A 56655-nucleotide genomic window follows, 5' to 3' on the forward strand; every position below is an offset into this window, starting at 1 on the left:
AGGCGTTCTGAAAGGTTCTGTCGCCAGCCATGCCTTGGAGCTGAAAGGACAATACGATCTGGGCGGGAACACACGCACGCAACTGGGCCAGGGGCTGGCCCAGGCCGATCTGGCCCTGGCCGGCAATTGGAATTTTGCCGCGCAAGGCAAGGCGGCTTCCTGGGATGGGCGCATCACGCGTCTGAATGCCGACCATGCCGGCCTGGGCCTGAAACTGCAGTCGGCCTTGCCGGTGTTGTTTACCGCGGCGCTGACCCCGCCTGCGCCCGAGCCCGAGCGCGTGCAGGCTTTGGAGCAAGAACAAGGCGCGCAGACCGCCTCGGCTCAGACGGCACCCGGCACCGCGACTGTGGCCAGTTCGTCGGTACAAGCTGTCAAGGCAACGGCTGGGGCCGGCGCAGCTCCCTGGTCGGTGCGGATAGGGGCGAGCTCTTTGGCGACGACTCTGGATGGGCAGTCCTGGATAAGCTTGCGGCATGTGGAATCGCGCTATCAGGCCGGGCAGTGGGCCAGTCAGGCAGAGCTTAACGATCTGGTGCTGTCCGAGCCGCGCATTCAGCGGTTGATGCGCAAGCTGGGCCTGCAAGAGCAGACCCAGGAGAAAAAAGGCGGTGTGAAGGTGGCTTCGCGCCGCAATGCCCGTCCCGACGAAATCGAGATCAAGGCGGGCTGGAACCTGAGTTTTGCAGGCGGCTTGTCCGGTCAGGTACGCATCGAGCGCGTCAGCGGCGATATACAGGTGCCGGCCGAACCGCCGTTTCCGCTGGGGCTGCAGGATCTGGGTCTGGTCATTAAAGCAACGCCGGGGCAGGGGGGGCGCAGCCGGTTGGATGCGGTGCTGGATGTGCGCACCCAGCGCATGGGCTACCTGACGGCCAGCGCCCAGACCGTGGTGCATGCCACGCCGGGCGGCGGTATTGCGCTGCGCGATACCGATCCCAAAGCCATCAACATCAAGGCCAATATCGACGATCTGGGCTGGACCAGCCTGTTTCTGGGCGATGCTATGGAGCTGGGCGGGCGCTTGAATGCCGATGTAAACATCGATGTCGGCGCCAAATGGGCCTGGACCAGCCGGGGCACGGTGACGGGCCGCGATCTGCGCTTTACGCGCCTGGACGATGGCATCCGTTTGCTCAATGGCAGTCTGGATGCGCGATTTGACGACGAGATCTTCCACCTGGACAGCCTGACCTTTCCGGCGATTTTGCGTGTGGAGCCCAAGGAATGGCGTACCGCCACCTGGCTTCGCGAAAGCCCGGATGCCAAGGATGGCAAGCTGACGGTATCGGGACAGTGGAACCTGATGACTCAGCAAGGGGCCTTTGCGGTCGATATTCTGCGTTTTCCGATTGTGCAGCGCGCCGACCGCTACGCCATGATGTCCGGACGCCTGGATCTGGATATGGATTTGCCGCAGGTTGCTATTCGTGGCAAGGTGGTGGCCGATGCTGGCTGGTTCAATCTGGACATGCTGGGCGGTATTCCCACTGTGGACAGTGACGTCGTGGTGCTGCGCGCGGGTCAGACCCTCAAGGACGAAGACGTCTCGGGGACGACGGACATGACCATGGAAATCGATGTGGACCTGGGGCCGCGCTTTTATCTGACCGGCTACGGGGTCAACTCCGGTCTGGTGGGTAATCTGCGCATTTCCATGATAGGCGGCAAATTGACCGGCATAGGTGCCTTGCGCACACGGGGCGGGCGTATCGAACTGTACGGCCAGAAACTGTTGCTGCGGCGCGGTACTGTTACGTTTCAGGGCGACATTACGGCACCTATTCTGGATATCGAAGCCTTGCGTACCAATCAGGCCGTGCAGGCCGGCGTCAAAGTGATCGGCACTGCCCGCCGTCCACGGATCGACCTGGTGTCTTATCCGGAAGTCAGCGAAGTCGAGAAACTGTCCTGGCTGCTGCTGGGCCACGGTCCGGACGATTCCGGCGGCGACATTGCCTTGCTGCTCAGTGTCGGCACCTCTTTTCTGGGTGATGGCGAACCTTTTTATCGCAAGTTCGGCATCGACGAGGTCGCCATGCGTTCGGGCGATCTGGGCAGTCCCGGCAGCATTCTGCCCGTGGAAAGTGTGGTCAAATCGCTGAACAGCGGCACCAGCGACGAAGAACGCAAGTTCATCGCGATCTCCAAGGCCTTGACCGAAGACATCACGATCAGCCTGCAGCAGGCCATGGCCGACACCGGCACGGTGGGCCGGGTCAGCTACCGGTTGGCGCGCGGGCTGACAGCCGAGCTCAGTGCGGGCACGGTCAATGGTCTGGCGCTGATCTATCGCTGGTTTTCCCAGGATTGAGCCGGCGTGGCAAGAACACTTATCCGGAAAACGTGTTCTTGCTGCGCAAATGTCGTATTTGCGCGTCGTGCCGGTCAATGTTGCATGTAAACGATAAAATACCCGGTTACTGATTTAAGGCGGCTAATTTCTTATGAGTATCAAAAGCGACCGTTGGATTCGGCGGGTTGCTGCCGATGGCATGATCGACCCTTTCGAGCCTGGCCAGGTGCGTAGCGTGGACGGACAGCGCATCGTAAGCTATGGCACGAGCAGCTATGGCTACGATGTGCGTTGCGCCAATGAATTCAAGATTTTCACCAATATCAATTCCACCATCGTGGACCCCAAGGCTTTTGACGAAAAGTCCTTCGTGGATTTTGTGGGCGATGTGTGCATCATCCCGCCCAACTCGTTCGCCTTGGCCCGTACGGTCGAATATTTCCGCATTCCGCGCAGCGTGCTGACCATGTGTTTGGGCAAGAGCACCTATGCGCGCTGCGGCATCATCGTCAACGTCACGCCGCTGGAGCCCGAATGGGAAGGGCACGTGACGCTGGAGTTTTCCAACACCACCCCCTTGCCGGCCAAGATCTACGCCGGCGAAGGTTGTGCGCAGATGTTGTTCTTTGAAAGCGACGAAGTCTGCGAAGTGTCGTACCGCGATCGCGGCGGCAAATATCAGGGTCAGCTGGGCGTTACCTTGCCCCGTACCTAGGAGTTCTGGAATGAAGTTTCGTTTTCCCATCGTCATCATCGACGAAGACTACCGCTCCGAAAACGCGTCAGGCCTGGGCATCCGAGCCCTGGCCGCCGCGATAGAGGCCGAAGGCGTAGAGGTTCTCGGGGTCACCAGTTATGGTGACCTTAGTTCTTTTGCGCAGCAGCAAAGCCGCGCCAGCGCCTTCATCTTGTCGATCGACGATGAGGAATTCGACGTGGACGATCCCGAGGACGTCGCCAATGCGATCAAGAACCTGCGCGCCTTTATCGGCGAGCTGCGGTTCCGCAACGAGGACATCCCGATTTATCTGTACGGCGAGACGCGCACCTCCCAGCATATCCCGAATGATATTCTGCGCGAGCTGCATGGCTTTATTCACATGTTCGAGGACACGCCCGAATTTGTGGCCAGGCACATCATCCGCGAAGCGCGCTCGTACCTGGATAGTTTGGCCCCGCCGTTTTTCCGCGAGTTGGTCGATTATGCGTCGGACGGTTCGTATTCCTGGCACTGTCCAGGGCATTCGGGCGGCGTCGCCTTCCTGAAAAGCCCGGTCGGCCAGATGTTTCATCAGTTTTTTGGCGAAAACATGCTGCGCGCCGACGTGTGCAACGCCGTGGACGAGCTGGGCCAGTTACTGGACCATACCGGCCCGGTGGCCGAAGCCGAGCGCAACGCCGCCCGCATCTTTCATGCGGATCACTGCTTTTTCGTGACCAACGGCACGTCCACGTCCAACAAAATCGTCTGGCACGCCAATGTGGCCAACGACGATGTGGTGGTGGTGGATCGCAACTGCCACAAGTCCATTCTGCACGCCATTACCATGACGGGTGCCATCCCGGTGTTTTTGCGCCCGACGCGCAATCACCTGGGCATTATTGGCCCCATCCCGCAGGACGAGTTCCACCCTGACAATATCCGTCGCAAGATCGAGGCCAATCCCTTTGCTAGCAAGGCCAAGAACAAGAAGCCCCGCATCCTGACGCTGACCCAGTCCACCTACGACGGCGTGATCTATAACGTCGAGATGATCAAGGAAACGCTGGACTCGGAAATCGACACGCTGCATTTCGACGAGGCCTGGCTGCCGCACGCGGCATTCCATGACTTCTATCACGATATGCATGCCATAGGCGCAGATCGTCCACGCAGCAAAAACACCATGATCTATGCCACGCATTCCACGCACAAGATGCTGGCCGGTCTGTCGCAGGCCTCCCAGATCACCGTGCAGGATGCGGAAAACAGGTTGCTGGACCGCAACGTGTTCAACGAAGCCTACCTGATGCACACCAGCACCAGCCCCCAGTACGCCATTATTGCGTCTTGCGACGTGGCAGCGGCCATGATGGAGCCGCCCGGCGGCACGGCCCTGGTCGAGGAAAGCATACGCGAGGCCATGGACTTTCGCCGCGCCATGCGCAAAGTGTCCAGCGAATACGGCGAGGACGACTGGTGGTTCAAAGTCTGGGGTCCGGACCGTCTGGCCGACGAAGGCATAGGCAACCGGGACGACTGGATGCTGCGTTCAGGGGCGGAGTGGCACGGTTTCGGCAAGTTGCCGACCGACTTCAATATGCTGGACCCGGTCAAGGCCACCGTCATCACGCCCGGCCTGGATATCTCCGGGACGTTCGCCGAGCATGGCATTCCGGCCGCCCTGGTGTCCAAGTATCTGGCCGAGCATGGTGTGGTGGTCGAAAAAACCGGCCTGTATTCGTTCTTCATCCTGTTTACCATCGGCATTACCAAAGGCCGCTGGAACACATTGCTGACGGCCTTGCAGCAATTCAAGGACGATTACGACCGTAACCAACCCATGTGGCGCATTCTGCCGGACTTCTGCAAGGCTCAGCCTACCTACGAGCGCATGGGCTTGCGCGATCTGTGTCAACAGATCCACGAGGCCTACCACAAGTACGATCTGGCCCGCCTGACCACCGAGGTCTACCTGAGCGATATGGTGCCGGCCATGAAGCCGTCGGACGCGTATGCCAAGATGGCGCACCGCGAAATCGAGCGTGTCGGCATCGACGAGCTGGAAGGGCGCGTCACCGGTGTGCTGCTGACCCCTTACCCGCCCGGTATTCCGCTGCTCATTCCCGGCGAGCGATTTAACTCGCGCATCGTGGAATATCTGCAGTTCGCTCGCGAATTCAATGCCCGCTTCCCTGGTTTTGAAACCTATGTGCACGGCCTGGCCCAGGATATCGGTCCGGATGGCCTGCCGCGCTACTACGTCGATTGCGTACGTGAATCCGAAGTTAGTGAGTAACGCCGCGTGATCCCTTTTTTCGACGTCGCCATTATCGGCGCAGGGGCGGCCGGCATGCTGGCCGCCAGTATTGCCGGTCAGCGCGGGCTGCGGGTCGTGTTGATCGATCATGCAGAAAAGCTGGCCGAGAAGATCCGCATCTCCGGCGGTGGCCGCTGCAATTTCACCAATACCGGCACTTCCTCGGAAAACTTCATCTCGCAGAATCCGCATTTTTGCCGTTCTGCGCTGACGGCGTATACACCCCAGGATTTTCTGGAACTGGTACGCGCCTATAACATCGGTTTTCACGAAAAGCACAAAGGCCAGTTGTTCTGCGACGACTCCAGCGAGTCCATCATCCAGATGCTGCGCCAGGAATGCCTGAAAGGACAAGTGTCCTGGCGCATGCCTTGTTCGGTGCAGTCCATAGGGCGCAACGATGCCGGTTTTGTACTGCGTACCAGCCAGGGCGATCTGAATGCTCGTCAGGTTGTCATTGCCACCGGCGGCATGGCCATTCCCCAACTGGGCGCTACCGACTATGCCTTGCGGGTCGCGCGGCACTTTGGCCTTAAAGTCATCGAGCCGCATCCGGCACTGGTGCCGTTAACCTTCGATGGCCGCGATTGGAAGCCGTTTTCCTCGCTCAGCGGCATGGCCTTGGAAGTACAGGTCAGCACGGGTGCAGGCAAGCAGCGCCAGGCTTTTTTGGAAGATCTGCTGTTTACGCATCGCGGCCTGTCAGGGCCGGCTATTTTGCAAATTTCCAGTTATTGGAAATCGGGTGAGGGGATCAGCATCGATCTGGCCCCCGGACAGGATATTGGTCAGCAGCTGCTTGAACTCAAGCCCGGCAATCGCCAACTGCTGGTGACGGTGCTCTCTACTTTGTGGCCGCGCCGTCTGGTGGAGCAGTGGCTAGATACATCCGATTTGCTGCCCAAAGGCGTTGGGCAGCAGCGTCTTGCCGACCTGCCCGACCGCGTGCTGCGCACGGTGGGGCAGGTGATCAATGCCTGGCAGCTCAAGCCCAGCGGTACGGCGGGTTATAAAAAGGCTGAAGTCATGAGCGGTGGAGTCGATACGCGCGAACTGAATCAGAAGAATATGGAAGCCCGCAAGGTGCCCGGCCTGTTCTTTATTGGCGAGGCGGTGGACGTGACGGGCTGGTTGGGTGGGTACAACTTCCAGTGGGCTTGGGCGTCGGCAGCGGCCTGTGCTCGTTCGCTGAGTGCCGACCCCGAGCGCGGTTTATAGTGCAGCAATGCGCCGGCTTGTCTGTCAGCGGCCGGTGCCAGGACATTGGCTTATTATTTGAGAGGGACATATGCAGCTACCAGAGGACAGAAAATACGTGGCCACGCACGAGTGGGCCAAGGCAGAAGGCGATGTGGTGCTGGTGGGCATCACGGATTTTGCTCAGGATCAGTTGGGCGATCTGGTGTTTGTTGGCGATTTCACGCCCGGCACGCGTCTGGCCGCCGGTGAAACCGCCGGCGTGGTGGAGTCGGTCAAGGCCGCCTCGGATATTTATGCTCCCGTCGCTGGCGAAGTGGTGGAGTTCAACGAAGCCTTGTCGGATGCCCCCAACTTAATCAATGACGCGGCCTTTGATACTTGGATTTTCAAGCTCAAGGCGGACAATCCAGCCGACTTGGACGCATTGCTCGATGGCCCTGGTTACGAGGCTGTGGCGCAATAACAGTCGGGTTTTGGGCCGCTAAAAAAGGGTCTTCGAAGAATTTCGAGCGCCAATTTACCCAGTCGATGAGGAACTGGCCTTTTGAAGACGCCATTCAAGGCGCAGCAAGATCGGACAGGGCTGATGGCTTGCCGGCGCTGCGCGCCGGTGCCCTGGTCGGTGCGCATGGCCGGGCGCGTCGTTAACTCCGGCGGGTTGCTTGTCCACCGGACAAGCAACAAGCGCCGCCGTCAAACAGAACGACGCTTGCACCCCGTCCCCGCGCGCCGCCTGCGGCAAGCCATCCGACCCGCCCTTTTCGATCTTGCTGCGCCTTGAACGGCTCAAAACACCGATGACATAGTCCCAGCGATACATAGCCATACCCCAACAGAACATTCAGCGGATGGCTGATACCTGGTACAGCGTACGCGGGTGCCTTGCCGTTTGGGCCAAGCACAGCGGTGCCGTTCTCGCCAAGCCGACCCCCTGCGGCCTGCCTGGCGAGAACCCGAGGTTCTCTGCGCTTGGCCCAAACGGCCCGCCCACTACGAAGGAGTTCCCGGCATCTCTCGAAGAACCATAAAAAATGCCAGTCAGTTAATTGCTGACTGGCATTTTTTATGACGTGGCCTTGTTCGGAACATGAACCACGGTTGTAGCCGTTTAAATCGGCACCAGGCTGAATGCCAGGCGGGTGATGACCATGTTCAGTACTTGGGTCAGAAGCAGAACGACCAACGGCGACAGATCCAGCCCGCCCAGATCTGGAAGGATGCGGCGGATGGGGGCCAGCAGCGGGTCGGTAATGGTGCGCAGCAAGGGCATGCTGGGCGATTGCGGTTGAATCCAGGACATGAGCGCCTGCAGCAGCACGACCCAGAAGATCAGGCTAAGCGACCAGCGCAGCAGGGTGAGCGCAGCGGCCAGTATCAGCATGGGCAGATTGGCCAAGACCGAGAAAGAACCCGACAGCACCAGGGCGCTAAGCAGCAGGTAGACCAACGCGCTGAGCCAGCCTCCCAGCAGCGATGGCCAGTCCCAGAATTTACCGGCCTTGATCAGGCGGCGCAGTGGCATGACCAGCCAGTCGGTGACCTTGAACATGGCCTGCGAATAGGGATTGAAGGGGTGTACCCGCAAGGCGTAGACCCAGGCGCGCAATAGCAAAACCGTACCCAGGAGCGAGAAGACGATATTGATGAGGAATAGGGCAACGTCACTGAACATGATGGCCGTATGTGAAAAGAGGAAGAAAGAATTGTCGCATGCGACCGCCGAAAGCCAAAGAGCCACCCGCAGGGGTGGCTCTTTGTGCGCATACGCCTTGTTTGATTAAGGCCGCTTGCCGGTCGGGAAGGGCCAGGAACCGGCTGGATTGATGTCTTGTCGGCTGGGCTCGGCAGGGGCGGCGGTCTTGGCGGCTTTGCGGGCGGCGGTCTTGTTGCCGGTCTTTTTGGCCGGAGCGGCCGCGGGCGTGTCGGTAGCTTTGGTCACGGGCTTGCTTTCTTTCTTGGGGGCTGCTGCTTTTTTAGCGGCTGCGGGAGTACTGGCCTTCTTGGCAACGGTCTTTGCAGCGGCTGGAGCAGCCGTTTTTACAGTGGATTTCGCGGCGGTTTTCTTGGCCGCGGGCTTGGCGGCTACCTTTTTGGCGGCGGCTTTGGTGGCCGGACTTGCCTTGGTAGCTGTTTTTGCAGTCGCGCTCTTGGCGGGGGCTTTTTTGGCCGCCGCTTTTTTCACGGCTGCGGTTTTAGTGGAAGTTTTAGCGGCTGGCTGGCCTGCTGTTTTGGTGGCTGCGGATTTTTTCGTTGCTGTTTTGGCCGTGCTTTTCACGGCTTTGCTGGTATCGGCTGCTGGGGTGGTTGCGGTCTTTTTTGCAACGGCTTTTTGGGCGGTGGTTTTAGCCGCTTTTTTAACGGCTGTTTTAGGAGCCGCCGTTTTGCTGGAGGTGGACTTGCTGCTGGCTGGGCTGGCCTTGGAGGCATCAGCATTCACAGGGGTGACGGCGGTTTTTGCGGTCGTCGCTTTTTTCGCGCCGGCCGCTTTGACTGCGGTCGATTTTGCTGCGCCTTTTTTGGCAGTTGCCATGATCATGCTCCTTGAGAACAAGTCTTTAGTTTGTCCACACCCATTTGACCTGGCCCGGGAAATCGTATTGGCCTTTTGCAAATGACGCAGGCGTACGAGGGTGACACTTTATACGCTAGAAGTCTAACGGAAGACTCTATACAGTCAAGCATTAATCCCCGCTAAATGCTTTGCCGGTTTGGTATTGCTTGGCGCGTGTCTCAAAAAAGTTGCGTTCTTTTTTCAGATCGATCATTTCGGCCATCCTGATCGGGTGGCAAAAGCAGCAATGTGGCATACAAATCTGGTGCTACAGCCCATGTAGATGCGCTTGTCGTTCAAGGGCATGCCGTCTTTTGTCGGTCGTTGCCGGCCCGGTGGTCGATGTGGGCGGATAAACCGTTTCTGTCGCCATCGAAAAAAAAGCCTTGCCGAAGCAAGGCCTTGAAGGGACGCCCTTATTGGGCCGTCGAGGAGGATTAGAGGTGCTGGGCGCTCAGGTTCTGGGTAGGCGCATCGGCTTGCGTCAGTTGTGCAGACAACTGTGCAAAACGCTGCTGGTATTGCTGGGCCGCCGCCATTTTGACGGGGCCAAAGCCGCGCAATTGCTGGGGCAGTTCGGCCAGTTCCAGGGCCGTCGCGTATTGGCTGGCATTCAGACCTTGGGCCAGACGGGTCAGCAAGGCCTGGTATTCGCGCCAGAAACGGCGTTCCATCCGGCGCTCCTGGCTATAGCCGAATACATCCAGGGGCGTATTGCGCAGTGTCTTGCCCTTGGCCAGCCAGCGCAGCAGCGTGGCGGTGCGGGGGCCAAACGTCATTTTGCGTGGTCGGCCTGTCGATGGGTCATGGCGGGCCAGCAAGGGCGGGGCAAAGTGAAAGCGCAGGCTGAAATCGCCTTGGAATTGGCGTTCCAGGTCTTGACGGAAATCCGGGTGGCTGAACAGGCGGGCCACTTCGTACTCGTCCTTGTAGGCCATCAGCTTGTACAAGCTGCGGGCTGCTTTCTCGGTCAGCGTCGGGCGTTGGCCGGGACGCAATGTTTCTTCGGCTTGTTGCAGGGCCGAGATCGTCTGGGTGAAGCGGCGCGCATAGGCTGCATCTTGATACTGTTCCAGGTTGCGGCTGCAACGCTGCACGATTTGTTCCAGAGTTTCACGACGTTGCAGCGTGACCACCTGAGCGGCCGGTTGTTGCAGACCGGCCAGGGCCTGATCATCGTGGCTCAGCACACGACCAATGTGGAAGGCATCCAGATTGGCCTGGATGGCGACACCGTTCAGGCGTATGGCCTGTTCGATGGCCGCGCTGCTGACCGGCACCGAACCCTGCTGCCAGGCCATGCCCAGCAGCATCATATTGGACAGCAGGCTGTCGCCGAACAGGCGCGTGGCGGCTTCGTGAGCGTTGATGGATCGGACCTGATTGCGGCCCGCAGCATCCTGCAACTGCGTCAGCAGGCGCTGGGCGTCCAGAGGCGCATCCGGATTGCGGGTAAATTCGGCCGTGGGGGCCAGGTATTCATTGATGATGGCGTGGGTGTGGCCTGCGCGCAGGCAGGATATGGCATTAGGGTGCGCGGCGGCGACCACATCGCACAAAATGGCCAGATCGGCCTGGCCCGGGTCCACGCGCACGGCACCGGTAGGCTGTGCGCCGGCCGACAGGCGGATGTGGCTGATGACCGTGCCGCCTTTTTGTGCCAGCCCGGTCATGTCCAGCACCGATGCGCTGCGCCCTTCCAGGTGCGCGGCCATAGACAGTACGGCCCCGATGGTAATGACGCCGGTTCCGCCCACGCCGGCCACGATGACATTGCTCGAGCGCGTCAGGTCGGCGGGAGCGGGCAGTCCAGGCAGTTTTTCCAGCAGGCGTGCCTTCAGGTCGGCCTGGCCGTCGTCGTTGCCGCGCCGCAGCGAACCACCCATGACGGACACAAAGCTGGGGCAAAAACCATCCACGCAGGAATAGTCTTTATTACAGCTGGATTGATCGATCTGGCGCTTGCGCCCTTCGGGTGTTTCGGCGGGTACCAGCGACAGGCAGTTGGACTGCACGCCGCAGTCGCCGCAGCCTTCGCAGACGGCTTTATTGATAAACAGGCGGCGCGCTGGGTCCGGGTACTCGTTCTTTTTGCGGCGGCGGCGTTTTTCCGCCGCGCAGGTCTGGTCGTGAATCAGAATGGTCACGCCGGGAATCTCGCGCAGCTCGCGTTGCAGACGATCCAGCTCGCGGCGGTGATGCACCTGGATGCCGGCAGGCAGGTCTACGCCGCGATAGCGTTCGGGTTCGTCGGTAGTGATGACCACGCGGCGCGCGCCTTCGCCCAGCGTCTGCTGGCAGATGCGCGGCACCGAGATCGGGCCGTCCACGGGTTGGCCGCCCGTCATGGCCACGGCGTCATTGAACAAGATCTTGTAGGTAATGTTCGCGCCGGCGGCAATGGCCTGGCGTATGGCCAGATAGCCGGAATGAAAGTAAGTGCCTTCGCCCATGTTCTGGAACATATGGCCGGCCTGGATAAAGGGCGACAATCCCACCCAGTCCGTGCCTTCGCCGCCCATCTGGGTCAGGCCGCGCGTCTTGCGGTCCATCCAGGTCGCCATATAGTGGCAACCCACGCCGGCCATGGCCTGGCTGCCTTCGGGCACTTTGGTGGACGTATTATGTGGACAGCCCGAACAAAAATAGGGGCGTCGCGTCAGGCCGTCCGTGTCGATGACGGGCATGGACTGCGCCGTACAGGCCGGCAATTGCAGACCGGCATGGCGGCCCAGCCAGCGGCGCAGGCCAACGGCGACGCGGGCCGGGCTGAGCTGGCCATCGGCGGGAATCAGCACTTCTTGTTCCACATCGCGCTTGCCCGAGACAGTGGGGCGTTGGGCGCGGTTAAACAACAGGTTCTTGAGCTGGTCCTCGATGATCGGGCCTTTTTCTTCGATGACCAACACATGGTCCAGGCCGTCGATGAAGTTTTCCAGCGACTGGGCATTGACCGGCCAGCTCAGGCCGATCTTCAGATGGCGGATGGCCGGTAGTTCGCCGATTGTGGCCAGTTGTTCCAGGGCATCCAGGGCATCGAGCGTAGCCTTGCCGGTCGAAACAATGCCCAGGCGCGCGCCGGGGGCCGCTTCCAGAGTGCGATCCAGGCTGTGTTTGCGGGCGAAGTCACGCACGCTTTGCAGGCGTGCCTCCAGGGTGCCTTCGATGGCTGGGGTCAGAAATTCGCTGGGGTTATATGGGTGCAGGCCACCTTGGGCATCGTTCAGCGCCGCATCCAGGTCGTCCAGCGGGGCGATCTCGAAAGAGCGTCCGCTTTCCACCGTTTCGGTAATGGCTTTCAAGGCCACCCAGGAACCCGAGTAACGCGACAGCGCCCAGGCCCAGACGCCGAAACGCTCATATTCTTCGACCGACGAAGGGTTGACGACCGGAATGCTCCAGGCGATCAGCGAGTGTTCGCTGGCATGCGGAATGGAGGAGGACGAAGCCACATGGTCATCGCCCACAATCATCAGCACGCCGCCGTTGCGCGAAGCGCCGGCTGCGTGGCCGTGGTGCAGAGCGTCGCCGGCGCGATCCAGGCCGGGGCCTTTGCCATACCACATGGCAAAGACGCCATCGACGGTGCGGTCGGCGCGTTCGCCCGCCTGTTGCGTGCCCATGATCATGGATGCGGCCAGATCTTCGTTGATGGCGGGCTGAAAGCGCACCTTCGCCTGGTCAAGCTGTTTTTGTGCTTTCCACATGACCATGTCCACCCCGCCCAATGGCGAACCGCGGTAGCCGGACACAAAACCGGCTGTGTTCAGTCCGCGCTCCTGGTCCAGGCGGTATTGGGTCAGCAGCATGCGTACCAGGGCTTGCGTGCCGGTCAGGAAAATGCGGCCGGACCGTGCGGTCAGGTTGTCGCTGAGCTTGTAGTGTGTGTCGACGGACTGCGTCATGATGAAACCTCCAGATACCGATCATGATAGATTTTCCGACGCCCCATTTTTTTGCGTTATAGTTGCGCGTATTCCCTATCCTTTGAAATATTTATTTCGTATTTATTGAAATATGGATAAAACTGATCTAAAAATTCTGGACGTGCTCCAGCAAGACGGTCGGGCGTCAGCCCAACAGGTCTCCGAGAGGGTCGGACTGTCGACCGCGCCAGTCTGGCGACGCATCAAAACTTTGGAAAAAGACCGGGTCATACAAGGATATTTTGCGCGCGTCGACCGCCGTCAGGTAGGCCTGCAAAGCTGTATGTTTACCCAGATCAGTCTGGACCGGCACTCGGGCGAGATCGTGGATAACTTCATACGGGCAGTGCGCGATGCCCCCGAAATACTGGAATGTCATGCCGTCACAGGGGATGCCGACTTTTTGCTGAAGATCCTGGTGTCCAGTGCCGAAGCCTATGACGACTTCTTGCATCGCTTTTTGTTCAATATGCCGGGCGTGCGCCAGACGCGCACCATTGTGGCCATGCGCGAGATCAAGAACGAAACCCGTCTGCCTTTGCCGCTTTGATGCATCTTGTTATGGGGCTTGAACAGGGCCTTCAGGTAGAATAATCGGGATTGGGCGGTCTGCGCGGCGGGCCGGCATGTACTCTCGAAGGACTGGTTTCTATGAAGAAGGCGAATATCCTGCGGCGGTCTTCCTGGACCGCCTTGCTGGCCACTGTGTTACTGAGTGCCTGCGCGGTCAAGCCGCCAGCGCCTGCTCCCCAGGCACCGGTGCCCGCCAAGCCTGTGCATCCTGCTTGCCAGCCGGCGGCCGCAGGCGATGCGCTGGTGGGCAATTGGCTGAGCAAACACCGGCAAAAAGGGGTGGTGGGCGAATTGCGCACGCTATTTACCTTGCAGCCCAATGGCACAATGGCCTATACCGAACAGGTCAAGCGGCCCAACAAGCCCTCGCAGGGCTTGAGTGAAAGCGGTTGCTGGGCACGACAGGGCAATGCTCTGGTGCTCGATACGCAGGAATCCAACGGGGTGGTCACCGAGCCGGGCGATCCCATCTATCAGAACAGCTACACCATTGTCAGCTCGACGGCGCGTAATCTGGTTTTGCGGGGCGAGGACGGCGCTACGTATCGTCTGACCAAGATGTCGCCGGGTTACCGCCTGCCGTTCTGACTCCCGTTTTTGTTTCAATCCAGGACCGTCCCTGTGGCGGTCTTTTTTTCTGGCCTGTTTGCCCGGGCCTTTTGCACCATGGCCCTGCGCTCCACCATTTATAAAGTTGAATTGAACGTCGCCGATAACGACCGTTCCTATTACGGCAGCCATGCCGCCACCTTGGCGCGTCATCCTTCCGAAACCGAAGAGCGTCTGATGGTGCGTTTACTGGCCTACGGTCTGTATGTCGATACCGATGAGCGTCTGGCCTTCGCCCGTGGCCTGAGCGATGCGGACGAACCGGCCCTGTGGGAGCACGACCTAAGCGGCGACTTGCTGCACTGGTTGGAAGTGGGCTTGCCCGACGAGCGTCGCATGCTCAAAGCCAGCGCGCGCGCCCGTCGCGTCACGGTGCTGGCCTATGGACGTAATGTGGGTATCTGGTGGAGCGGGGTCAAAGACAAGATCACGCGTGCGCGCAATATTCAGGTCTACGCCCTGGATGCCGTCGGCACCGAAGAACTGGCCAAACTGGCCGGACGTGGCATATCCCTGAATCTGAACATCCAGGACGGCACTGTCTGGGCCAGCAGCGAACAGGGCGAGGCCACCATCGAGGTCAGCCGCCTGAACCCGGATGTGTGATGTGCAGCACCTGCTGGGAGCGTAATCATGTCGGGGTTGGGTGTGGCAGCGGCGGCGTGAACGGACGGCTCTGTCGCTCGTCAATGCCGGGCAGACAAAAAAGGCGGCTCTGCAGAGCCGCCTTTTTTTGATCGGGCTGGATAGCCCGCCGGGCTTACAGTCCGGCCAGGCGTCCCAGCACTTTGTCGCGGCCGATCAAGGCCAGCACGGCGTCCACGGCAGGGGTCTGCTTCTGGCCGGTAACGGCAACGCGCAGGGGGATGGCCAGCTTGGGCATCTTGACCTCGTGTTCGGCCAGTATCTGCTTGATCAGCGCGGCCAGGCTTTCGGTGTTCCACTGCGGCAGCGCAGCGGCCTTGGCGGCGAAGTCGCGTAGCAGAGTGCGGGCTTCAGGCGTCAGGATTTCGGTCTGCAGCTCGTCGCTGGCCGGCTCGAAGGGGCGGCAGAACAGCAGGGCACCTTCGGCTAACTGGTTCAGGGTTTCGGCGCGGTCTTTTAACAAGCCCATGATGCCGGGCAGATCCTGGCCTTCGGTCTTGCCGCCCAGTGCCTGAATGCGCGGCGCGACGCGTTCGGCCAGATCGGTGTCGTCGCTGGCCTTGATGTAGTGGGCGTTGACCCAGTTCAGTTTCTTGGGGTCCCACTGCGAGGCCGATTTATTCAGGCTGCGGGTATCGAACCATTGCACCAATTGTTCGCGGGTAAACAGTTCGTCGTCCCCGTGGCTCCAGCCCAGACGGGCCAGATAGTTGATCATGGCCTCGGGCAGATAGCCGTCCTTGTCGTAATCCATGATGCTGACCGCGCCGTGGCGCTTGGACAGTTTTTCGCCGTCCGGGCCCAGAATCATGGGAACGTGGCCGTACTGGGGCAAGGTGGCACCCAAGGCCTGCAAGATAACGATCTGGCGGGGCGTGTTGTTGACATGGTCGTCGCCACGGATGACGTGGGTGATGTTCATGTCCCAGTCGTCCACGACCACGCAGAAGTTATAAGTGGGCGTGCCGTCGGTGCGCGCGATGACCAGATCGTCCAGTTCACCGTTGTCAAAGCTGATGCGTCCCTTGACCAGATCGTCCCAACTGGTGGCACCGGTCTGCGGGCTCTTGAAGCGCACCACGGGCAGGCGATCGGCTGGAACGGCGGGCAGGGTCTTGCCGGCTTCCGGGCGCCAGGTACCGTCGTAGCGGGGCTTCAAGCCCAGGGCGCGGGCTTTTTCGCGCATGGCCTCGACTTCGTCGGGGCTGCTGTAGCAATAATAGGCGTGGCCGTCGCGCAGCAGTTGCGCAATAACTTCGCGGTAGCGGTCCATGCGCTGCATTTGGTAGAAGGGGCCTTCATCGGCGTCCAGGCCCAGCCATTGCATACCGTCCAGAATGCCTTGCACGGCTTCTGGGGTCGAACGCTCCAGGTCCGTGTCCTCGATGCGCAGTACGAAGCTGCCTTTATGATGGCGGGCAAATGCCCAGGAAAACAGCGCGGTGCGCGCGCCGCCCAAGTGCAGGTAGCCGGTGGGCGAGGGGGCGAAACGGGTACGGATGGCGTTGGTAGACGTGCTCATGACTTGTGTTCGGCGTTGACCTTGAAAAGTCCGCAAGCGGGACTGAATCGAAGTATTTTAACTCAGCCGCAGGTTCTGGCCCCGTCAGGCGGCGGCGTATTGTTCAGGTGGCTTTTACTTTGGCGGCAGCTTGCTTAAGATGGAAGCTCTTTTAATTCTGGCGCGTGGTATCAGCATGATGGAGCATGTATGGCAGCTTTAAGGCATCGTCTGACGGCATTATTTGAACCTCGTTCGGTACTGACCGTGTCGACGCTGCCTTTGCCGATTTTGCGCGATCCGCCGGCCCGTCTGGTCGGGCGTATTACCCAGGCCGTCATCAGCGCGACCGAGGTGCGCGTGCCCGACCGTCTCGAAGGGTTGACCGGCGTGCAGCGTCTGGATCTGGCTCTGGTCAGCATTGCGCCCGATCGTCTGCCCCAGGCGCTCGATGCCATTCGGCCCCACAAGCCGCGCGTCGTCATCATCCTGCCGTCCGATCTGGCATCCCAGGACCCGCTCGAAGACATGGTCTATGCCCGTTCCTGGGCGCGTATTCACGATTGTCTGGTCTTGGGGCCGCGTGCTTTTGGCGTGCAGCGCCCGCACATGGGCATCAATCTCAGCCACGAACCGCAGATGGCGCTGGCAGGCCGGGTGGCGCTGGTGTCACAGTCGCGCTCGATTACGTCGGCGCTGATGGACTGGGCCGAAGATGTCAGCCTGGGTTTTTCCGCCATTGTGTCCGTGGGCGACGAGGCTGTGGTGGATGTGCCCGAGATCTTGGATTACCTGGCGATGGACCCGCGCACGGACAGTATCGCTTTGTACCTGGAGCACACCCCGGCATCGCGTCGCTTTACCAGTGCACTGCACGCGGTCGCGGCGGTCAAGCCGGTTGTGGTTCTGAAGGTCGGCGGGCAGCGTCAGATGGGCGAGGCCCACGAGGCGGTCTTCAATGCCTTGATGCGCCGCGTGGGCGCTGTGCGCATTCGTTACTTCGTGCAGTTGTTCTCGGCCCTGAAGGTTCTGGTCTACACACGCAGGCCCAAAGGGCGGCGCATTGCCTTGTTCTCCAACGGCAACGGAGCCGCTCAACTGGCACTGGATGTGCTGGGGCCGGATGCGGCCGTGACCTGTCCCGAACTGTCTACATCAACTCAACGCGCCTTGCAGAATCTGCTGGTGCCGGGCGACCAGCCGCAGAATCCGGTGGTGACCTTCGCCCCGCTGACGCCCATGCGTATTGATTCGGTCGTCTCCACCTTGCTTGATGATGCGGATATTGACGGGGTGCTGGTGTTGCTGACCCCCGATCCTTTGTCGGACATGCAGGCAGTCTCGCGCCAGCTGGCTATGCTGTCGGCCAGTGCGCGCAAGCCCATCATTACCTGCCTGATCGGCGATGCCGACATGCGCCCGTTGCGTCATCTGCTCGATGGCGTGGGCACGCCGGCGTTCCGTACGCCCGACACCGCCGCCAATGCCTTTGATTTGCTGGCGCGCTACCACTACAACCAGCATCTGTCGCAGCAGACCCTGCCGCCCTTGCCCTTGGGCACGTTGCCCGAAGTCGAACCAGCGCGGGCATTGGTCAGCGAGCTGCAAAGCGAACGTCGTCAGCCCACGGAACAGGAATGCCGCGATCTGCTGCGTTACTTTCATGTGCCTGTGGTGGATTTGCGCGTTACCACTGACCAGGGCGAACCGGATACCGACCTGCCTGCTATGGCAATCCGTTTCGAGACCGACGACAAGCTTGGGCCATATGCCGTATTTGGCGCACCTGGCCACGAAGGCTGGCTGTCATCCACGTATCCGGCGGTGGAAATGCCGCCCCTGAATCGATACTTGGCTCGTCAATTGGTCGAGCGTAGTCCGCTGTGGCGCAAGATGCTCTCGTCGCGATTGACGCCTTTGGTGCTGACGCAGTTGCTGCAGACGCTGGAGCGTCTGTCTGATCTGATGAGCGAATTGCCCGGTGTGCGCAGCGTGGCGCTGGACCCCTTGATGGCCGGAGACAACAGCCTTTACATCCAGAGCATCAAGATCACCTTGAGCACCCAGTCCATGCTGGTCCTTCCGGAAACGGCCGGCTACAAGCATATGGCCATTCATCCGTATCCGCGCCACTTGATCGGGCGTCGTCAGTTCCAGGACGGACAGCGCTGGACCTTGCGGCCCATACGGCCTGAAGATGCCGAGGCGCTACAGACCTTCATGCGGGCGCTGTCGGACGAAACCCGTTATATGCGGTTCGTTTCCATGTTGCGCGAATTGACCCCGCGCATGCTTTCGCGCTACACCCGCATCGATTACGACCGTGAGTTGGCCCTGATTGCCACCATACGTTCGCCCAATCCGGATAACCGCAATCATCCGCGCGACGAGATCATCGGCTTTGCGCATTACCTGCGCAATGCCGATGGCCGAGGCGCGGAGTACGCACTGGTCATCGGCGATGCCTGGCAACGACGTGGGCTGGGCCTGACCCTGATGCAATCCTTGATTCAGGCCGCGGCCGAGCAAGGTCTGACCTATATCGATGGCTATGTGCTGGCATCCAATTCGCCCATGCAGGCGCTCATGAAACGCTTGGGCTTTCAGAACGACCCGGACCCCGAGGACGCCAGCATGCGGCGCGTCTGGCTGGATCTGGGCGAGACACGACGTTCCGATTGACGGTTGTGTGCATTAAGAAGCCAGGCATGTCCGGTGGGCCAGCGTTTGAATCACCCCTGCGTCTGCCCGTCGGCTAGATGCAGGCGGGACGATGGTGCTGTCGGGATGGCGTGTCCGTGCGTGCGCACAGGTGGCCGATCATCATTACCGCTACCCGAGCATGAAATGGGCGGGTGACATCAACACCAAGGGAAAGACAGATACGATGGTTTTCGGTTGCTTGTGGAAGATCGGTAGTCAGCGTGTTTTTGCTGGTCGGGCTGGCCGCCGGTGGCTGGTGGGGAGGGCAGACGTGGGATGAGCGCATCCCACGGGTCTATCAGTAAGGACAGGCCTAGCGCAGTACCGTACGCAGAAATTCGCCAATGGCGGTGATTTCGTCCGGGCAGACGGCGTGCGGCATGGGGTAGGTGTGCCATTGCACTTCGTAGCCCAGAGACTGCAGTTGTTCGCGGCTGGCCTGAGCGCGGCTGATCGGTACCACCGGGTCCAGCGTGCCGTGCGCCATAAAGATGGGCGTGCCGTTGTTGGCGGGGTGTCGCTCGGTGGCGATGGCACCGGCCAGTGGCAGGTAGCCGGACAGGCAGATCAGTCCGGCCAGGCGTTCGGGCAAGCGCAGGCCGGTTTGCAGCGTCATGGCGCTGCCTTGCGAGAATCCGGCCAGCACGATGCGTTCGGACGGAATGCCGCGCGCGTTCTCGCGGGCGATCAGGTTCTGTACCTCGGTCTGGGAGTGGCGCAGACCGTTTTCGTCCTCGTGCCGCACCAGATCGGCCATGTAAATGTCGTACCACGAACGCATGGCCATGCCGCCGTTGATGGTGACAGGCTGCACCGGCGCATGCGGGAAAATAAAGCGGATGGCCGGCGCGGTCTCCAGTCCCAGTTCGGGCACGATGGGCGCGAAGTCATGGCCATCGGCCCCCAGTCCATGCAGCCAGATCACGGCGTGCTGCGGGTTCAGGCCGGTTTCGATTTCAATGGACTCAAGCAGAGGATTCATGAGGACTCCGAAAGATCTACCAAGGTCTTGATGTACTGGTACAGGGCGCGATAGTGTTTGCGTTGCGGGTCCTGGCCGGGCATCAGTGTCTCATTTTTCTGCGACTCTTTGCGGGCGGCGCGAATCAGGGTGCGCAACTGCTGTATGTCCGCGCCCGGGAATTGGTCCATGAACTCAGTCAGCGCGTCGTCGCTGCGCAACAACAAATCGCGCAGCGCTTCGAGCCTGTGCATGGCCTGGGTCTGTTCGCGGGAACCGTTTTCCCAGATATCGAGCTGTTGCAAAATAGGCTCGGGGTCGACCTGGCGCATCAGCTTGCCCACAAAGTGGATCTGTCGGCGGCGGCCTTCGCGGGCCGTGATGCGTTTGGCGTCCTTGATGGCCGCCAGCAGGCGCTCGTCGAGCTGGAGTTGTTTGAGCCTGTCGTCGGATAGTTCGATCAGGCGTTTTCCCAGGTCCAACAGGGCATGCATTTCCCGCTTGACCTGCGATTTGCTGGGTCTGTCGTATCCGTTTTCGTCGATTTCAGTGCGTGGGCGGGACATAAAGAGTGAAAAAGATTGTCGCCAATTGGCTATGATAACCGCCTAACCCTGAAAGAGTAGCAATGAGTCAACGAACTATTTCTCAATTGGCGATCAGCGCCAACCAGTTCCAGTTCTGCGATCTGGTGGACGAAGCACTGCGTCATGCCAAGAAGCTGGGCGCCAGCGATGCAGCGGTGGATATTTCCGAGAACAAGGGTCTGGCCGTCTCGGTGCGCCAGCTCGAGCTGGAAACTGTCGAACAGACGCAGGACCGCTCTTTGGCCGTCACGGTGTTTGCCGGCCAGCGCAGCGGTTCGGCCTCGACCTCGGATTTTTCGCTCAAGGCTCTGCGCGAAACGGTGGAAGCGGCCTGGCATATCGCCCGTTACACGGCCGAAGATCCTTTTGCCGGTCTGCCCGAAACCGAGATGCTGGCGCTGGACTATCCGGATCTGCAATTGCACCACCCTTGGATGCTGGACGCCGATCAGGCATGCCGCCTGGCTATTCGCGCCGAACAGGCTGCATTGGATACCAGTCCTTTGGTCAGCAATTCCGAAGGGGCGTCGGTGGATACCCTGGAAGGGCATTTCGTCATGGGCAACAGCCGGGGTTTTTTGGGCGGCTATCCCTATAGCCGCCATTCCATCAGCGTCAGCCCCATCGTGGGCAAGGGCGATTGCATGCATCGCGACTACTGGTACAGTACCTCGCGCGATCCGCATCGGCTTTCCAGCCCTCAGGACGTGGGGCGCTATGCCGCCGAACGTACCTTGTCGCGCCTGTCGGCGCGCCGCATTCCCACGGGCCGTTATCCGGTCTTGTTCGAGGCACCGTTGGCGGTCGGCTTGCTAGGATCATTGGTGCAGGCCACCAGCGGCTCGGCGCTGTACCGCAAAATGTCGTTTCTGGTCGATTCCCTGGGCAAGTCAGTGCTGGCCAAGCATATCGATGTGGTCGAGCGTCCGCATCTGGCCGGTGCTATGGGCAGTGCGCCGTTCGACGGCGAAGGCGTGCGCACGCAGGACCGCGATGTGGTGCGCGGCGGGGAGCTGAAAGGTTATTTTCTGTCGTCGTACGCAGGGCGCAAGTTGGGCATGCCTTCCACGGGCAATGCCGGTGGTTCGCACAATCTGTTGCTGAGTTCGCGTCTGACGCGTCCCCAGGACGATTTGGATGCCATGCTGCGCAAGATGGGGCGCGGCTTGCTGGTAACCGAGCTGATCGGCCAGGGCATCAATTACCTGACCGGCGACTACTCACGCGGCGCGTTTGGCTACTGGGTTGAAAACGGCCAGATCCAGCACGCCGTGGAAGAAGTAACCATTGCCGGCAACCTGGCCGAGATGTTTACGCAGATCGTCGCCGTCGGTGCGGATACCTTTGGGCGTGGTTCCAAAAGCAGCGGTTCCATCCTGATCGAACAGATGTCGGTGGCGGGGGCCTGAGCTCCCCACCGTTTAAGCCGGTGTGCAAAAGGCCGTAAAGGGGAGCATTGCGGGATAATCCCCGTCTGGGGCTGCCCCGCTGGCTCATAGGCCAGTGTAATATCCTTAGCACAAAAAAATATTTCCCAATAATTGTCGAATGCCTACAAGGAGGTTTCCCATGCAGCGTCGCTCGTTCCTGAAGAAGGCCGGCCTTGGTGCCGTGGCCGGCAGCGCGGCCATTGCCGCTCCCGCCATTGCCCAGAGCAATCCCAAGATCAACTGGAAGCTGACATCCACCTACGGTCCGGCCACGCCGGCTCTGTTTTCCACCGCCCAGACATTCTGCAAGATGATCGAAGAGGCGACGGACGGGAACTTCAGCATCCGTCTGTACCCCGCCGGCGAGATCGTGCCCGGCTTCGGCGTTATGGATGCCGTCAGCAATGGTACGGTGGAATGCGGCCAGACCGCTTCGTACTACTATTACGGCAAAGATCCTTCCTTCAGCTTTGATACGGCCGTTCCGTTCGGTCTGAACGCCCGCCAGATGAATGCCTGGATGCAGGAAGGCAATGGCACCAAGCTGCTGCGTGAATTGTTCGCCACCCGCAACATCATCAACTTCGGCTTCGGCAACACGGGCACCCAGATGGGTGGCTGGTACCGCAAAGAAATCAACTCCCTGGAAGACCTGAAAGGCCTGAAGATGCGTACCGCCGGCTTTGCAGGCGAAGTGCTGGCCCGCATGGGCGTGGTGCCCCAGCAGGTGCCGCCGGGCGATATTTATCCATCGCTGGAAAAGGGTACGCTGGATGCCGTCGAGTTTGTCGGTCCTGTGGACGACGAAAAGCTGGGTTTCCAGAAAGTGGCCAAGTATTACTACTACCCCGGTTGGTGGGAAGGTTCGGCCCAGGTGTCTTTGTATGTGAACGACGCCGCTTTCAAGGCCTTGCCCAAGCAGTATCAGTCCCTGATCGAAACGGCCTCGCGCGCGGCTGGCGAACGCATGATCTGCCAGTACGACGCCCAGAGCCCCGCCGCTTTGCGTCGCCTGATCGCCAGCGGAGCCGTGCTCAAGGCTTTCCCGCGCGATGTCATGGACGAAGCCTTCAAGACCTCTAATGTGTTGTACAAAGAGTTCTGCGACAAGGACCCCATGTTCAAAAAGATCCATGACGATTACATGGGTTTCCGTGATGCCATCGTGCCATGGTTCCGTGTCGCCGAAGGCTCTTACGACAACTACCTGGGCATTGCCCTGGCCAACCAGAAAAAAGGCTAAGTCCCGCATGCCGCGCAACCAGCGCGGCACTTCTGGTCCCAACCCTTGCGTCCTGCCGGAAGCAAGGGTTTTTTATTGTCTGACGGTATCGCTTGGCTGGGACGCGGTTGATGACGCTCGAATGGCGGCATGCTACTGGGCCGGGAAAGGCGGCGCTGGTGTTGGTATCTTGCGCGGTTTATGAAAAACGCCGTGTGTTATCCGTTGTTTATGTTATCATAATGGGCTATTTGGCGAAAAATGCACGGGCGGAATATAACGTCTTGGCAGGGCCGGATAGGGTTGCGGATCTATGCTGGCTGCTTTGCGGCTATGGGTGGATACGCGGCGTAATGGGGCAGGCGCGTTGTCTGCCCTGTGGATTTTTTATATTTAGGAACCATCATGAAGACCTTCGTTGCCAAGCCGCATGAAGTCAAACGTGACTGGTTTGTGATCGACGCTAAAGGCAAAGTCCTTGGTCGTGTGGCCAGCGAAGTCGCACGCCGTCTGCGTGGCAAGCACAAACCCGAATACACCCCTCACGTTGATACGGGCGATTACATCATTATTATCAATGCCGCTGATATTGCCGTGACCGGCAACAAAGCGCAGGATAAGAAATACTATCGCCACTCCAACTTCCCAGGCGGTATTTACGAAACCAATTTCCAAACCATGCAAGAGCGCTTCCCCGGCCGTGCCATCGAAAAGGCCGTCAAGGGTATGTTGCCTAAAGGCCCCCTGGGCTACGCCATGGCCAAGAAACTGAAGGTTTACGCTGGTGCAGAGCATCCTCATACTGCGCAACAGCCTAAAACTCTGGACATCTAAGGATAGGTCATGATCGGTAACTGGAATTACGGTACGGGCCGTCGCAAGACCTCCGTCGCTCGTGTCTTCATCAAGAAGGGTTCGGGCCAAATCGTGGTCAACGGCAAGCCTGTTGACGAATACTTCGCTCGTGAAACGGGTCGCATGATCGTGCGTCAGCCTCTGGTGCTGACCAATCATTCCGAGTCGTTCGACATCAAGATCAACGTGCATGGCGGCGGCGAAAGCGGCCAGGCCGGTGCTGCCCGTCACGGCATCACCCGCGCTTTGATCGATTACGACGAGTCCCTGAAATCGGCCCTCAAGCAGGCCGGTCTGGTAACCCGCGACGCCCGTGAAGTCGAGCGTAAAAAAGTTGGTTTCCACAAGGCACGTCGCCGCAAACAGTTCAGCAAGCGTTAATTCGCTTTGCAGCCTCTGTTTGGCGCAAAAAACCCCGACTTCGGTCGGGGTTTTTGTTTGGCGGCTACATTTGCCCATGCAAGCACGGCTCTTTCCGCCGGGACGGCACGCAACTGCGCTAACATAGGATTTTTGCTCTCATTTCATCATCAGGAACGTTCATGGCTTCACACAGCGATACCCGGATCAAAGTAGGGATTGTCGGCGGCACCGGTTATACAGGTGTCGAGCTGCTGCGACTGCTGTCCCAGCACCCCAATGTTGAACTGGTTGCCATTACTTCCCGCAAGGAAGACGGCGTGCCGGTGTCGGACATGTATCCGAATCTGCGTGGCCATGTGGACCTGAAGTTCTCCACGCCCGAGCAAGCGAATCTGGAGCAGTGCGATGTGGTGTTTTTCGCCACGCCGCATGGCGTTGCCATGAGTCAGGTCGAACGCCTGCTGGCAGCGGGTGTGCGTGTCATCGACCTGGCAGCCGACTTCCGCTTGCAGGACACCGACACTTTCCAGAAGTGGTACAAGATGGAGCACAGTTGCCCGGATGTGCTGCGTCAATCGGCTTATGGCTTGCCAGAGCTGTTGCGCGACAAAATTGCGCAGGCCAAGGTTATCGGCAACCCCGGCTGCTATCCCACCACCGTGCTGCTGGGCCTGGCTCCTTTGCTGGAAGGCGGCAAACCACGGGTGGACACCGCGCGCCTGATCGCAGACTGCAAGTCCGGCGTGTCCGGTGCCGGTAAAGGCGCTTCAGTACCCAACCTGTTTGCCGAAGCCAGCGATAACTTCAAGGCCTATGCTGTGGCGGGCCATCGTCACCACCCTGAAATCGTCGAACAGTTGCAAGGTCTTGCCGGCGCTCCGGTGGGGCTGACTTTCGTGCCGCACCTGGTGCCCATGATTCGCGGCATGTTCTCCACCATTTATGCCCGTATCCTGCCCGAGGCGTTGGATACCGACTTCCAGGCCCTGTTCGAGCAGCGTTACGCCCAGGAGCCGTTTGTGGACGTGCTGCCGGCCGGCACCTTGCCCGAGACACGTTCTGTGCGCGCATCCAACCAGTTGCGCATTTCGGTGCAGCGTCCGGGCAATGGCGACCAGCTCATCGTGCTGGTGGTACAAGACAATCTGGTCAAGGGTGCGTCCGGTCAAGCAGTGCAGAACATGAACATTCTGTTTGGCCTGCCCGAGCAGACCGGTCTGGGTCACGTTGCCATTCTGCCCTGATGGGAACTTGCCTGCGGTGAACAGGTCCAATACGCATGACTGAAGCACCCGATTCAAACCGCCGCAACGCTCTCCGCACCCGTTTTTCGGGTGCTGGAGGGGGGATTATATTGGCCCTGCTGGCGGGTATTGTTCTGGGTGGCGGTGGATTATGGGCCTATCAAACCGTTATTCAGCAGGATCTGCGCACTGATCGCATCGAACTGGCTTTGCAGGATTTGAGCCGTAGCCAGGAATCCTTGCGCCAGATGCAAACGCAGTTCGAGGTCTTGCGCGGGCAGTTGGTGCTAGAAGAAAGCACGCGCAAGGGGCTGGAAAAATCCTTGCAAAGCACCCAGGACGATCTGGCCCGCACGCGTGAACAATTGGCCTTTTACGAGCAGTTGTTGCCGCCCGGGCCCAGCGGTTCGATCAGTATCCGCGCCCTGGATGTCAGCCAGCGCGGCGATTTGTTGGGCTACAAGGTGTTGTTGCAGCGTAACGCCACGGAAGGCAAGGCTTTTTCTGGCAGCCTGCAATTTCAGGCGACTGGTCGGCAGGACGGAAAAACCGTTAAAATCGATTTATCGCCTGCCGTGGGGCCCGAGCCGCAGGCCGTACAAAATACCGACGAAACGTCGGACTCGTTGGCTTTGAATTTCAATCAGTTTCAGCGTGCAATGGGTTGGCTGGCTTTGCCGGCAGGGTTTGAACCCGTCTCCCTGACACTGAATATCCTGGAAGGAAACACCATCAGAGTGTCCCGCCAGGCGCAGATCGCCCAACCCGACTGATTGCCCGACCCACGGGCAGAGCAGGGCGGTCTAAACGATGTTTACGTATGCCGGCGGGGGCCGGCTGGAGAACCACATGAGCACCCTTACCGAATCCGTTGATCTGCAAGCCCCTCCGTCCCCTCTTATCTTCACCGATGCGGCCGTAGAAAAAGTGCGGGAGCTGCTGATCGAAGAGGGCAGTCCCGAACTCAAGCTGCGCGTGTTCGTGCAAGGAGGCGGCTGTTCCGGATTCCAGTATGGCTTTACCTTCGATGAGCTGGTCAACGACGATGACACCATTATTGACAAAGACGGCGTGCAGCTGTTGGTGGACGCCATGAGCTTTCAGTATCTGGTCGGCGCGGAAATTGATTATAAAGACGACCTGGATGGCGCGCAGTTCGTCATTCGCAATCCGAATGCCAGCACGACCTGTGGCTGCGGTTCCTCGTTTACGGTATAAAACCTGCTTGCCTGCCATCAGGCACTTGCCCAAAAGCCCTGCTGATACGAGCAGGGCTTTTTTTATGGTTCTTCGAGAGATTTCGGGGACTCTTTCGTATTGGGTCGGTCGTTTGGGTCAAACGGACAGACATTCGGGTTCTCGCCAGGCCGACCGCAGCGGGCCGGCTTGGCGGGGTCCTTCGCCCGCGCTGCGCGCGGGTTCCCTGGTCAGGATACCGGGGCGGGCGGGGCGTGAACTCGCAGGGTGATTCGTCCACTGGACGAATCACAAGCGTCCTGCTCGAACAGCACGCCCCTTGTCTCCCGCCCCAGCATCCCGCCTGCGGCGCAGGCCCTGACTCGCCCGCCGGCCCGCTGCGGTCGGCTTGGCGAGAACGGCACCGCTTGTGTTTGGCCCAAACGGCGGGATGTCCGTGTATGCGGCATAAGGCGTCAGCCATACGCTCAATGTTCTGTTGGGTATAGCTATGTGTGGCCGGGCCTATGTGGCTGGTGTTTTGAGCCGTTCAAGGCGCAGCATGCTCGGACGGGGCGGGTCGGATGGCTTGCCGCAGGCGGGGCGTGGGGACGGGGTGCAAGCGTCGTTCTGTTTGACGGCGGCGTTTGTTACTTGTCCGGCGGACAAGTAACCCGCCGGAGTTAACGACGCGCCCGGCGCTGCGCCCCGACCAGGGTACCGGCGCGCAGCGCCGGCAAGCTATTAGCCCTGTCCGAGCATGCTGCGCCTTGAATGGCGTCTTCAAAAAACCAGTTCCTCATTGACTTGGTAAATTGGCTCTCGGAATTCTTCGAAGAACCATTTTTATGATCTCCTAGCATCAGCATCAGCATCAGCATCAGCATCAGCATCAGCATCAGCATCAGCATCAGCATCAGCATCAGCATCAGCATCAGCATCAGTCCTGCCGGTCGGCATTTACCACATCCCACACTCGGTCACGATGAGATTGCCCCTGTAGCATAACTAGCAGGGTGGGTATAAAGCGCATAGCTTATAAGACGGTGGCGGCGTTCATACGCTATGTTCATATCAAAGATAGTAGCGTGGGGTTTAGCGCTGGCTCTGTCCTTTGCTTTGGTATAAATTTTTATACGGGCGGTGTGTAATGGATAAAGAAATTCGGTAGGTCGGGTCGGCATAGCACGATCTTTTGAGTTTTCCCGTCCATGCCCGCCGACAGGCGGGGTTTCAGTTAGGTAAGGTGCAGGCTGGCCTGGAGCCGGAGGACTGGAAGCCTTTTGATGAGGTCGGTGCCGGCACCCGTGAAATCCGCATCTGGGAATTGGGTGGCGCATTCCGGGTAATCTATGTCGCCAAGTTTGAGGAAGCGTTGTACATCCTGCACTGCTTCCAGAAGAAAACGCAGGCTACCCAGCATCAGGACAAGCTCATTGCTTCGGCCCGTTATAGGGCTATTGCCCATGCAAGGAAAAATACACCATGAAAATCGATACTGAAATCCGCCACGTCAGCAAACCAGGAGCGAATCTGTTCCTGGAGCTGGGTTTTTCACCGCAGGAAGCCCAGCGGCTGCATTTGGCATCGCAGCAGCAGGTCAACGACACTAAGCTGCTCAAGGAGCAGCTCATGGCTGAACTGGCAGGATGGATCGAACAACATCACTTAAAGCAAGCCGAAGCGGCGGAAATTCTGATGGTGTCCCGCCCGCGTGTATCGGATGTAGTAAATAAGAAGACCACGAAGTTCACCATTGATACGCTGGTCGAGATGTTGAGTCGCATCGGCAAACCCGTACGCTTGGCGGTTGGCTAGCAGGCCCAGGAGCCGGGGCTGGCTACCACGGCGCTTCGCACGGCATTGCCGCTGCTACAAGCGGGCAAGCTCAATCCGCGTAACGGCAGCTCTGGTTCACTGACGGAATACCGACCTTATATCGAATGAGACGGTGCGGGCTGCGGGTACCCTTCGCTTGGGTCCGCCGCCTCGTTATACAGATTTCGAGTAAGTTTCTTTTGTCTATAAATATGCATGTACGCGCAAATAGTTTGACGGGTGTATTTTGCTTCTATAAAATGCATGTACATGCAAATTATAGGAGGTCAAATGACATCTATCATCATCTACTCAGACTACGTGTGTCCCTACTGCTTGTTGGCGGAAAAGGTACTGTCCGATGCAATCGGCAGCAGGAATATCACCATCACCTGGCGTCCCTTTGAGTTGCGCCCAGCACCGGAGCCGACCTTAAAGCCACAGGACCCTTATCTGCCTGCCATATGGGACAGGTCCGTTTATCCGTTGGCCCAACGTCTTGGGGTGGCGATCCGCTTGCCCTCGATATCCCCTCAGCCTCGCACGGCCAAAGCGTTTGAACTTTTGGCGATGGCCCAAGACCAGGGGCTGGATCATGCCTACTCCCTGCGCATTCTGCGGGCGTTCTTTTGCGAGGATAGGGACATTGGCGAGACTGACGTTTTGATTGAACTTGCTGCCCAAATCGGACTTGACCCTGAGCAAGCACGGCACGCGCTTGAGAACGGCACCTATACGCAACGCCATTGCGAAGCGCAGCGTCACGCCCGCGAGGACATGCAGATCACGTCTGTTCCCACCATTGTCGTTGGCGAACAGGTGTTTCGGGGCATGCCCCCTCTGGACGCGCTCCAGCATGCCATTACCCTGCTCGAAAGTGCTCCAGAAGCGGATCTGTTATCCGTGCCGCCGCAGAGCTGAACGCGTATTTCTTAGTGCAGTACTCACTTGTCTCTAGGGACATATCAACGAAAGGACTTTCATCATGAGTTGGTCATATCTAGGCATTGCCGTGGTTTTCGAGATTGCTGTGGCTATTTCAGCGGGCAAAGCCCAAGGCTTTACCCGGTTTGGCTGGACGGCCGTCACCTTGCTCAGCGGGGCGATTGCTACCTATTTTCTCAGTCTGGCCTTGTTGACTTTCGATGTCGGCGTTGGCTATGCAATCTGGACATCGGTTTCCGGCGTGGGGATCGTCATTCTGGGTGCCTTGTTTTTTGGGCAGCGCTTGAGCCTGAGCAAGTTTTTTGGGGTCGCGCTTGTTATCGGCGGCGTTATCGGTCTGCGGCTTAGCGGCGCAGCATAACGACGATAGCCTTGCCCCTCACTCATCCACTTCTGAGATCACAAAGGAATTCGATATGACAATGATTAAGGTAACGAATAAAAGCAACGGGCGTGCATGGATCATGCTCTTGCTGGCGAGTGTTTTCGAGATTGGCTATGCCATCAGCGTTGGAGGCAGTCAGGCTTTCACGGTGCTTGCTTGGTCGCTTTGCGCAGCGGTGTTTTTTCTATTGACCTTGTACGCGCTCAGCGTTGCACTTAAAACCATCGATGTGGGCATCGGCTATGCGGTATGGGCCGGCATCGGCTCGGTCGGAGCGGCGGCATTCGGCAGTGTTCTGCTTGATCAGCCAATGACGTTGAGCCAAGCGTTCTGGTTGGCAGTCATTATCGGTGGTGTGGTGTGGTTGAAGCTTGCCGATAGCGCCAGGCTTGGGGCTATCAAGAGCGAGGTTCGCGCATGATGGCCGATGATCCCGCCCCATACCTTGTCCAATCCATGCAGGAGGCTGTGGCTTACTCGGCAGAGCATGTGCATGGCGGGGGAATTCCTTTTGCTGCTTTCGTGGTTGACGCACACGGCACGGTGCTTGGACGCGGTGTCAACCGTGTTCGGGAGCTCCTTGACCCGACCGCCCATGCCGAAGTGCAAGCCATTCGGGATGCGTGCCGGACAGTGGGCGCACCCAATCTGGGCGGTCTGACGCTGGTGGCTTCCGGGGAGCCCTGCGCCATGTGCTACTTGAGCGCGCTTTATGCCGGTATCGGACGGGTCTACTTCGCGGTTGACCGGAACGAGGCGGCGGCGCATGGGTTCGACTATCGTGGCACGTATTCTCTATTCTCTCGTGATCCACAGCACTGGCCATCGCTCCTGGCCCGTAAACTGCCGGTGCCACAGGGCTTGCAGCCTTTCCTGGCTTTCAGCTCCCATGTGCAGGCCCCCAGGAGCGGTGGTTCTTAATAACTTTGCATGGACATGCACATGATAAAATGAGCCATTCATCGTTTAAAGGGAGTGTGCGGCAATGGCCTCAAAAAGAAGCGATGCTTGGCTCAAACTGATTCATGTTGTTGCCCATGTCGAGTCCGAGCTGGGCAAAGTGCTGCAAGCACGGCACGGGCTTGGTCTGTCAGAGTATCGGGCGCTGGACATACTGGCTCGATCTGAAAACTCCGAACTGCGTATGCAGGAGTTGGCCGCGTATCTGCGCTTGAATCAAAGTTCAGTGTCGCGGATGGTCGAGCGCCTGGAGCGTGCAGGTCTGACGGTGCGCGACCTATGTCCGGACGACAAACGGGGTGTGTACACGGTGCTGACCAACGACGGGCGCACACGTTTGGACAGTGCACAACCTGACTACGAAAGTGCCTTGGAGGCGGCGCTCAACGAGCATGGCGGCCAGACACTGTTGGCAAGTTACGGGGTGAAGGCTCAATAGTTCATGCGCTAGGTCATGCCGGATAGCAGGCACCCAGTACAGAAGGGCGGCGCGCTCCAGTAACAGAAGGCAGGCCGGCTGGAATGCGCTCTATATGGGCGTGCGCCAACCAGGCGAAGGCCAGGGCTTCGATGTGTTGGGGGTCCAAGCCTAGCTGGCTGGTGGAACGTACGGGCAAGCCCAGTGTCGCCGAGAGGCGGGCCAATAGTTGTGGATTGGCCGCGCCTCCGCCGCAAGCCAGCACTTCCTGGGCCTGCGGAGCATGGGAATGTATGGCCTGGGCGATGCTGCGCACCGTCAGCTCCAACAAGGTAGCCTGCACGACGGCGGCGTCAATGCCCGCATTGCCATAGAGATCCGCCAGATGCCGGTCCAGCCATTGCAGGTTGAACAGGTCCCGCCCTGTGGATTTTGGGGGAGGCAATTGCAGCCACGGTTCGCTCAACAAGGTGGCAAGCAGCATGGCATCCGGGGTGGCACTGGCGGCCCATTGGCTGTCGCGGTCGTATGGCAAGCCTTGGTGGCGCTGTATCCAGGCGTCCAGCAGCATATTGGCCGGGCCGGTATCAAAACCTGATACAGCTTGGTCGGGCAGCAGTAAAGAGATGTTGGCAATGCCGCCCATGTTCAGCACCACGCGCCCGTATGCGCAGCGAAATAAGGCCTCGTGGACAATAGGAACCAAGGGAGCTCCTTGGCCTCCGGCGGCAATGTCGCGGCTGCGAAAGTCCGCAATTACATCCACGCCGCTGTGTTCGGCAATATAGGCGGGCGCATTTAGCTGCAGGGTATAGCCTTGGTCCGGGGCATGTCGTATGGTCTGACCATGGACCCCGATGGCCCGCAGTGCGGATTTATAAGGGCCTTGCGTCCAGGGGCGACAGGCCTGTACATACAAATCGGCCAATTGCAGGGCCGCTCGATTGGCTCTGGCCAGCTCGTCGTGGCCGGGGTGCTGCAAATCCAGCAGTTGTTCGCGCAGCCTGGCCGGCATGGGCAGGCTGTTGGCGTCTAAGACCTGGCCCCCCGGGACGTTGAAGTCGGCCAGGACGGCATCGATACCGTCCATGCTGGTGCCGGACATCAAGCCTATATATAAAGGGCCTTGCATGGGAGCCTAGCGGCTGGCCAGCTGTACGCCTTCAGGCGCGGGTTGCAGTAGCTCGAAGCTGTTCTGGTAAGCGGCCAGTACGGCACTGAATTGTTTACGTTGCGGGGCATCCAGCACGCGTGCCACAGGCAGGTTGACCGATAGCGGGTCCACTGCTTTCTGGGCAATGCGAAATTCGTAGTGCAGGTGCGGGCCGGTTGCCCAGCCGGTAGCGCCCACATAGCCGATCAATTGGCCTTGCTCCACGCGGTCGCCCTTGCGCAAGCCCGAGGCGAAACGGCTTTGGTGCGCGTATAGCGTGGTGAACTCGCCGTGGTGTTTAAGGATGATGGTGTTGCCGTAGCCGTTCTGGCGGCCGATGAAATCGACAACGCCGTCGGCCGTGGCATGAATGGGCGTGCCGTTGGGCGCGGCGTAATCGACGCCGTTGTGATTGCGCCAGCCGCCGTGGACTGGGTGGCGGCGTCCGCCAAAGGTGGAGCTGATGCGGGAAAATTTCAGGGCAGTGCGCAGGAACGCGCCTTTGAGGCTTTTGCCGCTGAAGTCGTAGTAGCCGCCACTGCTGTTTTCGGGTTCAAACCAGGCGGCCTCGTGCGCCGTGCCTTGGTTGACGAATTCCACTGCCAATAAACGGCCTGCACCGACTTCCTGACCTTCGTGACCGTAGGACTCGTAGACCACCCGGAAGCTGTCCCCTTTGCGCAGATCCTTCAGGAAGTCGATCTTGCTGCCCAGTACATCGGCCATCTGCAATGTGATGGCATCGGGAATGCCGGCCTGGTCGGTCGCGCCGAATAGCGAACTGTTGATTTCAGCCTGGGCTACGCGCACCTGGGTCTGGGCCTGATCGCTCAGTTCCTGGGCGGTGAAGCCGTCCTGGCCGTCGGGACGCACTTCCAGCCAGCGCGCCACCCCGCCGTCGGCTTGTTCCGAGTAAGGCGTGTGCTTATAGCGCAACCACAGCAACGTGCCGTTGGCGTCCAGGGCTGCTTGCAGGGTGCGTCCTGGATACAGTTTGTAAATAGAACGCGCCTGTTTGTCGTGGGTCAGAAATTGCAGCAGCCCTTCTTCATTGATGTTCATGCGCTGCAAAAGGGCGGCCAGCGTATCACCCCGACGTATGCGGGTTTCGGTGACATAGGCCTGCGAATCCTGGGTTTGCAGCACGGTCAGGTCGGCAGGCAAGGTCAAGGTGCTGCGTGCCTGGTAAATCAGGGGTTCGGGGCTGCCGGGCATGACCACGGCCAGGGCACCGGCCGCGGCAAACGAGCCAAGGGCGGCGACGATCAGTCCGGCGCGGATGAAAGGGGCTCGACGAAGTCGAGGCTGGTGGATGTCAAGGGGTGGGGAGGAGCGTTTCCCTTTGCTGAACATAAAACCAGAACCTTGAGGTGCGTACGGATCACGGCCTTGCCGTTGGCGGCTGACTGCGTGTACTGGGCGGACAAAAAGACATTCCTGCCCGGTAGAAGCGGCCTGTGCGGGAATGATAAGATAATTCGGGATACGAATCCTTGCCGAAACTCAAGCGCGGCTCGTAATAGCAGGCTATCCTAGCGTATTAGGCTGTATTTTTCGAGCATTTTTACTTTTTAGTTTGTCACCAGATTGTTATGTCATCCCCATCAGAGCCCATTTCCCCGGACGTCCTTGCCGATCTTGCCATTGTCAGACGCGGTTGCGACGAATTGCTGGTCGAATCCGAGTTTGCACGCAAGCTGGCGCGTAGCCGCGCGACCGGCCAGCCTTTGCGCATCAAGCTAGGCTTGGACCCGACCGCGCCGGACATTCACCTTGGGCACACCGTGGTCCTGAACAAAATGCGTCAGCTTCAGGATCTGGGGCATACCGTCATCTTTCTGATTGGCGATTTCACCTCCACCATCGGAGATCCCAGCGGGCGCAACAGCACCCGCCCGCCGCTCACGCCTGAACAGGTCGTGACCAATGCCAAGACCTATTACGATCAGGCTGCTCTGGTGCTGGACCCGGCGCGCACCGAAGTGCGTTACAACTCCGAATGGTGCGACAAGCTGGGTTCGCGCGGCATGATTCAGCTGGCCTCGCGCTATACCGTTGCCCGCATGATGGAACGCGACGACTTCACCAAGCGCTTCAAGGCCAATCAGCCCATCTCGGTCCACGAATTTCTGTACCCCTTGCTGCAAGGCTACGATTCAGTTCAGCTCAAGGCGGACCTGGAATTGGGCGGCACCGACCAGAAGTTCAATCTGCTGGTCGGGCGCGAACTGCAAAAAGAATACGGCCAGGAGCAGCAGTGCATCCTGACCATGCCGCTGCTGGTGGGGCTGGACGGCGTAGAAAAAATGTCCAAGTCCAAGGGTAACTATATTGGCATCAGCGAGACGCCGGACTCCATGTTCGGCAAACTCATGTCCATTTCGGATTCCCTGATGTGGCGTTATTTCGAGCTGCTGTCCTTCCGCTCTCTGGACGATATCGCTGGCTTGCAGCGTCAGATCGACGAAGGCCGCAATCCGCGCGACGTCAAGGTGGAACTGGCTCAGGAAATTGTTACGCGCTTTCATAACGCCAAGGCCGCCGAGCAGGCGCTGGAAAATTTCGATGCCCGTTTCCGTCGTGGCGAAATGCCCGAGGACATGCCCGAAGTGACCGTGGCCGGCGAACGCGGCCTGCTCAAGGTCTTGCGCGAAGCGGGTCTGGTGGCCTCGGGCAGCGAAGCCCAGCGCAATGTAGAGCAGGGCGGCGTGCGCATCGATGGCGAGCGCGTGGACGATAAAGGTTTGCAACTGGAGCCGGGCAGCTATGTGCTGCAGGTGGGCAAGCGCAAGTTTGCCCGCGTCACCCTGACCGGCTGATTGAACGTGGAGGTCTGCAATGAAACTGCGCAGTGATTCTTTTCAGGACCAGGGCGTCATTCCCGAGCGTCTGGCGTTTTGCCGCTACGATGCCCAGTCCCGCGTCGCCCTGGCGGGTAACGCCAACCCGCATCTGACCTGGTCGGATGCGCCTGGACAGACCGAATCCTATGTGGTGATCTGCCACGACCCAGACGTTCCCAGCCGGCCCGACGATGTCAATCAGGAAGGCCGCGAGGTGCCGGCCGATCTGCCCCGAGTGGATTTCTTTCATTGGGTGCTGATCAACGTCTCGGCGGATGTTCACACGCTGGCCGAAGGCTCTTACTCCAAAGGTATTACACCAAGGGGCAAGGCCGGGCCGCTGGCCTTGGACGGCACGCGTCAGGGCGTGAACGACTACACCTCCTGGTTTGCCGCTGACCGTGACATGAATGGGGACTACTTCGGTTACGACGGGCCTTGCCCTCCCTGGAACGATGCCTTGCCGCACCGATATGTGTTTACGGTCTATGCGCTGGATATCGCCGAACTGCCGCTGGAAGGCCGCTTTACCGGGCAGGATGTGTTGCGTGTCATTGAAGGCCATATCCTGGCCAAAGCCTCCATTACCGGCATTTACACCCTGAATCCGCGCTTGCTGGGGCAATCCTGATTCGTACGGCGGATTCCTTGAAAAATCTTCATGTTTTCTTGAGTCCGCCCGCAGCCACTTTATTTTTTTCCGGATTTTGCGTGGTTTCCGGCCTGAAAGCGGCCGGGTAAGGCGGAATGCGCTGCATCCGCGCTAAAATGCTGCTTTCTTGTTTGCTTCCACTTAAACCGTTAGGAACCCTCATGTTTGACCGTTCTGCCACTCTCGACAAAGTCGATCCCGAACTCTGGGCCGCTATCCAAAAAGAAGACGTGCGCCAGGAGCAGCACATCGAGTTGATCGCCTCTGAGAACTACACCAGCCCCGCCGTGATGCAAGCCCAGGGTACGCAGCTGACGAACAAATACGCAGAGGGTTACCCCGGTAAGCGCTACTACGGCGGTTGCGAGTACGTGGACGTTGTGGAGCAACTGGCCATCGATCGCCTGAAAGAGCTGTTCGGTGCCGAAGCTGCCAACGTGCAACCCAATTCCGGCTCGCAGGCCAACCAGGGTGTGTACATGGCCGTGCTCAAGCCCGGCGACACCGTATTGGGCATGAATCTGGCCGAAGGCGGCCACCTGACGCACGGCTCGCCCGTCAATGCCTCGGGTAAGCTGTATAACTTCGTCTCCTATGGCCTGAATGCCGACGAAGAAATCGATTACGACCGCCTGGAGCAACTGGCCAAGGAACACAAGCCCAAGCTGATCGTGGGCGGCGCATCCGCGTACGCCCTGCGCATCGACTTCGAGCGCATGGCCCGTATCGCCCACGAAAACGGCGCACTGTTCATGGTGGACATTGCCCACTACGCCGGCCTGGTTGCCGGTGGTGCCTACCCCAATCCCGTGCCCCACGCCGACTTTGTGACTTCGACCACCCACAAGTCTCTGCGCGGTCCACGTGGCGGCGTCATCATGATGAAGGCCGAGCACGAGAAGGCGGTCAACTCCGCTATCTTCCCTGGCATCCAGGGCGGTCCGCTGATGCACGTTATCGCCGGTAAGGCCGTGGCGTTCAAGGAAGCGTTGGAGCCCGAATTCAAGACCTATGCCGCCCAAGTGGTCAAGAACGCCGACGTGCTGGCCCGTACGCTGGTGCAGCGCGGCCTGCGCATTGTGTCCGGCCGCACGGAAAGTCACGTCATGCTGGTGGACCTGCGCTCCAAGGGCATTACGGGCAAGGTGGCCGAAGAGGCGCTGGGCAAGGCACACATCACCGTCAACAAGAACGCCATTCCAAACGACCCGGAAAAACCGTTCGTCACCAGCGGCATCCGTTTGGGCACGCCTGCCATGACCACGCGTGGCTTTACCGAAGCCGAAGCCGAGCAGACTGCGCACCTGATTGCCGATGTTCTGGACAATCCGCATGACGAAGCCGTGCTGGCCGACGTTCGCCGCCGCGTGCACGAACTGACTGCCAAGCTGCCTGTGTATTCCAATTAATTTGCCCGGAGCGGGCCGCAAGGCCCGCGATTTTAATGAAGTGTCCGTTCTGTCATCATGCCGATACCCAGGTGATCGATTCCCGAATCACCGAAGAAGGCGACGCCATCCGGCGGCGGCGTAAATGTTCGGCTTGTGAACGACGTTTCACCACGTACGAGCGCTCTGAACTGAGTTTGCCCGTGGTGGCCAAGCGCAATGGCACGCGTATGGACTTCGATCCTGCGCGCTTGCGCGCCAGTATGGGCGTTGCCTTGCGCAAGCGCCCCGTGCCCATGCAGCAGGTCGATGCCGCCGTGCAGCGCATCGAAGAAAAGCTCCAGCTTCGGGGGGAACGCGAAGTTTCATCCGAAACCATCGGTGAATTGGTCATGGCTGAACTCAAACAGCTCGATCAGGTGGCGTATGTGCGCTTCGCTTCGGTCTATAAGAGCTTTAAAGATATACGCGAGTTCGTGCAGGCCATCGACGAAATGAACGAGCCCGGCGGCTCCTGATCATGGGGGCTGCCATGCTGGATCAAGACGATTACGACTGGATGCGGCAGGCCTTGGCGCTGGCCGAGCAGTCGCTTTATATTACTGCGCCCAATCCGCGCATTGCCTGCCTGATCGTGCGCGAGGGACGTTTGCTGGCCAGCGGCGTGACCCAGCAGGCGGGCGGACCACACGCCGAAGTCATGGCGTTGCGCCAGGCCCGCGAGAACGGCGTGGATGTGGCGGGTGCTACTTTTTATGTCACCTTGGAACCGTGCAGTCATCATGGCCGCACGCCGCCTTGCGCCCAGGCGCTGGTAGAGGCGGCACCGGCTCGTGTGGTCGTGGCTATGCATGACCCCAACCCGCTGGTGGCCGGGCGTGGCTTGGCCTTGTTGCGCCAAGCGGGCATTACGGTCGATGGCCCGCTGTGCGTGGAGCAGGCGTTGCAAGTCAATGCCGGATTTTTTGCCCGCATGACCCGCGCCAGACCGTGGCTGTGGCTCAAGATGGCCGCGTCACTGGATGGCCGCAGTGCCTTGCCCGATGGCCGTTCGCAATGGATCACCGGCCCTCAGGCCCGCGACGACGGTCATCATTGGCGTGCGCGCAGTTGCGTGGTGCTGACCGGAATAGGCACGGTGCAGGCCGACAATCCGCGTCTGAATGTGCGCGCCGTCGATACCCCGCGTCCACCCATCAAGGCGGTGCTGGATACGCAGCTCAGGCTGGACCCGGCGGCGGCTTTGCTGGATGGCACGCCGTGCTGGGTGTTCAGCCACCGGCGCGATCCACAGCGCGAAGCGCAGTTGGCCGATCGCAATGCCCAGGTCATACCCATGCCTTTACGGGACGGGCATGTGGATGTGCGCGCCGTATTGGATTGGATGGCCGGGCAGCAGATCAACGAAGTGCATGCCGAAGCGGGAGCCCGCTTGTCCGGTGCATTGCTGGACGCCGCCGTGGTGGATCAACTGCTGATGTATGTGGCACCCAAGATTCTAGGGCATGGGCGTGGCGTGGCTGATATTGCCGCGCTGTCCGGCTTGGATGCCGTGCAACCATTTGAATTTACCGATCTGCGTTTGCTGGGACAGGACGCGCGTCTGTTGGCGCGGCAGCGCGAACATTGGGCCGCGCTGCTGCACGCGGTGGGCGGGGCAGATCAGCGCAACGAATACTGATTCCCTTTGGTCTGTGCCGGTCTCGTGATGGCTGGCTTTTCTCGGGCAAGGCGGGATGGATGGGACGCCCCAGGCGTTCATGCATATCAGCGGCGACGCTATTTTTTTGCAAGAGGCTTATTGTGTTTACAGGTATCGTGGCCGCCGTAGGCCGAATCACCGAAGTTACCCCTTTGCTGCAAGGGCAGGACGATGCAGGCGTGCGCCTGCACATCCACGCTGGTGGCCTGCCTTTGAATGAAGCACGCCTGGGCGATTCCATCGCCATTCAGGGAGCGTGCATGACGGCGGTCGAACTGCACGACGACGCTTTTGTGGTGGACGTGTCCCGGGAAAGTCTGAATCGCACCGTTGGGCTGGACCAGCCTGGCGAAGTCAATCTGGAGCACGCCCTGCGCCTGGGTGATTCCTTGGACGGCCATATTGTGTCCGGCCATGTGGACGGCGTGGGAACAGTCAGCTATTTCGAACCCGTGGGCGAGTCGTGGGATCTACGCATACAGGTGCCGGCGGATATGGCGCGTTACTTTGCCTATAAAGGGTCGGTGACTGTTAATGGTGTCAGCCTGACCGTCAACCAGGTGGACGATAATGCCCAGGGTTGCGAGATCCGTATCAACCTGATCCCGCATACCGTGCAGGTCACCACCCTGAAAAACTTGCGAGCGGGCAGTTCGGTCAACTTGGAAGTAGATACCATTGCCCGTTACGTCGAGCGCATGTTTAGTCTGCAGCAATCGGCGTAATGCTGCATGTTCTAGCGGGTTTTATGCTTTAAAGCGACGGTTTTTGGGTCGGTTAGCCTTGCTGGCATACAGATATCGTTCGATAGGCTAGACGATGCTTGCAAAACAGGTCTGAATACTGCTACTATTATGGACTTGGCATTAGCTGCTTTAAATGCGGCGCGCCAAAAAATTAGGACAGGTGGCCGAGTGGTTGAAGGCGCACGCCTGGAAAGCGTGTATACGTGAATAGCGTATCGGGGGTTCGAATCCCCCTCTGTCCGCCAAGAATTCTGAACGATATTTAAAAACCGCAGCGATATTCGCTGCGGTTTTTTTATTGCCTTAAATTTTGGGTAGGCTTGGCCCTACCCCGCAAATTGGGGCCTTCATCAGGCCCGGTGAATGGCACCATTGCACCCGGGCTGCCCCTATACGTGGGGCACTAGGCATCAGGCCCGACTGATGACTGCATGTCATCTGCCTTGGGGGAAGATCGGCAGGTGCGAGTTTTCAAGCTTTCTGAATCCCTAAGCACAGTGTGAAACCATCGTCGTTGCGTGGAAGCCCTTGGTGATCCCGTTGGACTTCGTGGGGTCGATACACACGATACTCTGGTGTTGGCAATGTGCCCTTGCAGCTTGATTTCACTGGTTATTGCGTTGGCGCTTAGGCGTTCTGCTTATGATCATCCTTGATTCAACAAGAGGATGTTGTCGCACAGTGTGCGGCTAAGTTTCTTTGCGGAAGGGGATAGGCTTTTTCCATTTAACGTCACTAATCCCCATGTTCCGAATCTATCGCCTGTCATTTTTATATTAAGTTTTTTTAGTCTTTCTTTCTTGTAGATTTCTGACTCGACATGATTAGAGCAAAGCATAATTATGTCCGTATCGGGGAGCAGGTTTTTAAGCAATAGTATGTCATTGCATTTTATGCTTATTTTAAAATCTTTATCGTTAATTTTTAACGATTTTTTTATTTCTGCAAGAACGACATCGGGTATGGAGACAGAGGCGATAGGGTAGTGCAACAAGGCCTCGGCGGGTATGGTCTGGTCTTTGTGTTGTTGATACAAGGTATGGTTTTGTAGGCAGTAAAAACCAATTTTTGGGCTATTCAGAAGTTCGATTTTTATATTTCTGTGGTCTGTGATTTGCCTAATGTCCGCTATAAAAAACTCTATTTTTTCTGCTTCCAGTAAGTTCAGTAGGTGCGACCAGTCATTAATTGTAATGTCGAAGGTAATGTTTGGGTGGTCCAGGTGGTAGTTGCGCAATGTCGGGGGAATAACTGTTGCCGCCAAGAATGGCCCGATCCCAAAACTAATTTCTCCCTCCTCACCCGAAAATATATTTTTTACTTCTTGCTGAAAATTGTCTGACTCGGCCAGGAGCAGGCGCGCGCTTTCAATGATTTGTTGGCCGGCATATGTCACGCTGACTTTGGCGTTGTCTCGATCAAAAAGACGAATGCCTATGCTTTTTTCAAAGCTGGCGACACTGCGGCTCAGTGCTGACTGGGTAAGAAATACACGTTCACTGGCTCGATGAAAGTTGAGCGTATCGGCAACGGCAACAATATGTTTGAGTTGTTTCAAGTTCATTGGTCGTCTCCGTGTGATGAGTGCCATGCATCAATTTAGGCTTGATAATGCATTGTACATGCCAGAAACGGCTATGGATAATGCGTAAGTGTCTGATTTGATTTTTGAAAATAAGGTGATATGACAATGACACAAAGACACTTAGCAACTATGCGGCAAGACGCAATTACGCAGCAGGCACCGGGCTCGGTAGTGCAGGCGGGCAACCAAGGCGCTGCGGGTCCGACACACAGAGTATGGCCGGCTTATGGTGAAGAAACAGGGCGCAGAGCAGGCGTTTGGGACAGCACGCATGGCAGTTGGGACGTGCATATCGCCGGCTACGACGAGTTCTGTGTGATTCAAGAAGGCGAAGTGGTGATTACTGATTTGCAGGGTACCCAGCACCGCTTGATCGCCGGCGATAGCTTGGTGATGGAAGATGGCTTTCAGGGCACCTGGCACGTTCCGCATTACGCACGCAAGTACTACTTCATCACGCCATCGGTTAAGTGACTATGCAGCGGAATCAACAGTATCTTCCGCCCGAACTGGATAGTCTGTGGCTGCACACAGCGCCTGAGCTGCGGCTCAAGCCGATCTGGCCCATCGAGGCAGAGCGCAGCGATGTGGTGATTATTGGTGCGGGCATTACTGGTTTGCGCGCGGCGCTGGAGCTGGCCAGTCAAGGGCTGGAAGTCCTTGTGCTCGAGGCCGGGGATGTGGGGTGGGGAGCGTCGGGCCGCAGCGGCGGACAAGTCAATCCGATTATGCGGCTCGGTTCTAAAGCACTGGAACAAGGTCTGGGCAAGCCGGCGGCAACGCGCTTGATAAAAGCCACGATACAGTCGGCCAATGAAGTCTTTAGCGTGATCAAACAACACGATATTGACTGTGACGCCGTCCAGAAAGGGTGGTTACAGGTTGCGCATTGTGCTTCTGCCGCCAAGGCCTTAACGGAATTGGCCCATGACTGGCAGGCTTATGGTGCCTCTGTGCGGTGTTTAAGCGCGGCGGAAACTCAGCATTTGTCCGGCTCCGCTTACTACCATGCCGCCTTGTTGCATGAAGAAGCTGGGCATATACAGCCATTGTCGTATGCCAGGGGCTTGGCGCGCGCAGCGATGGCGCACGGTGCACGAATTTATACCCACAACGCCGTAACGGCCGTGAAAAAACAGGGACCACAGGCTTGGACGGTCCAGCTTGGCGATACCCGCATTCAGGCCAAAACCGTTTTGTTATGTACCAATGGGTATACCTCGGGTGTCTCGCCAAAGTCTGATAAAAGCTATTTGCCTTTTACTCCTATACAGCTGGCGACAGAGCCGTTGAGCACAGAGTTGTATCACGCGATTTTGCCACAAGAACATACCATCGCCGATTCGCGCAGACTGATCTTTTATGGTCGTAAAACGGCGGATAAGCGTTTGGTATTTGGTGGTTTAGGGAAAAATATCCGTAGCGATCGAGATTACGAAAGAATAAAACGCGAAGCGGTACATATTTTTCCATTGCTAAAAAATGTGAAGTGGGAATATCAGTGGGGCGGAAATATCGCCATGACTGAAGATAGTCTGCCGCATATACACGAACTGGATCGTGGATTCCTGGCGGCATTGGGATGTAATGGCCGTGGGGTGGCAATGGGGACGGTTTTGGGACGGGTCTTGGCAGAAAAGGTTCTGCAAGGAGGAGATGAGTTAGATGTACCCGTGACCGCAGTAAAAACTATCAAATGGCATGGTTTTAAAAAAATGATGGCACCACATGTGTTACCTGTATTGGGGTGCTTGGATAAGATGGATAAATAATAGATATTTAAAGGTGAGGGTATGGAACAGGTTTGCTCATATATTAATGGAAAACTTCATTGCAATAATGGTGAGGATTTGATAGAGGTATTTAACCCATCGTCGGGGGAAAAGCTTGTTGAGTTTATGGATGCAAGCGATGACGATGTGGACTATGCCGTTAGTTCGGCACTTGTGGCAAGTAAGAGTTGGGCGGCGACTCCCGCCATTGAAAGAGCAACGTACTTGACAGAAATTGCAAGAGAGATACGAAAAAGAAAAGAAGATATAGCAAAAATTATTACCAAAGAGCAAGGGAAGGTTTATGGCTTGTCGTTGGTGGAGGTGGAATTTACCGCCAACTATATGGACTATATGGCGGAGTGGGCCAGAAGAATTGAAGGGGAAGTGATAGAAAGTGACAAGCGGGGCGAAAGTATTTTTTTACTGAGAAAGCCTATTGGGGTTGCGGCTGGTATCGTGGCCTGGAATTTTCCATTCTTCTTGTTGGCAAGAAAAATGGCTCCGGCATTAGTTGCCGGAAATACCATTGTATTGAAATCGAGCGAAGAAACACCGCTGAATGCAATGGCATTTGTACAGGCTGTAGAGGCCGCCAAGCTGCCAGATGGCGTGTTTAATCTAGTTAGCGGAAAAGGTAATACCGCTGGTGCGCGTTTGTCAGAAAATCCAAATGTTGGAATTATTAGCTTTACCGGCAGTGTAGAAACTGGCAAGGCCATTATGAAGGCGGCAAGTCAGAATTTAACCAAGGTGAACCTGGAGCTGGGTGGCAAGGCACCGGCCATCGTTTTGAAAGATGCCAATCTGGATCTTGCTGCTAAAGCAATTTTTGATTCCAGGGTTATCAATAGCGGGCAGGTATGTAATTGCGCAGAGCGGGTGTATGTAGAGCGACCGGTTGCTGAGGAGTTTTTGGAGAAGCTAAAGAATTTAATGGCCAATGTAAAAATTGGTGACCCAAGTGGTGACGAACAGGTCGAAATGGGGCCGTTAATTAACAAACAGGCCGTTGTAAAAGCCAGTGCAATGCTGCAACGCGCATTGGGCGAAGGTGCGACTCTGTATTATGGTGGTGAAACCTTAGAGCAGATAGGTCCGTGCTTTTTTCAACCCACTATTTTGACGGATTGCCATGAAAATATGGAGATCATGCAGAATGAAATTTTTGCACCAATTCTGCCTGTTCAAATTGTCGATAGTTTGAAAGAAGCGGTGGATCTGGCGAATAGTGGCCGCTATGGTTTGACTTCGTCGATTTATACTGAAAACTTTGCTAGTGCGATGCAGGCATGCAAAGAGTTGGAGTTTGGTGAAACGTATGTGAATCGAGAGAACTTCGAAGCCATGCAAGGCTTTCATGCCGGAAGAAAGCAATCAGGCATTGGAGGGGCGGATGGAAAGCATGGTTTGTATGAGTACATGGACACACATGTGATTTACCTTAATCATGGTGAATTGAAATAAAAAAATATAATTAATTTAAAATTTGGAGACAATCATGTTAAAGAAAATAAATATTAATTATTTTTTCAGTATTTTGCTTCTGGTGGCATTGCAGTCCATAATGAATGTTGCTGTGGCTGCCAAGGAGTTCAATGTGGCTGTTTCGGGGACGAAAGGAGGAGGTCAGTATGTGCTGGCTAAAGAATTTTCGGAACAGCTCAGTAAGTTGACAGATGGTCAATATACCGCATTTCTATATTTGAATAGCCAACTGGGAGACGAGCAAAGCACTATCAATGATGCCGCTATGGGTTTGTTGGATATGTCTGTAGTGGCAACGAATAATATTTCACCTTTTTCACCGATTGTCGGCGTGTTGAGCTTGCCGTATTTAATAAAAACAGAAGAAGAGGCGCTGAAGCTGGTACAGAGTGATTTTATTAAAAATGAAATTGTGGAAAGGGTGGCGAAGGAAGCGGGAGTAAGGATTATTGGATGGGATTTTACCGGGTTTAGGTCAATAACAAATTCAAAAAGGCCTATTAAAAATTTGGCTGACTTGCAGGGCCTGGTTATGCGTGTTCCAAAATCTAAGGTCTTGATTGAAACGTGGAATTCTTGGGGCATCAATCCTTCGCCGCTGGCGTGGAGTGAGGTATATACTGCCTTGCAGCAAAAAGTGGTTGATGGGCAGGCATTGCCTATCCATGATATTTACAATGAAAAATTGTATGAATATCAAAAATATTTATCAAAGGCGCATTACAATTATCTTATTCAGCCTCTGGTCATTTCGGAATCGATATACCAAGACCAGCCTGCTGATATTCAGAAAAAAATTGTAGAGGCGGGAACTTTGGCAAGCCTCAAGAATTTTGAATGGGGTAAGGAAAATAAAAAAATAGCAGAGGATATGCTGGCATCCAAAGGGGTGGAGATAATATCGGATATGGATGAAAGCGAGATGGAGCGAAGGTCTGTTGGTGGAGTATGGCCAAAATACTACGACGAGTATGGTAAGGATGTGGTGGAGAATATTCTTACTGTATTGGGTCGTAATCCGACCTAATGGCTAGGTGTTAGGATCGAAACGGTCTGGTTGATGGTGGGCTATCTATGCTGGTAGCTCACCATTTTAGTGATTGTGGATTTAAGCGGTCAGTGACGCTCCCTATTGCAGTTTGATGGCCGTAGGTGTGGTCGGTGCTCGCGGTGAAGCGTTTCTGCGCGCAACGGCCAGGATGCATACATAGTTCATTCATGTGGCCGAACGCGCAGAAATGAAGTTGGCCGTTTGGGTATTGAACCCGGTGCCGCGCATCTGTGTGATGACGTTTTACGTATGGCAATCTGAATCGGTCACGCGTAGCGTGTCGTTTCGCATACGGGAAGGGGCAATGAAGGGTGCCTTGTGCGGGTTTCTTCAGGCATAGTGCTGGCGCATCGTCGCGTAGTGTTTCTATGTAGAGCCTTCGTTCATAAGAGGCGGATTGTCGCTGCGTAATTGTTCGCCGATCCAGTTGGCAAAAAGTTCTGCCCGAGGGTCTTCGTGCAGCGGTTTGGGCGAGAGCAGGTAGTAGCTTGAGCCGTCGCGGATGAAGCCATGCGGTGCGATCAGTTGGCCGTCGCGGATTTCGTCTTGCACCATCAGGTGCGAAACCAGGGCAATGCCTTGTCCGCTCAGGGCTGCCTGAATACATAAATAAAAATGATCCAGCTGCAAAGACATGGCGTGCTTCGTGCCGTGTCGGCTTAGTCGGCTCCAGGTAGCCCATGCCTTGGGTCGGGAACTGGTATGAATCAGCACTTGCCCCGCAGCGCCGACCGGTTGGGGATAGGCAGGCTGGCAGACGGGGCCGATGCGCTCATCGCATAACTTGATGCCGAACACAGAGTCGGCCCAGTGGAAATCGTCGCGCCGTATGGCCAGGTCCATGCCCATCTTGGCAAAGTTGACCGGCCCCCCTGCGGTCATGATATGTACGGTGACAGCGGGGTGTTGGGCGCGGAACTGTCCCAGTCTTGGGATTAGCCATTTCATGGCGATGGTCGGTTCACAGGAGACGACCAGCGCATGTTCGCGCTGTGTTTGCTGCAATTGATACACGATGTCTTCCAGGCGCTCGAACATAGAGGCGGTGACCTGTTTGAGCTGATGTCCGGCGGGCGTCAAAAAGACGGCGCGGTTACGCCTTTCGAACAATTGCACGCCAAGCGCGTCTTCCAGAGCCCGGATTTGCCTGCTGACCGCCCCGTGCGTGACGTTCAGGGCATGGGCCGCTTGCACGAAACTGCCGGTTTGCGCCGCCGCATCAAAATAACGGAACGCGGAGAGGTTTGGAATGTTCATTGTCGACGAAATGTCACAGATAAAGGAAAGCAATCATCGTTTTTAAATTATCACGACAACAATAATAATCAAATAGTGCCAGGAATGTGCGCTGCTGATATGAATGTTGATTTTCGGAGTCTTGTATGAACGGTTATGCGGTATCGTCAGAGAAAGATTTATATAAAAATAAAAAAATGGGAATGTCTAATTGCTTGCATGATATTTGTGCGCATTTGGCGAAAAGCAATTTTATTTTTCTGACTCAACCTGCCATGGACAGCCTTCTGGATATTGCCGCTGCCGATTGGAAGGATTTTCAGGAAAGCTGGAATCGCCTGGAACAGGATACGTACATGAAAGATGGCGGTACATACCGGTTTCGGCGGCACGCTACCTACAGTGTCGAGCCCTATGGCACGCCGCGTCTGGAGCCGGCTCAGCCCCATTACCAATCCCTGGACTACAACCCCTTGAACGGTGGCATCGCGCGTCATTTTGCACCGGTCGAACAGGCGATTCTGGATAATTCGGCCTTTCAGTCGATTTTGGGGCTGTGTGCCGCTGTGTTTACAAACATGGGGCCCTTTTACGTTTGGCATATCGAAGTGCATCAGTTCCGTATCCTGGCGCAGCAGCAAGGCGCATCGCCTACGCCCGAGGGCATTCACCGGGATGGTGTCGACTTTGTATTCATGATGCTGATCGACCGGGTCAATGTGCTGGAAGGCTGCACACGAGTCGTCGATCTGCAGCGCCGTCCTTTGGGGCAGTTCACCCTGACCCACCCGATGGAGGTTGCCATTGTCAATGATCATCATGTGATGCATGGGGTAACACCTATTTTGCCGGAAAACGAGTGCCTGCCCGGCTATCGGGATGTGCTGGTGATTACGTTTCGCAAGAAGTCGTTTTAACGGGACTGGGCCACAAAATGCACGAGCTTATTGCTGTTGCCACCATCACCATTCTGGCTGTGATCAGTCCCGGGCCTGACTTTGCCATGGTCACCCGCAATGGCTTTTCCTTTGGACGCAAGATCGGCCTTATTTCCGCCTTGGGGATTGCCGCCGGGGTTCAGGTGCATGTCTTTTACACGGTGCTGGGCATTGCCGTGTTGATCACGCAGTCGCCCGGCCTTTTTCTGGCCATGAAGATAGCGGGAGCCGCCTACTTGATGTACCTGGGCTACAAGTCCTTCAGCAACCGCACGCCGATTACGATCGATACGGCACCAGGGCATATGCCCAGCAACTGGCAGGCATTTGGCATGGGTTTTTTTACCAATGCCTTGAATCCTAAGACCATGTTGTTTGTGGTGGCGACCTTCACGCAGGTTGTGGACCCTGGGGCACCATTCTGGCTGAATTTTTCTTATGGCGCGTTCATGTCGTTTGCTCACTGGGTTTGGTTCAGCATTGTGGCCATCGTCTTTTCCGAGAAACGCCTGCGCGCCGCGATGCTGGCCAGGCAGCGTGCCGTCGATGTGTTGATTGGTGCTTCCTTGTTTGGCTTGGGAGGGTCGTTGCTGTTCGCAAACTCGACCCTGTAAGACATAGCGTCCGGTTAGGGACGGTGTGCGGCATTTATGGTGGCATTGAAAGCGGGGCGATGAAGCCGATACCGGTTTGTGGGTCGAGTCCTGTGTCTAGCTATCAGTCATTTAGCCTGGTTTGGTATGTATGTTTTGTTAATGGCTTTGCCAAAAAAGTTAGAGGATTTTTTGTTTTTTTTGGCGTATTTGCATAATGACTGGAGAAAAATGATAAACGTATTGTCAGACGCCTGATTTTTATTCAATAAAAATATCAGCTGCCTATTTGTTTGAAATTTAAGTCGTATGATTATTTATTTTAAATAGATGTTTTTTCTGATTTTCCGGAGTCTGTTTTATTTGCTGATTATCATGCGGATTCTGGATTGCGTCGTTTATCTACTTTCGCGACAATCGTCCGCAGACGCCCAGACGCCCAGACGCCCAGACGCCCAGACGCCCAGACGCCCAGATCATCCGTTTTGTTGCCCAGCGGAGCGTGCGTCTGTGGCTTTGTGCTCGGGCAGGTGTTCAGGCGACAAGACTTAATCGCAGGGCCAGCGCCGCCAGGGTCAGAAGCAGCACGGGCGTGGTCAGCACGACACCCATGCGAAAGTAGTAGCCCCAACCGATCGTCGTGCCTTTTCTGGCCAGCACATGTAGCCACAGTAGAGTAGCCAAGCTGCCGATAGGTGTGAATTTAGGGCCTAGGTCGCTACCGATAACATTGGCGTAGATCATGGCTTCTTTGACCACGCCGGTCGCGTTGGATGCATCAATCGACAATGCGCCGATCAGCACAGTGGGCAGGTTGTTCATGACTGACGACAGCAGGGCAGACAGAACACCAGTGCCTATGGCCGCTCCCCAAAGGCCGCCCTGGGCGAATTGATCCAGCAGTTTGGCCAGGTGATCAGTCAGCCCCGCGTTGCGCAGGCCGTACACCACCAGATACATGCCCAGCGAGAACAACACAATTTGCCAGGGCGCGCCTCGCAATACTTTGCGGGTGCTGATGACGGTGCCGCGAGCTGCTGCGGCCAGCAGAAGCAGCGCTCCCAGTGCGGCAAGGGCGCTGACTGGAACGCCCAAAGGCTCCAGGGCGAAAAAGCCGACCAGCAGCAAGACCAGCACGGCCCAACCCGCCCGAAACGTGGCCTTGTCTTTGATTGCCGTGGCGGGTTGGCGCAGCTGAGCAAGCTTGTAGGTGGTGGGAATGGCGCGTCGAAACAGCAGCATCAACATGCCCAGGCTGGCCAGAACCGAGACTATGTTGACGGGAACCATGACGCGGGCATAGTCGTTAAAGCTGATATTGAAATAGTCGGCCGAGACGATGTTGACCAGGTTGGAGACCAGCAGTGGCAGGCTGGCTGTGTCGGCAATAAAACCGGCAGCCATGACAAAGGCCAGTGTGGCCGTGGATGAAAATCCCAGAGCAAGCAGCATGGCCATGACGATGGGTGTCAGGATCAGTGCCGCGCCATCGTTGGCGAACAAAGCCGAAACGGCGGCTCCAAGCAGTATGATCAGCGCAAAAAGCCGCCGCCCATTGCCTGCGCCCCAGCGGGCAAAATGCAGCGCGGCCCACTCAAAGAAACCGGCTTCGTCCAGCAATAGGCTGATAATGATGATGGCAATGAAGGTGGCCGTGGCATTCCAGACAATGCTCCAGACCACCGGAATATCGGTCCATTGCACCACGCCCAGCAGCAAGGCCAGCATCGCTCCCAGGCTGGCACCCCAGCCTATGCCAAGGCCGCGAGGCTGCCAGATGACCAAGGTGAGCGTGAACAGAAAAATCAAAATGGCGGTCAGCATGGGAAAATCCGGAAAAATGCGCGCATGCGGGCAGCATGCCAGGCGTATTCAGGCTTGCAATACAGGGTGTGATGGAAGGGGTAGCGCAGCCGACGTGGCTAGTGCGACGCCAGCTCTCGGGCAGCCGATTGCAACATGGCATGTGCCAGTTTTTGCTGGGGAAGGTTGATCAGCAGCTCCAGGCGACGACGCATCAGATACATCGTCTGGCGAAATGCCTCTTGTTTTTCGGCTTCTGGCGCATCGCCTGCGGAGGGGTCGGGGTAGCCCCAGTGTGCGGTAGCCGGGTGGCCGGGCCAGAGCGGGCAGGCCTCTCCGGCGGCGTTATCGCACACGGTAATGATCAGATCCATCTGTGGTGCATCGGGGCGGGCGAACTCATCCCAGCTTTTGCTGCGCAGCCCTTCTACAGACACGCCGGCATGTTCAAGCACGTGTAGTGTCAGTGGGTTGGGGCGTGCGTCGGCGCGAGGGGCGCTGCCTGCGGAATAGGCCTTGAAGCGGCCTTGGCCCATATCATTGAGCAAGGCTTCGGCCAGTATGCTGCGAGCCGAATTGTGCGTGCACAGAAACAGGACATTGAGGGGGGGCGTGGTATCAGGCATGGATGTCAGCGGCAGATGGCTTTGGGTTGGTCGATGGTATCGGGGCACAGGGTGACCGGAGCGCATGCGGCACCCTGGCAGCAGTTTTCGGTCAGATACGCCAGCAGGCCATTCATGACGTCCAGAGCGGGGCGATACAGTACATGACGCCCTTGCCGTTCGCTAAGAACCAGACCGGCATGGGCGAGTTCTTTCAGATGGAACGATAAGGCATTGGGGGCGATGCGCAATTGTTCGGCCAACATACCGGGGGTCAGGCCTTGCGGGCCGGCAACTACCAGAGCACGGAACACGCGTAGCCGTGCTTCGTGAGCCAGAGCGGAAAGGGAGCGTATAACGTCGGGTTCTTGCATGGGTTAATAATACATCAATTGTTGAATAATTGAATTATTAGATGGCTGCTTATGGACGCTGGAGCAAAAAGGCAACGGTTTTTGGGGCATCGGCGCAGCGGGGTTTGGGTTAAGGTTCGACGGTCTGAAGCGTATGCGGCGATGTGGATATGGGGCAGACGAAGTGGATGCGTACGATATTGTCGTTCGGTGTTGGCGCGAATGCGTGTAGACGCCAGTTCAGGCGTTCGCAGATCAGGCCGACAATGAACAGGCCCAGGCCCGAGAGCGACAACAGTTCGCTGGCGTCGGGTGTCGGGTCGTTCAGGTAGTTTCGGTAGGCATCGGGCAGGCCCGCTCCGTGATCCACAATATCGGCGTGCGTATCGGTCAGCGTGGCCTGGACCGGACCTTGGGTGTGTTGCAGGGAGTTCTGCATCAGATTACGCAGCAAAATTTTGACCAGGACCGGGTCGCCGTGTACCTGGGGCTGCGCCTGGATGTCCAGGATCAGTCGTTGCCGGGCGTCCGGCAACTGGCGCGCCAGGTCGTCCTGGATCTCGCGCAGCACGGCGGCCAGGGAAATGGGCTCATGCCTGTCCTGGCTGGATGTCCGGCGGGTCAGCCGCAGAAGAACATCGATATTGGCCGCCATTTCGTTGACCGCCCGGCGCATGCGCAGCAGCGGTGCCCGGTCGGCACTTTCCAAGCCGCCGCGCCGTTCGATCACATCGAGTGCGCCGGCAATCACGGCAATAGGCGTACGCAGTTCGTGGCTGGCCAAACCCATCAAGGATTGTTCGCGCTTGACGTAGTTCTCCAGCTCGCTCAAGAAAACATTGAAGGACTGGGCAATGGCCCGCAGTTCGGTGTCCTGGTAGTCGGCGTAGACGCGCGGCATGCGGCGGGCCGGCGTCGTGCTCCGGATCTGGGCGACCAGTTGCTGCACCGGCGCGACCAGCTTTTTGCCGGTGATGCGAGAGAGCATGATACCCAGGGCCACGACGGCCAGGCCCAGGATCAGCAGGAAACGATGAAATTCCTGTTCGCGGGTCTCAAACAGGGTAATGTCTTTGGCCAGGAACAAGCGGCCGTCGCGAATCGGGCCAGTGGTAATCAGGTAGGTATGCGCACCCAGTTTGATCTCGCCGGAAAACGGAAAGGGCAAGCCCTGGAATAGCTCGGGCATGCGTCCGTCCTGCTGCATGCCGGCCGGCACGTAATAGGCTTTGAGCGTGGCGATGTCCCAGACCAGGATTTCATTAGGGCGCGCATTATCCAGCAGAAAGTCGCGCTCGGCCTGCATGTCCATATCCAGCAAGGATTGTTCCAGTCTGTCGTTGGCGGTCAATACGGAAGCGACGGTCACCAGAAATGTGATCAGAATGGCACCCAGAACGGTGCGGCGGATACGTTTTTCGATGGTGCTGTTGCGCATGCGTGCCATTGCCATGCTTTATGTCTCGTCCGGTGTGCTCAGTCGGTAGCCGCGTCCGTGCAGAGTCTTGATCAGATTGGCTCCCAGCTTGTCGTGTAGTAACTTGCGCAGCAGATAGACATGGGTGCGCAGGGTATGCGGCTCCACCTCTTTGTCTGCCCACAGAGTCTGGGCCAGTTGCTCGTAGGACACGAAGTTGGGGTAGGCGCGTATCAGGGCTTCGGTAATGTGGGCCGGCATGCCCGATAGTTGCAGCGGGGCACCGTTGCCCAGGCGTATGCACAGCGTGCCCAGATCAAAGCTGATGCTGCCGGCGCGCAGTATCTGCGAGCCGCTGGAACTGCGTCGGTGCAGCGCATCGATACGCATGGCCAGCTCTTTAAGGTCGAATGGTTTGACCAGGTAATCGTCGGCACCCAGGGTAAAACCGTTGACCTTGTCTTCGATGTGGTCTTTGGCCGTCATCATGATGATGGGGGTGGCGCAATTTAAGTCGTTGCGTATGCGTTGACACAAGGAAAAACCCGACATGCCGGGCAACATGATATCCATGACGATGACATCGTAATGGTTGGTGGCGGCCAGATGCAGCGCCACCAGGCCGTCCATGGCAAAGTCCAGCACATACCGGCCACCTTCCAGAAATTCGCTGATGTTGGCCGCCAGCGCGGCGTTGTCTTCGATGACCAGGATGCGTATGTGCTGTTCATTCATGGCCGCGCGGCTCCTTGGGCCGGAGGTGGAGTGTTGCTATGCCTGCCTTTGGCGAAGAATAAAGAATAATGCCGGCTCTTGAACAGGACGGGACTGTTGTCGGGCAAGCCGGCTTGGGCTACCGAGTCGCTGTCTACAGCCACAAATACCCCTTGCGGGTACGAATCCAGGAAAGCAGGCGTGATCTTGCCTTCGAGCAGACGTGCCGTATCCCGAGAATAATAGCGTGCCGAAAATGGCAGTGAGTCCACGTAGTATAGAGGTTGATCGCTGCGGGCGTAGGCCTGTTGTGTGGCGATCAGGCCTCGCTCGGTTTTGAGCAGGGTCGGGTTGATCAGTGCGGCCACCCCGATCAGCAGGCCTACGGCTGGCGCGGCGGCCATCAGCAGCGGCCAGCTTATGCGACTGGGGGCAGTGTTTTTTCGGGCAAGATAGCCGGCCAGCAAGATGGAAAAGGCGGGTAGCGAGGGCAGCACGTACGTCCACAGGATATTGCCTGATAAGGTGAAAAAGGCGGGCGTAACCAATGCCCATGCCAGCAAAAAGCTGTGTTCTGTGCCGGTGTGCAGGGACTGTTTCCAGGACAGACGCTTGCGCAGGGCCGCGCTCAGCAGCAGCCAGAGTGCGTACGGTCCCCATGGCAAGGTGGCGAATACCCAGTCCAGCCATATGCTGCCGTAGGCGCGTTGGTGTGCCGAGCCATATAGATCGCCGTGCCAGCCTGGATCGACGAAGCGATAATAGTGTTCTCCCAAAATGAAGTAGCGCAGAAAGCCGGGGGTTTTCTGTTCCGCCAGAACGTACCAGGGCAGACTCAGCACCAGAAACAATAGTAGTCCGCCCAGCCAGGGCAGGCGGCCCACGCAGAGCAGTGCCGTGCGGCGTTGCGCCAGCAGCCAGAGCACGATGACGGCGACAATCAGCACCAGGGCCAGCGGGCCTTTGGACAGCATGCCCAGCGCCAGCCCCAGAAAGAAAGCATAGCCCCATAGGGGGCGGCGGGTCTCTTGCTGTTTGCCCAGGGCGACCAGGCTTAGTGCAACGGCCAGGGTCAGATACGCGTCGGTCAGCACGGCACCGGCCAGGACAAAGGACAGCAGGCAACTGCTGTAAATCAGGGTGGCCAGCCGGGCTGTCAAGACACCAAAACGGTCGCGGGCATAGCTATAGATGAGCGCCGCCGTGGCCAGTGTCGCCAGCCAGGCCGGTAGACGGGCGGCAAAATCGGTATAGCCGAACAGGCGAAAGGACAGCGCCGATGCCCAGAAAGCCAGTGGCGGCTTGCCCCAGAATGGGACGCCGGGTTCGAACCAGGGTGTGATCCAATCGCCGGTCGCCGCCATCAACCGGGCGATTTCGGCGTAGCGGGGTTCGGACGTATCGGCCATCGGCAAAACGGCCATCAAAACCAGACGCAGCCCGAACAGGGCCGCCAATAGCCAAAGCCAGCGACGCAGAGGTTCAGTGTTGGACATGGTGGTATTGCTCGGTAGAGGAAGTGTGCTTGTCTGCCGCGCTTTGTGTACTGCTTTGCAGAACATCGCGAATCAGATAAATGGGCCGCTGTTTGGTTTCCATATAGGTTTTGCCGACGTATTCGCCCAGCAGGCCCATGGTGATCAGCTGCATGCCGCCCAGAAAAGCGATAATGGCCACCAAAGAGGGATAGCCGTGTACAGCTTCGCCATACAGAAGGGTTTTGGCGGCGATGAACAGCCCATAGGTCAAGCCTGTGCCGGCCACGAGCAGTCCCAGACCGGACGCCCAGCGCAACGGTTTAATGGAAAAAGAGGTAATGCCTTCGATGGCCAGGCCGAGCAGGCCGCGATAGTTCCATTTGGTCTTGCCAGCGGCGCGGGCATGGCGCTCGTACAGCAGTTCCGTGGTCGGCAGACCTATCCAGGCGAACAGGCCTTTCATGTATCGGGAACGCTCGGGCAATTGCAGCAGGGCCTGGACGGCGCGCGCGCTCATCAGGCGAAAGTCGCCCGTGTCCTCGGGGATGGGTACATCGCTCAGCCAGTTCAGCAGCCGGTAATACAGATGGGCGCTCAGGCGTTTATGCCAGGGATCGCCCGCGCGCGAACGGCGTCGCATGCGCACGATATCCGCACCGGCACGCCAGGCGCGCACCATGTCGGGGATTAATTCGGGTGGGTCCTGCATGTCGGCGTCCAGGGTGATGACGGCAGCTCCCGCGCAGTGTTGCAGCCCGGCTGTCAGGGCGGCTTCTTTGCCGAAGTTGCGGCTAAGACGCACCAGTTTGATATTGGCCTGGGTGCAGGCCAATGCCGCCAGCGCGTCCGAGCTGCCGTCCACGCTGCCGTCGTCCACAAAGACAAGTTCGTAGCGTAGATCCAGTTCGTCCAGCACGCTGCGCAGGCGCGCATAGCAGTGTGGCAGTACCTCTACCTCGTTATAGACGGGAATTAGCAGGGACAGTGTGGGCGCGCGTGTTTCCGAGCGTAGGGGGACGTGCAATTTACGGATATTGCTCATGAAAATAGGACTCTCTTCGATAGCCCGTCGCTGCGTAAGGCCGGCAGGGCGGTCACAAGGACTCTGTGGGGTAGGGCTTGCGCATCGTAGTGCCTGCCGCATCCAAAACAGGTCAAGAAAATATCGAAATTTCGTCAAACTGTGCCGCTGTAGGCGAGTGTTCAAGGGGCTGGCTTCCTGATACGATATTTTTTTGCTGTCTGCGCTTTTGGTTTTGCAGGTAGCCTTGTCTGGGCCGGGCTCATTGCCGTATTGGTCCGCTGCCGAATATGGAGTGTTTCATGGGTGCCGCCGAACTGTCTGTCGTATTAGCCGCGATCGTGCACCCCGGCAAGGGCCATGCCGATGCCTTGCTGCTGGATTTTGTGCAGCGCGTGCAAGATGGGGGCTGCGTTGTGCGTGGCTTGGTGCCGGGACCGCAAAGCGATCCCCAGGACTGTGCGGCACGCACAGTACGGGACCTGGAAACCGGTGTCCTCTATCCGATAAGCCAGGGCCAAGGCAAGCAGCCCGGCGTTTGTTGTCTGGACCCCGATGCCTTGTTGACTGCCGGCGTGGTTTTGCGGCGTGCGCTGCAAGGCCCGGCCGACCTGGTCGTCGTTAACCGTTTCGGTATCCAGGAGGCGGCAGGCGGGGGTTTCTGTGCCGAATTTCTGGAATTGATCACGGCGGGCTATCCTGTGTTGACGGTGGTTTCCCATGCGTATC

At 57.8% G+C, this 56655-nt stretch carries 54 protein-coding genes, 1 tRNA gene and 1 pseudogene (2 of these 56 only partly in view); 37 read left to right on the top strand and 19 right to left on the bottom strand.

The window, feature by feature from the left end; all coding sequences use genetic code 11:
- The 5 genes from AADW57_RS03645 to gcvH form a co-directional block, all read left to right on the top strand.
- Nucleotides 1-2314, top strand: the 3' portion of a protein-coding gene (locus AADW57_RS03645) for a translocation/assembly module TamB domain-containing protein (protein ID WP_341668698.1). 1451 nt of this gene lie to the left of the window's left edge; only the last 2314 of its 3765 coding nucleotides appear in the window; the start codon falls outside the window, past its left edge; the stop codon is at nt 2312-2314.
- Nucleotides 2315-2447: 133 nt separating this feature from the next.
- Nucleotides 2448-3011 carry a dCTP deaminase gene (gene dcd, locus AADW57_RS03650; RefSeq protein ID WP_341668699.1) on the top strand — a complete coding sequence of 188 codons (564 nt, stop codon included), beginning with the start codon at nt 2448-2450 and terminating at the stop codon, nt 3009-3011.
- A 10-nt stretch (nt 3012-3021) separates the two neighbouring features.
- The gene (locus AADW57_RS03655; protein WP_341668700.1) at nt 3022-5295 is read left to right on the top strand and encodes an arginine/lysine/ornithine decarboxylase; all 2274 of its coding nucleotides are present in this window, start codon (nt 3022-3024) and stop codon (nt 5293-5295) included.
- 6 nt (nt 5296-5301) lie between these two features.
- Entirely contained in the window at nt 5302-6534 is a 1233-nt protein-coding gene (locus AADW57_RS03660; protein WP_341668701.1) for an NAD(P)/FAD-dependent oxidoreductase, read from the top strand.
- Between the two features lie 70 nt (nt 6535-6604).
- Nucleotides 6605-6979, top strand: a complete 375-nt coding sequence (gene gcvH / locus AADW57_RS03665; protein ID WP_341668702.1) for a glycine cleavage system protein GcvH — start codon at nt 6605-6607, stop codon at nt 6977-6979.
- Between the two features lie 645 nt (nt 6980-7624).
- Here gcvH and AADW57_RS03670 read toward each other — a convergent pair.
- The 4 genes and pseudogenes from AADW57_RS03670 to AADW57_RS03685 form a co-directional block, all read right to left on the bottom strand.
- On the bottom strand, nt 7625-8188 hold the full coding sequence (locus AADW57_RS03670; RefSeq protein WP_341668703.1) for a YggT family protein: 564 nt from the start codon (nt 8186-8188) through the stop codon (nt 7625-7627).
- 105 nt (nt 8189-8293) lie between these two features.
- Nucleotides 8294-9046, bottom strand: coding sequence for a histone H1 (locus AADW57_RS03675; protein WP_341668704.1), 753 nt, complete (start codon nt 9044-9046; stop codon nt 8294-8296).
- A gap of 151 nt (nt 9047-9197) precedes the next feature.
- A pseudogene (locus tag AADW57_RS03680) lies at nt 9198-9290 on the bottom strand (ribonucleoside-triphosphate reductase); the annotation flags it as partial.
- Nucleotides 9291-9504: 214 nt separating this feature from the next.
- Nucleotides 9505-12972: an indolepyruvate ferredoxin oxidoreductase family protein gene (locus tag AADW57_RS03685; RefSeq protein WP_341668705.1), complete on the bottom strand. Its 3468-nt coding sequence runs from the start codon at nt 12970-12972 to the stop codon at nt 9505-9507.
- A gap of 112 nt (nt 12973-13084) precedes the next feature.
- Between AADW57_RS03685 and AADW57_RS03690 the strand changes: the two genes are divergently transcribed.
- The 3 genes from AADW57_RS03690 to AADW57_RS03700 all read left to right on the top strand — a co-directional run bounded on the left by AADW57_RS03690 (nt 13085) and on the right by AADW57_RS03700 (nt 14781).
- Complete coding sequence (locus AADW57_RS03690) at nt 13085-13543, top strand: Lrp/AsnC family transcriptional regulator (RefSeq protein WP_341668706.1); 459 nt, start codon at nt 13085-13087, stop codon at nt 13541-13543.
- 101 nt (nt 13544-13644) lie between these two features.
- On the top strand, nt 13645-14154 hold the full coding sequence (locus AADW57_RS03695; protein ID WP_341668707.1) for a hypothetical protein: 510 nt from the start codon (nt 13645-13647) through the stop codon (nt 14152-14154).
- A gap of 78 nt (nt 14155-14232) precedes the next feature.
- Nucleotides 14233-14781 carry a YaeQ family protein gene (locus tag AADW57_RS03700; protein ID WP_341669651.1) on the top strand — a complete coding sequence of 183 codons (549 nt, stop codon included), beginning with the start codon at nt 14233-14235 and terminating at the stop codon, nt 14779-14781.
- Between the two features lie 154 nt (nt 14782-14935).
- On the opposite strand, the gene gltX is transcribed toward AADW57_RS03700, so the two are convergent.
- Nucleotides 14936-16342, bottom strand: a complete 1407-nt coding sequence (gltX, locus tag AADW57_RS03705) for a glutamate--tRNA ligase (protein ID WP_341668708.1) — start codon at nt 16340-16342, stop codon at nt 14936-14938.
- A 189-nt stretch (nt 16343-16531) separates the two neighbouring features.
- Here gltX and AADW57_RS03710 point away from each other — a divergent pair, with 189 nt between their 5' ends.
- Nucleotides 16532-19003: a GNAT family N-acetyltransferase gene (locus AADW57_RS03710; RefSeq protein WP_341668709.1), complete on the top strand. Its 2472-nt coding sequence runs from the start codon at nt 16532-16534 to the stop codon at nt 19001-19003.
- Between the two features lie 334 nt (nt 19004-19337).
- Here AADW57_RS03710 and AADW57_RS03715 read toward each other — a convergent pair whose 3' ends face one another.
- Complete coding sequence (locus AADW57_RS03715) at nt 19338-20006, bottom strand: alpha/beta hydrolase (RefSeq protein WP_341668710.1); 669 nt, start codon at nt 20004-20006, stop codon at nt 19338-19340.
- Entirely contained in the window at nt 20003-20551 is a 549-nt protein-coding gene (yjgA, locus tag AADW57_RS03720) for a ribosome biogenesis factor YjgA (RefSeq protein WP_341668711.1), read from the bottom strand. Before yjgA ends, AADW57_RS03715 begins: the two co-directional genes overlap by 4 nt.
- A 62-nt stretch (nt 20552-20613) precedes the next feature.
- Here yjgA and pmbA point away from each other — a divergent pair, with 62 nt between their 5' ends.
- The 7 genes from pmbA (at nt 20614) to erpA (ending at nt 26904) form a co-directional block, all read left to right on the top strand.
- Nucleotides 20614-21981, top strand: coding sequence for a metalloprotease PmbA (gene pmbA / locus AADW57_RS03725; RefSeq protein ID WP_341668712.1), 1368 nt, complete (start codon nt 20614-20616; stop codon nt 21979-21981).
- A 160-nt stretch (nt 21982-22141) separates the two neighbouring features.
- Nucleotides 22142-23245: a TRAP transporter substrate-binding protein gene (locus AADW57_RS03730; RefSeq protein ID WP_341668713.1), complete on the top strand. Its 1104-nt coding sequence runs from the start codon at nt 22142-22144 to the stop codon at nt 23243-23245.
- 384 nt (nt 23246-23629) lie between these two features.
- Nucleotides 23630-24058 carry a 50S ribosomal protein L13 gene (gene rplM / locus AADW57_RS03735; RefSeq protein WP_341668714.1) on the top strand — a complete coding sequence of 143 codons (429 nt, stop codon included), beginning with the start codon at nt 23630-23632 and terminating at the stop codon, nt 24056-24058.
- A gap of 9 nt (nt 24059-24067) precedes the next feature.
- Nucleotides 24068-24460 carry a 30S ribosomal protein S9 gene (gene rpsI / locus AADW57_RS03740; RefSeq protein WP_341668715.1) on the top strand — a complete coding sequence of 131 codons (393 nt, stop codon included), beginning with the start codon at nt 24068-24070 and terminating at the stop codon, nt 24458-24460.
- A gap of 161 nt (nt 24461-24621) precedes the next feature.
- On the top strand, nt 24622-25686 hold the full coding sequence (argC, locus tag AADW57_RS03745) for an N-acetyl-gamma-glutamyl-phosphate reductase (protein ID WP_341668716.1): 1065 nt from the start codon (nt 24622-24624) through the stop codon (nt 25684-25686).
- 35 nt (nt 25687-25721) lie between these two features.
- Entirely contained in the window at nt 25722-26459 is a 738-nt protein-coding gene (locus tag AADW57_RS03750; RefSeq protein ID WP_341668717.1) for a DUF6776 family protein, read from the top strand.
- Nucleotides 26460-26535: 76 nt separating this feature from the next.
- Entirely contained in the window at nt 26536-26904 is a 369-nt protein-coding gene (erpA, locus tag AADW57_RS03755; protein WP_341668718.1) for an iron-sulfur cluster insertion protein ErpA, read from the top strand.
- 641 nt (nt 26905-27545) lie between these two features.
- On the opposite strand, the gene AADW57_RS03760 is transcribed toward erpA, so the two are convergent.
- Complete coding sequence (locus AADW57_RS03760; RefSeq protein WP_341668719.1) at nt 27546-27797, bottom strand: hypothetical protein; 252 nt, start codon at nt 27795-27797, stop codon at nt 27546-27548.
- A gap of 260 nt (nt 27798-28057) precedes the next feature.
- Here AADW57_RS03760 and AADW57_RS03765 point away from each other — a divergent pair, with 260 nt between their 5' ends.
- The 7 genes from AADW57_RS03765 (at nt 28058) to AADW57_RS03795 (ending at nt 31409) form a co-directional block, all read left to right on the top strand.
- A complete protein-coding gene (locus AADW57_RS03765; protein ID WP_341668720.1) occupies nt 28058-28351 on the top strand; it encodes a type II toxin-antitoxin system RelE/ParE family toxin in 294 nt (97 codons plus the stop codon).
- The gene (locus tag AADW57_RS03770) at nt 28348-28680 is read left to right on the top strand and encodes a helix-turn-helix domain-containing protein (protein ID WP_341668721.1); all 333 of its coding nucleotides are present in this window, start codon (nt 28348-28350) and stop codon (nt 28678-28680) included. The genes AADW57_RS03765 and AADW57_RS03770 overlap by 4 nt, the downstream gene beginning before the upstream one ends.
- Nucleotides 28681-28971: 291 nt before the next feature.
- Nucleotides 28972-29601, top strand: a complete 630-nt coding sequence (locus AADW57_RS03775; RefSeq protein WP_341668722.1) for a DsbA family oxidoreductase — start codon at nt 28972-28974, stop codon at nt 29599-29601.
- 64 nt (nt 29602-29665) lie between these two features.
- Nucleotides 29666-29986: a DMT family transporter gene (locus AADW57_RS03780; protein WP_341668723.1), complete on the top strand. Its 321-nt coding sequence runs from the start codon at nt 29666-29668 to the stop codon at nt 29984-29986.
- A 55-nt stretch (nt 29987-30041) separates the two neighbouring features.
- Nucleotides 30042-30431 carry a DMT family transporter gene (locus AADW57_RS03785; RefSeq protein WP_341668724.1) on the top strand — a complete coding sequence of 130 codons (390 nt, stop codon included), beginning with the start codon at nt 30042-30044 and terminating at the stop codon, nt 30429-30431.
- Nucleotides 30428-30931, top strand: a complete 504-nt coding sequence (locus tag AADW57_RS03790; protein ID WP_341668725.1) for a nucleoside deaminase — start codon at nt 30428-30430, stop codon at nt 30929-30931. The genes AADW57_RS03785 and AADW57_RS03790 overlap by 4 nt, the downstream gene beginning before the upstream one ends.
- Nucleotides 30932-30995: 64 nt before the next feature.
- Entirely contained in the window at nt 30996-31409 is a 414-nt protein-coding gene (locus tag AADW57_RS03795) for a MarR family winged helix-turn-helix transcriptional regulator (RefSeq protein ID WP_341668726.1), read from the top strand.
- Nucleotides 31410-31422: 13 nt separating this feature from the next.
- On the opposite strand, the gene AADW57_RS03800 is transcribed toward AADW57_RS03795, so the two are convergent.
- Nucleotides 31423-32520 carry an anhydro-N-acetylmuramic acid kinase gene (locus AADW57_RS03800; protein WP_341668727.1) on the bottom strand — a complete coding sequence of 366 codons (1098 nt, stop codon included), beginning with the start codon at nt 32518-32520 and terminating at the stop codon, nt 31423-31425.
- Between the two features lie 6 nt (nt 32521-32526).
- Entirely contained in the window at nt 32527-33894 is a 1368-nt protein-coding gene (locus AADW57_RS03805) for a M23 family metallopeptidase (protein WP_341668728.1), read from the bottom strand.
- 239 nt (nt 33895-34133) lie between these two features.
- Here AADW57_RS03805 and tyrS point away from each other — a divergent pair, with 239 nt between their 5' ends.
- The 7 genes from tyrS (at nt 34134) to AADW57_RS03840 (ending at nt 40117) form a co-directional block, all read left to right on the top strand.
- Complete coding sequence (gene tyrS / locus AADW57_RS03810; RefSeq protein WP_341668729.1) at nt 34134-35360, top strand: tyrosine--tRNA ligase; 1227 nt, start codon at nt 34134-34136, stop codon at nt 35358-35360.
- Nucleotides 35361-35379: 19 nt separating this feature from the next.
- A complete protein-coding gene (locus AADW57_RS03815; protein WP_341668730.1) occupies nt 35380-36015 on the top strand; it encodes a YbhB/YbcL family Raf kinase inhibitor-like protein in 636 nt (211 codons plus the stop codon).
- A 182-nt stretch (nt 36016-36197) separates the two neighbouring features.
- Complete coding sequence (glyA, locus tag AADW57_RS03820) at nt 36198-37445, top strand: serine hydroxymethyltransferase (protein ID WP_341668731.1); 1248 nt, start codon at nt 36198-36200, stop codon at nt 37443-37445.
- A 35-nt stretch (nt 37446-37480) separates the two neighbouring features.
- Nucleotides 37481-37942 (top strand): transcriptional regulator NrdR, encoded by a 462-nt coding sequence (nrdR, locus tag AADW57_RS03825; protein WP_341668732.1) that lies wholly within the window; start codon nt 37481-37483, stop codon nt 37940-37942.
- Nucleotides 37943-37956: 14 nt separating this feature from the next.
- Nucleotides 37957-39105: a bifunctional diaminohydroxyphosphoribosylaminopyrimidine deaminase/5-amino-6-(5-phosphoribosylamino)uracil reductase RibD gene (gene ribD, locus AADW57_RS03830; RefSeq protein ID WP_341668733.1), complete on the top strand. Its 1149-nt coding sequence runs from the start codon at nt 37957-37959 to the stop codon at nt 39103-39105.
- A gap of 122 nt (nt 39106-39227) precedes the next feature.
- Nucleotides 39228-39851, top strand: a complete 624-nt coding sequence (locus AADW57_RS03835; RefSeq protein ID WP_341668734.1) for a riboflavin synthase — start codon at nt 39228-39230, stop codon at nt 39849-39851.
- Between the two features lie 175 nt (nt 39852-40026).
- Nucleotides 40027-40117: transfer RNA gene (locus tag AADW57_RS03840), tRNA-Ser, on the top strand.
- Between the two features lie 401 nt (nt 40118-40518).
- Here AADW57_RS03840 and AADW57_RS03845 read toward each other — a convergent pair.
- A complete protein-coding gene (locus tag AADW57_RS03845) occupies nt 40519-41436 on the bottom strand; it encodes a LysR family transcriptional regulator (protein WP_341668735.1) in 918 nt (305 codons plus the stop codon).
- Nucleotides 41437-41586: 150 nt separating this feature from the next.
- Between AADW57_RS03845 and AADW57_RS03850 the strand changes: the two genes are divergently transcribed.
- From AADW57_RS03850 to AADW57_RS03865, 4 genes are read left to right on the top strand one after another with little or no spacing between them, the layout of a single operon-like run.
- Nucleotides 41587-41931 (top strand): cupin domain-containing protein, encoded by a 345-nt coding sequence (locus AADW57_RS03850; RefSeq protein WP_341668736.1) that lies wholly within the window; start codon nt 41587-41589, stop codon nt 41929-41931.
- Between the two features lie 2 nt (nt 41932-41933).
- Nucleotides 41934-43229: an NAD(P)/FAD-dependent oxidoreductase gene (locus AADW57_RS03855; RefSeq protein ID WP_341668737.1), complete on the top strand. Its 1296-nt coding sequence runs from the start codon at nt 41934-41936 to the stop codon at nt 43227-43229.
- A gap of 21 nt (nt 43230-43250) precedes the next feature.
- On the top strand, nt 43251-44696 hold the full coding sequence (aldA, locus tag AADW57_RS03860) for an aldehyde dehydrogenase (protein WP_341668738.1): 1446 nt from the start codon (nt 43251-43253) through the stop codon (nt 44694-44696).
- A gap of 34 nt (nt 44697-44730) precedes the next feature.
- Nucleotides 44731-45744 carry a TRAP transporter substrate-binding protein gene (locus AADW57_RS03865; RefSeq protein ID WP_341668739.1) on the top strand — a complete coding sequence of 338 codons (1014 nt, stop codon included), beginning with the start codon at nt 44731-44733 and terminating at the stop codon, nt 45742-45744.
- A gap of 390 nt (nt 45745-46134) precedes the next feature.
- Here the strand turns inward: AADW57_RS03865 and AADW57_RS03870 are convergent, their stop codons facing one another.
- On the bottom strand, nt 46135-47025 hold the full coding sequence (locus AADW57_RS03870) for a LysR substrate-binding domain-containing protein (RefSeq protein WP_341668740.1): 891 nt from the start codon (nt 47023-47025) through the stop codon (nt 46135-46137).
- A gap of 254 nt (nt 47026-47279) precedes the next feature.
- Between AADW57_RS03870 and AADW57_RS03875 the strand changes: the two genes are divergently transcribed.
- Both AADW57_RS03875 and AADW57_RS03880 read left to right on the top strand, forming a co-directional pair.
- Nucleotides 47280-47921, top strand: a complete 642-nt coding sequence (locus tag AADW57_RS03875) for a 2OG-Fe dioxygenase family protein (RefSeq protein WP_341668741.1) — start codon at nt 47280-47282, stop codon at nt 47919-47921.
- Nucleotides 47922-47938: 17 nt separating this feature from the next.
- The gene (locus tag AADW57_RS03880) at nt 47939-48556 is read left to right on the top strand and encodes a LysE family translocator (RefSeq protein WP_341668742.1); all 618 of its coding nucleotides are present in this window, start codon (nt 47939-47941) and stop codon (nt 48554-48556) included.
- A 513-nt stretch (nt 48557-49069) separates the two neighbouring features.
- On the opposite strand, the gene AADW57_RS03885 is transcribed toward AADW57_RS03880, so the two are convergent.
- The 7 genes from AADW57_RS03885 to AADW57_RS03915 form a co-directional block, all read right to left on the bottom strand.
- Nucleotides 49070-50359, bottom strand: coding sequence for an arsenic transporter (locus AADW57_RS03885; protein ID WP_341668743.1), 1290 nt, complete (start codon nt 50357-50359; stop codon nt 49070-49072).
- A gap of 98 nt (nt 50360-50457) precedes the next feature.
- The gene (locus tag AADW57_RS03890; RefSeq protein WP_341668744.1) at nt 50458-50964 is read right to left on the bottom strand and encodes an arsenate reductase ArsC; all 507 of its coding nucleotides are present in this window, start codon (nt 50962-50964) and stop codon (nt 50458-50460) included.
- Between the two features lie 5 nt (nt 50965-50969).
- Nucleotides 50970-51317 carry an ArsR/SmtB family transcription factor gene (locus tag AADW57_RS03895; RefSeq protein WP_341668745.1) on the bottom strand — a complete coding sequence of 116 codons (348 nt, stop codon included), beginning with the start codon at nt 51315-51317 and terminating at the stop codon, nt 50970-50972.
- Between the two features lie 109 nt (nt 51318-51426).
- Complete coding sequence (locus tag AADW57_RS03900) at nt 51427-52749, bottom strand: sensor histidine kinase (protein ID WP_341668746.1); 1323 nt, start codon at nt 52747-52749, stop codon at nt 51427-51429.
- Between the two features lie 3 nt (nt 52750-52752).
- Nucleotides 52753-53448 (bottom strand): response regulator transcription factor, encoded by a 696-nt coding sequence (locus AADW57_RS03905; RefSeq protein WP_341668747.1) that lies wholly within the window; start codon nt 53446-53448, stop codon nt 52753-52755.
- Nucleotides 53445-54923: an ArnT family glycosyltransferase gene (locus tag AADW57_RS03910; RefSeq protein WP_341668748.1), complete on the bottom strand. Its 1479-nt coding sequence runs from the start codon at nt 54921-54923 to the stop codon at nt 53445-53447. Before AADW57_RS03910 ends, AADW57_RS03905 begins: the two co-directional genes overlap by 4 nt.
- Nucleotides 54910-55947: a glycosyltransferase family 2 protein gene (locus tag AADW57_RS03915; protein WP_341668749.1), complete on the bottom strand. Its 1038-nt coding sequence runs from the start codon at nt 55945-55947 to the stop codon at nt 54910-54912. The genes AADW57_RS03910 and AADW57_RS03915 overlap by 14 nt, the downstream gene beginning before the upstream one ends.
- Nucleotides 55948-56228: 281 nt before the next feature.
- Between AADW57_RS03915 and AADW57_RS03920 the strand changes: the two genes are divergently transcribed.
- Nucleotides 56229-56655, top strand: the 5' portion of a protein-coding gene (locus AADW57_RS03920) for a DUF2478 domain-containing protein (protein WP_341668750.1). 122 nt of this gene lie beyond the right edge of the window; the window shows 427 of its 549 coding nt (coding positions 1-427); its start codon is at nt 56229-56231; its stop codon lies beyond the right edge, outside the window.

Source organism: Alcaligenes sp. SDU_A2, from assembly GCF_038237375.1.
Lineage (GTDB): Bacteria > Pseudomonadota > Gammaproteobacteria > Burkholderiales > Burkholderiaceae_B > Alcaligenes.

Excerpts from the sequence above, each read along its gene's own strand:
- dcd (WP_341668699.1), top strand. The coding sequence starts at position 2,448 with ATGAGTATCAAAAGCGACCGTTGGATTCGGCGGGTTGCTGCCGATGGC.
- AADW57_RS03655 (WP_341668700.1), top strand. The coding sequence starts at position 3,022 with ATGAAGTTTCGTTTTCCCATCGTCATCATCGACGAAGACTACCGCTCC.
- gcvH (WP_341668702.1), top strand. The coding sequence starts at position 6,605 with ATGCAGCTACCAGAGGACAGAAAATACGTGGCCACGCACGAGTGGGCC.
- AADW57_RS03670 (WP_341668703.1), bottom strand. The coding sequence starts at position 8,188 with ATGTTCAGTGACGTTGCCCTATTCCTCATCAATATCGTCTTCTCGCTC.
- AADW57_RS03675 (WP_341668704.1), bottom strand. The coding sequence starts at position 9,046 with ATGGCAACTGCCAAAAAAGGCGCAGCAAAATCGACCGCAGTCAAAGCG.
- AADW57_RS03685 (WP_341668705.1), bottom strand. The coding sequence starts at position 12,972 with ATGACGCAGTCCGTCGACACACACTACAAGCTCAGCGACAACCTGACC.
- AADW57_RS03690 (WP_341668706.1), top strand. The coding sequence starts at position 13,085 with ATGGATAAAACTGATCTAAAAATTCTGGACGTGCTCCAGCAAGACGGT.
- AADW57_RS03695 (WP_341668707.1), top strand. The coding sequence starts at position 13,645 with ATGAAGAAGGCGAATATCCTGCGGCGGTCTTCCTGGACCGCCTTGCTG.
- AADW57_RS03700 (WP_341669651.1), top strand. The coding sequence starts at position 14,233 with ATGGCCCTGCGCTCCACCATTTATAAAGTTGAATTGAACGTCGCCGAT.
- gltX (WP_341668708.1), bottom strand. The coding sequence starts at position 16,342 with ATGAGCACGTCTACCAACGCCATCCGTACCCGTTTCGCCCCCTCGCCC.
- AADW57_RS03710 (WP_341668709.1), top strand. The coding sequence starts at position 16,532 with ATGGCAGCTTTAAGGCATCGTCTGACGGCATTATTTGAACCTCGTTCG.
- AADW57_RS03715 (WP_341668710.1), bottom strand. The coding sequence starts at position 20,006 with ATGAATCCTCTGCTTGAGTCCATTGAAATCGAAACCGGCCTGAACCCG.
- yjgA (WP_341668711.1), bottom strand. The coding sequence starts at position 20,551 with ATGTCCCGCCCACGCACTGAAATCGACGAAAACGGATACGACAGACCC.
- pmbA (WP_341668712.1), top strand. The coding sequence starts at position 20,614 with ATGAGTCAACGAACTATTTCTCAATTGGCGATCAGCGCCAACCAGTTC.
- AADW57_RS03730 (WP_341668713.1), top strand. The coding sequence starts at position 22,142 with ATGCAGCGTCGCTCGTTCCTGAAGAAGGCCGGCCTTGGTGCCGTGGCC.
- rplM (WP_341668714.1), top strand. The coding sequence starts at position 23,630 with ATGAAGACCTTCGTTGCCAAGCCGCATGAAGTCAAACGTGACTGGTTT.
- rpsI (WP_341668715.1), top strand. The coding sequence starts at position 24,068 with ATGATCGGTAACTGGAATTACGGTACGGGCCGTCGCAAGACCTCCGTC.
- argC (WP_341668716.1), top strand. The coding sequence starts at position 24,622 with ATGGCTTCACACAGCGATACCCGGATCAAAGTAGGGATTGTCGGCGGC.
- AADW57_RS03750 (WP_341668717.1), top strand. The coding sequence starts at position 25,722 with ATGACTGAAGCACCCGATTCAAACCGCCGCAACGCTCTCCGCACCCGT.
- erpA (WP_341668718.1), top strand. The coding sequence starts at position 26,536 with ATGAGCACCCTTACCGAATCCGTTGATCTGCAAGCCCCTCCGTCCCCT.
- AADW57_RS03760 (WP_341668719.1), bottom strand. The coding sequence starts at position 27,797 with ATGCTGATGCTGATGCTGATGCTGATGCTGATGCTGATGCTGATGCTG.
- AADW57_RS03770 (WP_341668721.1), top strand. The coding sequence starts at position 28,348 with ATGAAAATCGATACTGAAATCCGCCACGTCAGCAAACCAGGAGCGAAT.
- AADW57_RS03775 (WP_341668722.1), top strand. The coding sequence starts at position 28,972 with ATGACATCTATCATCATCTACTCAGACTACGTGTGTCCCTACTGCTTG.
- AADW57_RS03780 (WP_341668723.1), top strand. The coding sequence starts at position 29,666 with ATGAGTTGGTCATATCTAGGCATTGCCGTGGTTTTCGAGATTGCTGTG.
- AADW57_RS03785 (WP_341668724.1), top strand. The coding sequence starts at position 30,042 with ATGACAATGATTAAGGTAACGAATAAAAGCAACGGGCGTGCATGGATC.
- AADW57_RS03790 (WP_341668725.1), top strand. The coding sequence starts at position 30,428 with ATGATGGCCGATGATCCCGCCCCATACCTTGTCCAATCCATGCAGGAG.
- AADW57_RS03795 (WP_341668726.1), top strand. The coding sequence starts at position 30,996 with ATGGCCTCAAAAAGAAGCGATGCTTGGCTCAAACTGATTCATGTTGTT.
- AADW57_RS03800 (WP_341668727.1), bottom strand. The coding sequence starts at position 32,520 with ATGCAAGGCCCTTTATATATAGGCTTGATGTCCGGCACCAGCATGGAC.
- AADW57_RS03805 (WP_341668728.1), bottom strand. The coding sequence starts at position 33,894 with ATGTTCAGCAAAGGGAAACGCTCCTCCCCACCCCTTGACATCCACCAG.
- tyrS (WP_341668729.1), top strand. The coding sequence starts at position 34,134 with ATGTCATCCCCATCAGAGCCCATTTCCCCGGACGTCCTTGCCGATCTT.
- AADW57_RS03815 (WP_341668730.1), top strand. The coding sequence starts at position 35,380 with ATGAAACTGCGCAGTGATTCTTTTCAGGACCAGGGCGTCATTCCCGAG.
- glyA (WP_341668731.1), top strand. The coding sequence starts at position 36,198 with ATGTTTGACCGTTCTGCCACTCTCGACAAAGTCGATCCCGAACTCTGG.
- nrdR (WP_341668732.1), top strand. The coding sequence starts at position 37,481 with ATGAAGTGTCCGTTCTGTCATCATGCCGATACCCAGGTGATCGATTCC.
- ribD (WP_341668733.1), top strand. The coding sequence starts at position 37,957 with ATGCTGGATCAAGACGATTACGACTGGATGCGGCAGGCCTTGGCGCTG.
- AADW57_RS03845 (WP_341668735.1), bottom strand. The coding sequence starts at position 41,436 with ATGAACTTGAAACAACTCAAACATATTGTTGCCGTTGCCGATACGCTC.
- AADW57_RS03850 (WP_341668736.1), top strand. The coding sequence starts at position 41,587 with ATGCGGCAAGACGCAATTACGCAGCAGGCACCGGGCTCGGTAGTGCAG.
- AADW57_RS03855 (WP_341668737.1), top strand. The coding sequence starts at position 41,934 with ATGCAGCGGAATCAACAGTATCTTCCGCCCGAACTGGATAGTCTGTGG.
- aldA (WP_341668738.1), top strand. The coding sequence starts at position 43,251 with ATGGAACAGGTTTGCTCATATATTAATGGAAAACTTCATTGCAATAAT.
- AADW57_RS03865 (WP_341668739.1), top strand. The coding sequence starts at position 44,731 with ATGTTAAAGAAAATAAATATTAATTATTTTTTCAGTATTTTGCTTCTG.
- AADW57_RS03870 (WP_341668740.1), bottom strand. The coding sequence starts at position 47,025 with ATGAACATTCCAAACCTCTCCGCGTTCCGTTATTTTGATGCGGCGGCG.
- AADW57_RS03875 (WP_341668741.1), top strand. The coding sequence starts at position 47,280 with ATGGACAGCCTTCTGGATATTGCCGCTGCCGATTGGAAGGATTTTCAG.
- AADW57_RS03880 (WP_341668742.1), top strand. The coding sequence starts at position 47,939 with ATGCACGAGCTTATTGCTGTTGCCACCATCACCATTCTGGCTGTGATC.
- AADW57_RS03885 (WP_341668743.1), bottom strand. The coding sequence starts at position 50,359 with ATGCTGACCGCCATTTTGATTTTTCTGTTCACGCTCACCTTGGTCATC.
- AADW57_RS03890 (WP_341668744.1), bottom strand. The coding sequence starts at position 50,964 with ATGCCTGATACCACGCCCCCCCTCAATGTCCTGTTTCTGTGCACGCAC.
- AADW57_RS03895 (WP_341668745.1), bottom strand. The coding sequence starts at position 51,317 with ATGCAAGAACCCGACGTTATACGCTCCCTTTCCGCTCTGGCTCACGAA.
- AADW57_RS03900 (WP_341668746.1), bottom strand. The coding sequence starts at position 52,749 with ATGGCAATGGCACGCATGCGCAACAGCACCATCGAAAAACGTATCCGC.
- AADW57_RS03905 (WP_341668747.1), bottom strand. The coding sequence starts at position 53,448 with ATGAATGAACAGCACATACGCATCCTGGTCATCGAAGACAACGCCGCG.
- AADW57_RS03910 (WP_341668748.1), bottom strand. The coding sequence starts at position 54,923 with ATGTCCAACACTGAACCTCTGCGTCGCTGGCTTTGGCTATTGGCGGCC.
- AADW57_RS03915 (WP_341668749.1), bottom strand. The coding sequence starts at position 55,947 with ATGAGCAATATCCGTAAATTGCACGTCCCCCTACGCTCGGAAACACGC.